Origin of the sequence: Lachnoclostridium sp. An118 (genome assembly GCF_002160985.1) — a bacterium.
GTDB classification, from domain to species: Bacteria; Bacillota; Clostridia; order Lachnospirales; family Lachnospiraceae; genus Claveliimonas; species Claveliimonas stercoravium.
Map to the genome: position 1 here is coordinate 57,672 of NZ_NFLQ01000001.1, position 57,671 is coordinate 115,342.

Below are 57,671 nucleotides of genomic sequence, written 5' to 3' on the forward strand. Positions count from 1 at the left end.
CCCTCGTTCGCTGTCAGCACCCTGCTGTCATCCGGCGTGAATGTCACCATATCCGGCTGGGTGCCTGTCTCATAGGCTTTATCATACGTAAGCGTTCCGTCCGCGTTGCAGGTGAAGAGCGCCACGCGGCCGCTGTCCGCATATCCGGCTGCCTGGATTGCCGCTGCAAGTTTCGTGCCGTCCGCTGAGACCGCCACGGAAGTCATGTCGCCGTATGTAAAGCCCTCGCACTCTGCCTCGATCATGGATTTCACATCGATGTCATTGCCGTCCAGCAGATCCACGTTCTCGCCTGCTGCCAGCGTCTTCATGGGGATGGCGGTCAGGTTGCCGGTCTGTCCGTTGATGGCGTAGGCCCATCCGGTTGCCGTATTGTAGTCCACGATCTCCATGACACCGCCGTCTGCGTTTGTCATGCCCGCATCGTAGCGGCCTTCCTGTGTCAGGTTCAGGGATGCGGAAACTTTCCCGTTCTCGGTGCCGGCCGTCTTTGCTCCGCCAAGATTGTATACATGGACGGAGATCTCGTTCCCTGTCACATCGAATACAGCGTAGCTGGGGCTGTACTCCTGGTTCCACTCCTGGTTGCCGATGGGGAGCTTGCCCTTCAGATATTCCTGGGAACCCGTCGTTCCGTCCGCAAGGACCGGATAGTCCGCATTGTTCGTTTTGTCGACGGAAGCGAAGGGAGTGTAGTACTGCATGTCAGAGCAGCAGTTGCCTGTCAGGTAGATGGTGCCGTCCGGATCGTGATAGTTGTCCAGGCGCTCCGCGTTGCGCGCTCCGTCCTTGAGCACGTAGCTTCTGGAGTAGACGTGGTCGTGTCCGCCCAGGACAAAATCTACGTCAAACTCGTCCATCACCTTCTCGAAGCCCGCGTCCACGTAGTTCTCAATGTCAGAGTCCGCCGCATGCTTGGCCACGGTCTGGGTGGATTTGTGATGCGTTACGATCAGCCACTGATACTGGCCCGCGTATTCGCTGACGGCTGCGTTCATGGTGGTGCGGAAGTTGTCCACCATGGCCTCAGCCTCGGAGTTATCTTTGGCTGCGCTGGGCACGCTGGCGTTTCCTGCATTCTCCTCATCATTCCCTCCCGGATAAGCGCCTGTGTTCAGGGTGACGAAGAGCACATTGTCATAGAGATAATAGTAGTTGCCCTTTGTCTCCATCTCCCGGCGCTCCGTAAAGTCATACTGTCCCTCTGCGTTTGGGGTTACGCCGTTGGACTCGGAGCTGTTTGCGATCTCATCTGCTGTCGCCTGGATATAGTTGCCGTGGCTCTGGCTTGTGCCGTTGTTCTGTCCCCGGAAGGTGGTCTTTACCTGGGCGAGCGCGCCGTTCTCGTCCATGCCCGCCACAGACATCTCGTTGGGCAGGTTGAAGTGGTCCTCGAACATGTAATGGCGGTCGTGGTTGCCCACTGCCGGCGCATAAGCGATGGACGACATCTCCTCCGGCGCGAAGAAGGCGGCGTACTCGCTCCTCGGCCAGGGCGGATACGGGAGCACCCTGTGCGCAGAGCATGGCCGCTGCCAGTGTGATGGCGGCGCCTTTGTGCCATTTTCTTCTCATAGGATTCTTTCCTCCTTTTTTCGGATACAAAATTTCCAAAGTTACTATACAGGACAAATATTAAGTCGGGATGAGAGTTTGCGAAAAAATGCGTAAACTCCAGGTAAATCCATGCGCGGATGTAGAAATCCTACATGAGGAGCCGCGCTCTTAACAGGGAATTTACGTAGAATTTACCCGGAGTTGATAGAGCAAATGCGCAAAATGAAGGAAAATAGAGACAGAAGGATCAAACAGCGGCATGTGCCGCGCAGGTCGAAGAAAGGAATTGTCTTATGAGGAAAAGAAAATTTGGAACAGCTCTGACCTTATTCCTGGCTTTTGCTCTCCTGCTCACAGGATGCGCGGGCTCGCCGGGTGAGGCGAAGACGGAAGAGAAGGAGCGGGATGCGTCCGCTGAGATCATGAAGGCGGACGGGACGATCCGCATCCTGTCCGGATCGGAGAACGAGGAGCTGGAGGCGGTGATAGACGAGTGCAGCCAGGCAACTGGCGTGGAGATCGAGATGGACTACAAGGGCTCTGTAGATATCATGCGGGCTCTGGAGAGCGGCGCAGAAGAGTATGACGCCGTCTGGCCGGCCAGCAGTATCTGGCTGTCCATGGGGGATGTGAACCACCTGGTGAAGCACAGTCAGTCCATCTCCATGACGCCGGTGGTCTTCGGCATCCGGGATAGCCTGGCGGAGGAGCTGGGATTTAAGGGGAAAGACGTCTCTGTGAAAGACATCCTGGCCGCCATACAGGGTGGAAAGATGAGCTTCTGTATGACGAGCGCCACCCAGTCCAACTCCGGGGCCAGCGCCTACATAGGTTTCCTGTACGCGCTTCTGGGCAAGCAGGAGGGCATGACGGCGGAAGACCTTCAGGGGGAGCAGCTACGGGCTGACATCACGGGACTCCTTGGCGGCGTGGAGCGCAGCTCCGGCAGCTCCGACTGGCTGAAGGACCTGTTCCTCAAGGAGGACTACGACGCCATGGTCAACTACGAGTGCCTGATCATTGACGCCAACCGGCAGTTGGAGAGCGAGGGAAAAGAGCCGCTCTATATCGTCTACCCCTACGACGGCCTGTCCATCGCGGACTCGCCCCTCGGGTATGTGGATCACGGGGACAGCCAGAAGGAGGAGGCGTTCCAGGCTGTGCAGCAGTATCTGCTGTCGAAGGAGGCCCAGAGTGAGATCGAGGCGACCGGCCGGCGCATCAGCGCGAACGGCGTCTCGGATGAGAATAAGGATGTTTTTAACGAAGAGTGGGGCGTTGACACGGAGCGGATCCTCTCGCCCATCCAGATGCCGGACGCAGACGTGCTGATGGAGGCGCTGAACCTGTACCAGACAAGCTTTAAGAAGCCCTCCCTCAACATCTACTGCCTGGATTTCTCCGGCAGCATGGAGGGGACCGGGGAGGCTCAGCTCAAAGACGCCATGTCCCAGATCCTGCTGCAGGAAAATGCCAGCAGGAATTTCCTGCAGGCGAATGCGGGGGAGGTCAACGAGGTGATCTTCTTTGACAACACGATCCTGGATATAGAGCGGGCGGCGGACGACTCCGACGAGGCTCTGGCGCAGCTCTACCAGAAGGTGGCGGACTTCCAGATCGCAGGCGGCACGGATATCTACAACGCGGCGGCGCAGGCTCTGGCTGAGGCGTCGTCCTACGACCTGGAAAAGTATACGCCTGCCATCATCCTGATGACGGACGGCGTGTCGGACTACAATTACCAGACGTTCCAGGAGGCCTGGGATACCCTGGGGATCGATGTACCGGTGTTCTCCATTACTTTCGGGGCGGCGGATCCCACGCAGCTGGAGGAACTGGCAGAAGCAACGGGAGGCCGGGTCTTTGATGGGACGCAGGATCTGACAGAGGCCTTCCGCAGTGTGAAAGGATATAATTAGCAATATGAAAGATAAATGGAAAGAAATCGTAAGCATCGCTGTCTCTGCCGTCCTGGCGCTTCTGCTTTTCGCCGCACTTCTTGTGGGGCTTGGGTGGAACATGCTTCTGTGTATGGGGCTCTCCCTTGTGTCCTACGCCGGGTTCCTCCTGGTGCTGCGCCCGGTGAGGCGGATCGGGCGGATCGATATCGAGAAGCTGGGCAACGGGGAGGTACTCCATGAAAGGCTGCAGGAGGCGGGGCGCGATTACCGGCGGATGCGGGAGGCGGCGGACAGGATCCAGGCGCCGGGCCTGCGCCAGTCCGCGTCCGAACTGATCGACATTGCGGGAAACATCCTGAAATTCCTGACCGACAACCCGAAGAAGATCCCGTCCGCCAGACGCTACATCGACTACTACCAGGAGACGGCGGCCAACGTGCTGGAGAACTATGTGGAGCTCCAGGACACCAGGCTCCTCACTGACGAGTCGGAGAAGATCTTTCAGAACACAGCGGAGGCGGTCCTGACGCTCAAGGACGCCTTCCGGATGCAGTTCCAGAAACTGATGCAGAACGAACTGATGGATATGGAGGCTGACCTGAACCTGCTCAGGCAGACGCTACGCTCGGAGGGGTACGAGGTGCGGCAGGAGGAGGGCCGTGATAAGGGAAGGGACGGCCAGGGAAACGAAAAGGAGACAGGAGTGTAGTACATGAGGAAGAAGATCATAGGACTTGTTTTGCTGATCTGCGTGATGGCGGCTGTGGGAGGCATCTACCTCCTGACGGGCGGTTCGGGGGACGGCAAAGAGAAGGAAACAGGGAAGACAAAGCCAAAGACAGCGGTATCCGGCTATGTGGGGGGCGAGAAGATCGGGTTCCTGGAAGATGAGGAGGTGCTGTCCATCCTGGGAGAGAAATACGGACTGGAGGTGGACTACTCCAAGGCGGGCTCCCTCGACATGATGACAGCGGACCTGGAGGGGAGAAATTATCTCTTCCCGTCCAGCAGCATCGCGCTTGAGTACTATGAGGAGCTCCACGGCAGCCCGGTCCAGAGCGAGATCCTCCTCAACACGCCCATTGTCCTCTACACCCATAAGATCGTGCTGGACGCCTTTGACAGCCAGGGGCTGATCACGAAGGACGGGGACGTAAACTATGTCGATATGGCGAAGCTGGTGGAGCTGATCCAGAATGATACGGCCTGGGCGGACATCGGCGTGCCGGAGCTGTACGGTACGGTCTCGGTGGATACCACGGATCCGGCCCGCTCCAACTCGGGCAATATGTTCGCGGCCCTTCTGGCGGATGTGCTGAACGGGGGGCAGACGCTGACCCCGGAGAAGGTGGACGAGATCCTGCCCCAACTCCAGACAATCTTCGGAAAGCTTGGATACATGGAGACCTCCTCCTCAGATCTGTTCAGCCAGTTCCTGCGGATGGGCGTGGGAGCCACCCCCATCGCGGCGGGGTACGAGAGCCAGATCATCGAGTACGCCATGCTGCATCCGGAAGAGTATGAGTCGGTCCGGGACGACATCGTCGTGCTCTACCCGGCCCCTACCGTGTGGTCCGCCCATGTGCTGATCGCTCTGGACGATGCGGGGAAGACCCTGATCCGGGGACTGCAGGATGAAGAGGTGCAGAAGCTGGCGTGGGAAAAGCACGGTTTCCGCACGGGAAACTATGAGATATCGGACAAGGAGCTCGGCGTGCCGGGCATCGCTGACAATATCACTCAGGTGGCGCAGGTGCCCTCCTACGATGTGATGCGCCGGATCATAGACGGGCTCCGGTAAAGGACCCGGCTAAAATAACAGAAAGGAAAGAATGACTATGGCAGAGATAACCCTGGATACGTTGAGAAAGCAGAGAGGACAGGCGGCGGATGTGCCAGCGGAGGAGACGCCGGACACCCTCAAGGAGCAGATCACTTTGCTCACGCCGGATGAGAGACGCAAGGTGGAGGAGCTGAAGGAGCAGATCGATCTGACGGATTCCCAGATGCTGATGCAGTACGGTGCCGGAGCGAAGCAGAACATCGCGGATTTCTCCGAGAATATCCTGAATAACGTCCGCGCAAAGGACACAGGATATGTGGGAGAGCTGATGACCGGGCTCATCGCCAATGTGGAGGGACTGGACTTTGACTCCCTGGAGAAAGAGGGCGGGCTCATGGGCATTTTTAAGAAGGCGGAGTCCAAAGTGAAGAAATTCCTCATGCAGTACGAGAAGCTGGAAGTCCAGGTGGACAGGATCGAGGGCAAACTGGAGGAGGCCCGGATGGAGATGCTCAAAGACATCGGCATGCTGGACGCCATGTATGAGAAAAACCTGTCCTACTTCCGGCAGCTTCAGCTCTACATTGCGGCCGGAGAGGAGAAGCTGCAGGAGCTGCGGGAACAGACGCTTCCCTCCCTGCGGGCCGAGGCCGAGAGGAGCGGCGATCCCATGAACGCCCAGATCGTCCGGGACTTTGAGGACACGGTGAACCAGTTTGAGAAGAAGATCCACGACCTGAAGACGAGCCGGACCATCGCCATCCAGACGGCCCCGCAGCTCCGGCTTGTACAGAACAATGACAAGCTTCTGGCTGACAAGATCCAGACGGCGATCCAGGAGACTATCCCTTTGTGGAAGAGCCAGATGGTCATGGCGCTGGGGCTGTACCGGCAGCAGGAGGCCCTGAAGCTGCAGCGGAATATCACGGACACGACGAACCAGCTCCTTTTGCAGAACTCGGAGAAGCTCAGGCAGAACACCCTGGACGTGGTGAGGGAGTCGGAGCGGAGCATTGTGGATATCGCGACGCTGAAGAAGGCGAACGAGAACCTGATTAGCACCATGAGCGAGGCGGTCCGCATCCAGCAGGAGGGCCGCAGGAAACGGCAGGAGGCGGAGGCCGAGCTGGAGAAGCTGGAGCGCGACATACGGGCTTCGCTTCTTGGGACATCCCGGAGCTGATGTAAGATAAGACAAAGACGGATCCTATACAGCAGGATCCGCCTTTTTTCTGGCTGTGTCTGTTGAGCTCCTCACCACCAGGCGGGCGTGGAGCAGCAGAGTGCCGATGGCCACATGGTTCATCAGGCTCTCCAGGGCGTAGTAGCCGCTTTTCCCAAGCTGTACCCGCTCCTGGCGCACGGTGGTGAGGGGCGGGGAGGTGTAGGCACAGATGGGAAGGTCGTCAAAGCCGATGATGCTTACATCGGTTGGGACACGAAGGCCCATCTGCTGGCACTGCACAAGAGCCGCGTTGGCGATCTGATCGTGGCTGCAGATGACGGCTGTGACGCCCATCTTCAAAAGGCGGGGCAGATGTTTCTCCATGCACTGGGAGGTGTAGTAGGAAGCCCCGGCGCAGGTGGGATCCGTCTTCAGACCGTTCTGGCGGAGGGCTGCGAAGAAGGCCTTGTGACGCACCTGCATGATGTGGGAGCCCAGAGCGTGGCTTAAGTATCCGATCTTCTTGTGTCCCAGCTTCTTCAGATGGGCCACTGCCAGCTCCATGCCCTCGTTGTTGTCAATTCCCACATAGGCGATGTGGGGATTGGCCATGACGTAGTTGTCGTAGAGGACAGTGGAGGTGTGGCTTGTGTGGAAGTCCTTCATCCAGGGATCGCTTAAGGAAAATCCCAGAACAAAAGAGCCCAGGTAATCGTTCTTCAGCATGAAAGCGTCGTAGGAGGAGCTTTTCTGCAGCTTTTCCGTCACCGGGACGATATCTACTGTGTAGCCTGCCGGCTCTGCCATCTGCCGGAAGCCGAGGATGATCTCATAGCCGAACTGGTGTGGTTCCTGGTACTCCATATTTTCTATAAGGATGCAGAGCTTCCGGACGCCGCCGGGGCGGCGCAGTTTGGAGTATCCCATCTCCACCGCTGTCTCCAGTACATTTTTTTGTAAAGTTTCGCTGATGTCTGATGCACCGTTGAGAGCTTTGGACACTGTTCCCTTGGAAATCCCCAGCTTGTCGGCAATATCCTGTATTGTAGCCATTTTTCCGGCCCCCCTTTTATGTGGAAATAGATGTATTTATTATAGAGGAAAGTTTCGTGGAAATCAATGTGATATTGCGTAAAAATACAATAAGTTTCGGCGAGTTTAGAAAAGAGAGGATAAGACATATTGTGAAAATGCATAAAAATCTGGAACGCAATCTATGAAAAACATACAATTCAAAGAAAACGCACAATATTTTTATTGACGAGGTGAGCCAAATAGAGTATGCTGTTAAAAGAACGAAACAATACGAAACTTTTAAAGAAATGGAGATAAAGTGATGATGAAAAGAGGGTTGGCTCTGCTGCTCACAGCAGGGCTGCTGGCAGGACTGACCGGATGCGCCGCCTCGGGAGAGGATGCTTCCGATGGCGCGGAGAAGGTCCGGCTTATGGTATGGTCTCCGTCCAACGACCAGTCAAAGGACAGCGGAGAATGGCTTCAGACAATGTGCGAGAGGTTTGCCAATGAGCATCCTGAGTGGGACATTACATTTGTCTACGGTGTGGCCGACGAGGCCAGCGCTGCCGGGCAGGTGTCACAGGACCCGGAGGCCAGCGCGGATGTGTTCATGTTTGCCAACGACACGCTGACTGCCATGACGGACGCCAATGCACTCTGGGAGCCTACTACCTGGCTTATCTGAAAGTCCACGGTTATTCCCGGTCTGCAAAAGAAAGGGTGAAAGAGCAGATGGAAGGACTGGAGAGCGCCCTCAGGGAGGGATGCGCAGGACAGCTTCCGGAGATCTATGACGGGGCGTTCCCCACGGTCTCCAGAGGGTGTTTCGCCCAGGCCTGGAGTGTGGGAGAACTGCTTCGGGTCTATGAAAAACTGGAAAAATAGGGTATAATAACCACAGCGTGGTTATTATACCTGCGCATAGAGCGGTTTCTGCGGAACCGCAGAAATCCGCCGCGCATCTGCCAGAGGCCCATGGCCGCTGTGCGGCCATGGTATGATAATACCGTAGTGTTTATGAAATATCAGATGTGAAAAGGAGAGTATTCATTATGGAACAGGCATTACAGCGTGTATTGCAGGAGAAATTTCAGAAAGATATCAAAGACGCCACAAAGGAGGAGATCTACACAGCCCTTCTCTTTGTGACAAAGGAAAAAATGCAGGGCATGAAGGCCAACACAGGAGACAGGAAATTATATTACATTTCCGCGGAATTTCTCATCGGAAAGCTTCTGTCCAACAATCTGATCAACCTGGGAGTTTTTGAGGAGACAAGGGAAGTGCTGAAAAAATACGGCCACGATCTGACACAGATCGAGGAGGTGGAGCTGGAGCCGTCCCTTGGAAACGGAGGCCTTGGACGTCTGGCGGCCTGCTTCCTTGACTCCATCGCCACACTGGGACTTGCCGGGGACGGCGTGGGACTTAACTACCACGACGGACTGTTCCTCCAGAAGTTTGCGGACAACAAGCAGTGGGAGGACAAAAACCCCTGGATCACAGACAATACATGGCTTACAAAGACAGACTGCCACTTTGAGGTGCCTTTCAAGGACTTTACGCTGACTTCCACCATGTACGATATCGACGTGCCGGGATACAAGAGCGGCTGCAACAAGCTCCATCTCTTTGACATCGATACTGTGGACGAGAGCATGATCCACGATGGCATCCAGTTTGACAAGAGTGATGTCCGCAGGAACCTGACCCTCTTCCTCTACCCGGATGACAGCGACGAGGCGGGACAGCTTCTGCGTATCTACCAGCAGTACTTCATGGTCAGCAACGCGGCCCAGCTCATTCTGAAAGAGGCACAGGAGAGAGGCGTGGACCTGTATCACCTTCACGAGCATGTGTGCATCCAGATCAACGACACCCATCCTACTATGGTGATCCCGGAGCTGATCCGTATCCTGACAACCCAGAAGGGCTTCAATATGGACACAGCCATCGACGTGGTGAGAAAGACATGCGCCTACACGAACCACACCATTCTGGCAGAGGCTCTGGAGAAGTGGCCCATCGCCTACCTGGAGAAGGTGGTTCCCCAGCTTATGCCCATCATCCGCGAGCTGGACGCAAGGGTGAGAAGGGACTTCCATGACGAGAGAGTGTACATCATCGACAAGATGGACCGGGTACACATGGCCCACATCGACATCCACTACGGCTATGCGGTGAACGGTGTGGCTGCCCTCCACACAGAGATACTGAAAGAGTCCGAGCTGAAGCCTTTCTACGATATTTACCCGGAGAAGTTCAACAACAAGACAAACGGCATCACTTTCCGCCGCTGGCTTCTCCACTGCAACCATGAGCTTGCGGATTATCTGAAGGAGCTTATCGGAGAAGAGTATGTGGAGGACGCTTCCCAGCTTGAAAAACTGCTGGCATACAAGGATGACGAGAAAGTGCTCCAGCGTCTCAGAGAGATCAAGAAAGACGCCAAGGTGGAGCTGAAGGACTATCTGAAGATGACCCAGGATGTAGACGTGGACGAGAACTCTGTATTTGACATCCAGATCAAGCGTCTCCACGAGTACAAGAGACAGCAGATGAACGCCCTCTACGCCATCTACAAATACAAGGAGATCAAGAAGGGCAACCTGCCGGCAAGACCCATCACCATGATCTTCGGCGCCAAGGCTGCTCCGGCCTACACCATCGCAAAGGACATCATCCATCTGATCCTCTGCCTGCAGCAGCTTGTGAACAACGATCCGGATGTCAACAAGTACATGCGCATCGTCATGGTGGAAAACTACAATGTGACAAAGGCTGAGAAGCTGATCCCGGCCTGCGACATTTCCGAGCAGATCTCCCTGGCGTCCAAAGAGGCCTCCGGAACCGGAAACATGAAGTTCATGCTGAACGGAGCCGTGACCCTGGGAACCGAGGACGGGGCAAATGTGGAGATCCACCAGCTTGTGGGGGACGACAACATCTATATCTTCGGCGAGAAGTCCGAGAAGGTCATCCAGCTCTACGCTGACAGCGCCTACAATTCCAGAGCCATCTACGAGAGCGATCCGCAGATCGAGGAGCTGGTGGACTTTATCATCAGCAAGGAGATGATCATGATCGGCGATTCGGTGAACTTAGGAAGACTCTACAAGGAGATCGTGGGCAAAGACTGGTTCATGACCCTTCTGGATGTGAAGGACTACATCCGCACAAAAGAGCAGATGCTCGCAGACTACGAGGACGAGAAGGCATGGGCGAAGAAGATGCTGGTGAACATTGCAAAGGCAGGCTTCTTCTCCTCAGACCGCACCATTGCGGAGTACAACAGAGACATTTGGCATCTGTAAAATAGATAAGAGAGGTATTACCATGAGACAGACAGGCATACTGATGCCCGTGTCCTCCCTCCCCTCCCGGACGGGGATCGGGGAGCTGGGCCCGGCGGCATACAGATGGATCGAGATGATGAAGGAAAGCGGGGCAGGGATCTGGCAGATCCTTCCCCTGAACCCTGTGGGCTACGGCAATTCGCCTTATCAGCCCTACTCATCCTACGCAGGAGACGAGCTGTATATCAGTCTGGATGTGCTTTTCCAGGAAGGGCTTCTGAAAGAGCAGCCGGAGGTGTTCCGGGAAAAGGCAGTCCGTGTGGACTACGATGCGGTGCGAGCTTTCAAGCTTCCCTATCTTAAGGAGGCCTGGCAGTCATTCCGGGAGCAGGGGCTGGACCAGAAGGAAGAGTTCCGGACCTTTGCCCGGCAGGAGTGGGCCTTGGAGTACGGTGTGTTCCGCGCCCTTAAGATAAGCAACGGCGGCACATGCTGGAACGAGTGGAAAGAGGAGGACAAAAACTGGACGAAGACCCGCCGGGAGCTTACTGCACCGGAAAAGGAAGAGGCCGATTTCCAGGTGTTCCTTCAGTATATGTTCTTCTGCCAGTGGATGAAGGTGAAAAAAACGGCCAACGAAAACGGCATCCGCATCATGGGGGACGTGCCCTTCTACGTGGGCGTGGACTCTGTGGACGTGTGGGGAGGAAAGGACAATTTCCTTCTGGACACGGACGGACGCCCCATCTTCATAGCAGGCGTTCCGCCGGACTATTTCAGTGAGACAGGGCAGAGATGGGGCAATCCTATCTATGACTGGGACTACATGAAGGAGCAGGGCTATCAGTTCTGGCTGGACCGGATCGGCTACAGCGGAAAGCTCTTTGACATTGTGCGCATCGACCATTTCCGTGCTTTTGACACCTACTGGAAGATCCCGGCCTCCTGCCCCACAGCCGTGGAGGGAGACTGGATCGAGGCGCCCGGGTACGAGGTGCTGGATCTGCTGACAGAGAAGCTGCCAGGCGTTGAGCTGGTGGCGGAAGATCTGGGAGATCTGCGTCCGGAGGTTCTGACGCTGAAAGAGCACTACCATTTAAAGGGCATGAAGATCCTTGTCTTCTCCATTGAGACAGGCGGAAAGTACGCCTGTGATATCTCAGAAGACACAGAAAATATGATCATATACACCGGCACCCATGACAACGACACGCTTATGGAGTGGTACGGGAATTTAAGCCCCGCCGCCAGGCGGAAGGTGCGCCGCTTCCTTAAAAAGGAAGGGTGCAGGGCAGGGTCCGTGAAGGACAGGCTGATCGCCTACCTGCTGCACAGCCCGGCCCAGTACGCCATCATCCCCATGCAGGACATTCTGGGACTTGGCCGGGAGGGCCACATGAACACGCCGGGAACGGTGGGCTCCCCCAACTGGGAGTGGCATATGCCGGACTTTGACAGGGCCGGACGGGAACTTGCAGGATACAGAAAGCTGATCCAGGCCCGGAAAGAGGTATAAAAGATGGAATTTACAGGCGTTTACCACAAAACTTCAGAGCAGATGAGCTATCCTTTAAATGAAGACGAGCTGGTGGTCAACTTAAAGACCGGCTACGACGTGAAACGGGTGTTCATCCACCACGGTGACCCCTTCGAGGCGGGTATCCTTGGCGGGAAAGAGAAGTGGACCGGGAAGAGGGAGGAGATCGTCTACAAAAAGAGGCTCCGCCATCAGATCTGGTGGACCACCACCCTGGTTCCGCCGTATAAGAGATGCAAATATTACTTTGAACTGCACACGGACAGAGAAGTCTGGTACTACTGCGAGGACGGTTTCCTGACCCAGGAGCAGATGGATATGGAGGGAAGGATGATCCAGTGCTTTACCGTGCCCTGGATGAACCCGGCGGATGTAAACCGGACCCCCGACTGGGTCAACGACACGGTCTGGTACCAGATCTTCCCGGACCGCTTCTGCAGGGGAGTTTCAGAAGCAGAAGGAGCTGAGCGGGACAGCGATGCCTCAGGAGGAGAGATCGTTCCCTGGCGGAAGGGGCCTGTCACCAACGAGGAGCGCTTCGGGGGAAACCTGGAGGGGATCCGGCAGAAGCTTCCCTACCTGGCAGACTTAGGTGTCACCGGGATCTACCTCAACCCCATCATGGAGGCGGAGTCCAACCACAAGTATGACACCACGGACTACACGAGGATCGATCCTCATTTCGGAGACGGGGAGACCTTTGCCAGACTGGTGAAGGAGGCCCACGCCCTGGGGATCCGGGTCATGGTGGACGCGGTGTTCAACCACTGCGGGCGTCACTTCGGCCCCTGGCAGGACGTGCTGAAAAACGGGAAGGACTCCCCGTATGCGGACTGGTTCATGATCCACCAGTGGCCCCTGCCGGACAAGCAGGAGGACACAAGGGACGGCAGATTTTATTCCTTTGCCTTTGCGGACTGGATGCCAAAGCTCAACACGAACAATGACCAGGTCATCGACTATTTCTGCCAGGTGTGCCAGGGATGGATCCGGGACTTTGACATAGACGGCATCCGCTTCGATGTGGGAAATGAAGTGTCCCACCGTTTCCTGAAAAAGATGCGGGAGCATCTGAAAGGGTGCAGGGAGGATCTCTACCTCCTGGGAGAAATCTGGCATGACGCCAGCCAGTGGCTCATGGGGGACGAGTACGACTCGGTCATGAACTACCCTCTTATGAGCGGCATCCATGATTTTTTCCTGGACAAGAGCATGAAGAAAGAGGAGTTCGAGTACATGATCAACCGCTGCTACACCATGTACATGCAGCAGAACAACAACGTCATGTTCAACCTTCTGGACTCCCACGACACGGAGCGGCTTATGAACCGGTTCCATGACCTGGATATCTTTTACCAGCAGCTTGCGGTTCTCTTTACTATGCCGGGAAGCCCCTGCATCTATTACGGGACGGAGATCGCCATGGAGGGCGGCCACGACCCGGACTGCCGGCGGTGCATGCCCTGGGATGAGCTGGAGGAGAAGGAGAACCAGGAGAAGATCGGCCTTGTCCGCTCCCTCATCAGGATGCGGAAGGACGAGGAGGCCTGCAGGAGCCTTTATTTCCATTTCCCCGGTGAGTATGAAAATGACCGCTGTGTGGAGTACATCAAGCTGGACGGGCGCCGGAATGAGATCGAGGTGCTTCTGAACTGCTCCAAGGAAGACATGAACGTGCGGGAAGAGGGGGAGATCCTCTTCTCCAGAAAATATGCGGACGGGGTCCTTGGGAAGAACGGCACCCTGATCCGCCGGAAGAAGATTAAACAGTAGAAAAGCAGAAAATATAGGCAGGCTTTTATACGTCCTGCCTGTATCTGCGTACAGAGTGGAAAGGAGATGAACATTTATGAGTGAAAGGACGACAGAAAGAAAATGGTGGCAGCAGGCGGTGGTCTATCAGATCTATCCCCGCAGCTTCCAGGACAGCAACGGCGACGGCATCGGAGACATCCCGGGTATCATCAGCCGGCTGGACTACTTGAGGGAGCTTGGCATTGACGCTATCTGGCTCTCGCCCGTGTGCAGGTCTCCCCAGGATGACAACGGCTACGACATATCCGATTACCAGGACATAGACCCCATGTTCGGCAGCCTCGCCGACATGGAGGAGCTTATTGCGGAGGCAGAGAAGAGAGGGATCCGCATCATCATGGACCTGGTGCTGAACCACACCTCCGACGAGCACCGCTGGTTCCAGGAGGCGAAGAAGAGCAAAGACAATCCGTACCATGACTACTATGTGTGGAGGGACGGCGTGGAAGGGGAGCTTCCCAATGACATGGAGGCAGCTTTCGGGGGCCCTGCCTGGGAGTGGGTTCCGGAGCTTGAGCAGTATTATTTCCACCAGTTTTCCGTGAAACAGCCGGATCTGAACTGGGAGAACGAGAAAGTCCGCCGGGAGATCTACGACATGATCCTGTGGTGGATGGACAAGGGCGTGGGCGGCTTCCGCCTGGATGTCATTGACCAGATCGCCAAGGAGCCGGACCTGGGTATTACCGCCAACGGCCCCAGGCTCCACGAGTTTATCCGGGAGATGAGCCGGGAGACTTTCCAGAAAGGGGATCTCATCACCGTGGGAGAAGCCTGGGGAGCAGACCCGGAGCGGGCAAAGCTCTACAGCAATCCGGATGGCAGCGAGTTCTCCATGGTATTTCAGTTCGAGCATATCGGCCTGGACCAGCAGGAGGGAAAGACCAAGTGGGACCTGGCTGCCCTGAGCGTGGTAAAGCTGAAAAAGACATTGGCAAAATGGCAGGAGGAGCTCTGCGGAAAGGGCTGGAACAGCCTGTTCTGGAACAACCATGACCTTCCAAGGATCGTCTCCAGGTGGGGGAACGATAAGGAGTACCGGGTGCAGTCGGCAAAGATGCTGGCCATGATCCTCCACGGCATGCAGGGAACGCCCTACATCTACCAGGGGGAAGAGCTGGGCATGACCAATGTGCGCTTCCCGGACATCAGTCATTACAGGGACATCGAGACGCTGCACCTCTATGAGGAGAGGCTGGAAGCAGGCTACGATGAGGCGGATGTGATGACCTCCATCTACGCCAAGAGCCGTGACAATGCCCGCACTCCCATGCAGTGGGACGGCAGCGCCAATGCCGGATTCACAGCAGGCGAGCCCTGGATCGAGGTGAACGAAAACTACAGGCAGATCAACGCAGAGGCGGAGATGGCGGATCCGGATTCCGTGTTCCGCTTCTATCAGAAGCTGATCGCCCTGCGCAAGGAGTATCCGGTGATCGTGGACGGGAAATTTACGCTTCTCTTCCCGGAGGATGAAAAGGTCTTCGCCTACACAAGAAGTAATGGAGATTCGCAGCTCCTTGTCCTTGCCAACTTCTCAGGGACAGAAGTCAGCTGCCCCTTGCCGGAGATGTGGGCAGAAGGGCAGGTGCTGGCCTGCAATTATGAGAAGGAGAGCGGCGCCGGCGAAGAGGCGTGGAAGAGCGGGCATCTTCGCCCGTATGAGGCTGTGATGGTGCTCTGCCAAAAATAAGAAGCGACATAAAAAAGCTTGCGTTTCACATAAATCTGTTCTATAATATCTGTAATCGAGAGGGTGTATCTCAGCCCCAAGTGAGAAAGTTAGAGACATCCGCCTTTTCTGGCGGGCAGGACACAGAGGAGGCAGCCAGTCTGCCTCCGGTGTTATCTGATTATCCATGAAGATCTTCAAAATTTCCAAAGTGATGAGTTTTACAGTCTGAAAGAGCGCTCTGGTAAGGAGGCAGAATGAGCCATATCAAATTTTACCACATTACAGAAGCGTATGTGGAATATCTGCGTCCCTGCGCGCCCCATCTGTTTTACAACAGGCAGGAGGAGGGAAGGCGCAGGAGAAAGTATATAGGGATCGTGCTGCATATCCATCATATGGATTATTTTGCACCCCTCTCTTCCTTTAAGGAGAAACATGCCGCCATGAGAGAAAGCCTGGATCTTATCAAGGTGAAGAATTATGCGGTCATCAATCTGAACAATATGTTTCCTGTACCGGAAGGACAGTACGAGTATGTGGACATTGCCCGGGAGGAGGATGACAAATACAGGGATCTGCTGCGGGCAGAATACAGATATATCAAGAAAATGGAGGATAAGATCCGCCGCAGCGCTTCCCTCCTGTATAGAAAGAAAGTGGAGGGGAAGAAGTGCGCGGTGACAGAAAGATGCATTGATTTCCGAAAGCTGGAGGAGCTGTGCCGCCGGTACCGGCCCGGCCTCAGTACAGAGAAGACCAGCCAGGACGGTATGAGCCCGGCGTCAGTCCGGGAGGACAACTGCCCTCCGGTACACGGCAAAAGAAACAACGGCTGTGATCAGCTCTGTTGCCCAGAAGGCGTGCCATACGCCGGAAGGGCCCATCAGCCGGCTCAGAATGAAAGCAGCCGGAAGGATGACCACAATGTAGCGGCAAAGGGAGATGATGAGGGAGGGGAACCCCTTTCCTATACCCTCTAAAGCTCCCGAGGATGTAACAGATACAGAGGAGACGATGAATCCGGAGCTGATGATGCGCAGCGCTTCGGCTCCTGCCTGCACGGTGTCCGGATTTTCTGTGAAAAGCCCGATCAGCAGGTGGGGGACTGTCAGGCAGATTAAAGTGCCTGCCACCATGATAACTGCGCACATGATCAGGGTGACCCGGTAGATTTTCTGAACTCTTGCCCTCTCTCCGGCGCCGTAGTTGTAGCCGATGACGGGACGCATTCCCTGGACAATGCCGCTGGCCGGCAGATAGAGGAAGGTCTGCAGCTTGTAGTAGACGCCCAGGATGACGATGTAACTCTGAGACCAGGCTGCCAGGATGGTGTTGAGCGCAGATATCATAACAGACGGGAGGGCCAGGTTCAGGGCGGCGGGGATGCCCACAGAGTAGAGTTTTGCATCCATCTGCCTGTCAGCGGACAGATGGCGGCGGCTGATCCTTACCGGGATGGGGACTTTTCTGTAGACAGTCAGGTAGACAGCCAGTGTCAGCACCTGCCCCGCGCCGGTGGCGATGGCGGCCCCTTCTATGCCCAGCTCCGGGAAGGGCCCCAGGCCAAAGATCAGAACAGGGTCCAGGATGATGTTGGCGACACACCCGGAGAGCATGCTCAGCATGGTCAGTTTCATCCGCCCTACAGCCTGAAATATTTTCTCGAAGGCAAGCCCGACAGAGATGACCACAGAAAAGGAGAAGGCGATTACGCTGTAGCGCACGCCCAGGTCTATGACCCTCTGGTCAGAGGTGAACATGCCCAGGAACCAGCGGATAGCTCCGATGCAGGCAAGGGACAGGATGAGGCCGTGGATGGCGGAAAGCACGAGACCGTGGGTGGCGGCAGTGCCGGCCCGGTCCCTGTTTCCGGCTCCCAGGTGGAAGGAGATCTGGGCGTTGATGCCCACGCCAAAGCCGATGGCCACTGCGTTGATCAGGTTCTGCAGGGGATAGACCAGTGACAGGGCAGTCATGGCGTCCTCGCTGATCTGGGCCACAAAAAAGCTGTCTACAATGTTGTAGAGGGAGTTGACCAGCATGGAGATGACCATGGGGAGCGCCATGGACGTGATGAGGGGCAGGATGGGCTTCTCTTTCATAAATGTCTCGTTCATATTTTTCATTCCTTTCTGCTGACTTTTGTATTTCAGTCTGATATGAGGCGCACCAAAGTGCGTCCCTTCTGTAAGCCCGGCGACAGTAAAAAAGCCACACATCTGCCGGCGGCAGGTGTGTGGCGAAAAGTGGCTGTGCCAGAAAAATCCACATCAGAATTTTAGCGGTATGTTTTTGCTATATAAATGTAGCACAGGAGGGGAGCTGTGTCAATTCTTTAGAAAATCTTTCGTTTCTTAGCACATGCTCCTTAAGAAATTGTGGGTATCCTAAATATATACAAAGGAGGATGTGTTCTATGGATATCCAGACGCTTACAAACTATTTTCTCGAATATGGCGCATTTTTCATATTTGTGATCGTTCTTCTGGAGTACCTGAACCTGCCGGGATTTCCGGCTGGTGTGATCATGCCCCTGGCGGGGATATGGGCCTCCCAGGGTGAGATAAGCTTTCCCATGGTGATGATCCTGTCCGTGGCGGCGGGGCTGACGGGAAGCTGGGCACTCTACCTTCTGGGGAGGACAGGAGGCACCCGGCTTCTGGGATGGTATTTCAGAAAATTTCCAAAGCAGAGGCCCGTCATAGAAGAAAAGATCCGGTTCCTGCGGGAAAAGGGGTGCGTGGGCGTCTTTGTCAGCAAGCTGCTGCCCATGGTGCGGACGCTCATCTCCATCCCGGCGGGGATGGTGAAAATGAATTTTGTGAAATATACGGTGAGCTCTGCCCTTGGTATCTTTCTGTGGAACCTCCTCTTTGTGGGGGCAGGATACTTCTTTGGGGAGGCTGCCATCCGTATATTCAGCTAGAGGAGGCAATGAGACATGAAGATCGCGATGCTGACAAACAATTACAGGCCTTTTGTGGGAGGCGTTCCCGTCTCTGTGGAAAGACAGGCGAAAGCGCTGCGGGCCCTGGGGCACGAGGTGACGGTGTTTGCTCCGGACTATGGGGACGGGAAAAATGGGGATCAGGACCCTGAAGAAGCCTATGTGGTCCGGTGCAGCTGCTTTAAAAGAAAGATGAGCAACGGCATGGTCTACCCCAGGGTGGCGGACCGGCAAGTGAGAGAGGCCTTTGAGAGGGAGGTCTTTGACTGTGTCCACGTCCATCAGCCTGTCTTTGCAGGAAATACCGCTCTCTGGCTGAGAAAGAAGTACCATATACCGGTGGTCTATACCTGGCACACAAAGTACCAGGACTATCTGCACTATTTTCCCTTGTTTAGGGAGGAAGAAAAGGCGGGGCCAATAAGGCGCCTGCTGATCCGGGCGGGGAGGGACCTTATCCTTCCGGCCTACATGCGGTGGTTCACAGGGAAATGCGACCTGGTGCTGGCGCCCTCCAAGGGGATGAAAAGGCAGATCCTGGAGATGGGTGTGAGGACCCCTGTGGAAATGCTCCCCACCGGACTTGAGGAAAGTTTTTTCGAGACAGATGAGAGAAGGGCAGAAGAGATCCGAAAGGAGTATCTGCAAGACAGAAAATATCTGTTCTGCACCGTGTCCCGCCTGGAGAGAGAAAAGAACATCCCGTTTCTCCTGGAGGGAGTGCGCAGGCTGAAGGAGGAGGACATGGATCCCTTCCGCCTCCTGGTCATCGGGGAGGGAACCCAGAGGGAGCATCTGGAGGAGCTGTCCCGGGAGCTGGGTCTGGAGGACACGGTCATTTTTACCGGAAATATCCCCAACCGGGAGCTGAAGTACTACCTGGCCGCCAGCGACCTGTTCCTCTTTGCCTCCAGGTCGGAGACCCAGGGCATCGTGATCCAGGAGGCGCTGGCGCAGGGCTGCCCGGTGGTGGCTGTGAGGGCAACCGGGGTGGAAGACGCAGTGGAGGATGGAAGGAACGGCTATCTGGCGCCGGAGGATGTGGACGCCTGGTGCCTGAAGGTGTGGAAGGCTCTGGAGGGGCCGGCGGTGCAGGAGATGAGGACCCGTGCCCGGGCCAGCGTCCGGGGCTGCCGGAGTGTCCTTCTGGCCATGCAGGCGGAGCAGATGTACAGAGGATGCCTGGAGAAGAGGCAGAAGGAGGTGGCAGGCTATGTGGGCGGACACAGGTCGGGACATGTGGCGGAGCGCGGGGAAGAGTGTGCTGCAGTCTCTTTTTCTCGGCTATTTAAGAGTACTTAGAAGGACTCTGCGGGTGGAGTGGGCGGAAGACGATGTCAGTCCAGGCCGCCAGGTCTTCGGTTTCTGGCACGAGGACAGCTTCTGCATGAACCTGGTGCTGGAGCAGCTGGCCGGGAGGACGAGACCGGTCCACGTCATCGTCACGGCAGACACAAGGGGAGACTACATTGAGAGGATGGTGGAGAGCTGCGGCGGCCATGCCCTGCGGGTGGCCGACGGGCGGGCCTCCTTTGGAAAGCTCAGGGAGATACTGGAGGAGTTCCGGGGGAGGGACGCTTCCCTGGCTGTGGCTCTGGACGGCCCCCTGGGGCCCCGGCATGAGCCGAAAAGGCTGGCCTTTTATTTTGCGGAGCTTTTGGGGGTGGAGTTTACGGGCTTTACCCTCAGCTACTCCGCCTGCCTCCGTCTCTGGAGGCGGTGGGACAGATATGCCATCCCTCTGCCCTTCTCAAAGGTGACTGTGCGGGCCCACAGCTACGGCAGTGTCACCAGGAGGAGCATACCTGTCCTCCCCGCGGAGACGCAGAGGGGAAAACCCGGCCTTTTTGTCCGGAAAAAGACGTAGTATACTTGGAGGAGAAAGACAAAAGAGAAAGACAGCAGGAGGAAATTATGGAAGACAATCATATCTTGATCGTGGAGGATGATAAAGAAATCCGGGAAGGAGTGGAAATCTATCTGAAAAGCCAGGGGTATAAGGTGTTCCAGGCCCGGGACGGTGTGGAGGGACTGGAAATCCTGGACAGGGAGGAAATCCACCTTGCCATTGTGGATATCATGATGCCGAGGATGGATGGGATCCAGATGACGCTGAAGCTGAGAGAAAAGTATGATTTCCCCGTTATCATGCTCTCGGCAAAGTCCGAGGAGGTGGACAAGATCACCGGACTTGGCCTGGGGGCAGACGACTATGTGACCAAGCCCTTCGCTCCTATGGAGCTGATGGCCAGGGTCAACTCCCAGCTCCGGCGGTACCGGAAGTTCCTGGAAAAGCTGGAGGTGAAGGGAAATGTCCACGTCATCGGAGGCTTGGAGATCAACGAGGACACGGTGGAGGTGTCGGTGGACGGCAGCCCCGTGAAGCTGACGCCCCTGGAGTATAAAATCCTGCTCCTCCTGGCCAAAAATCCGGGCCGGGTCTTCTCGGCGGATGAGATTTACGAGAGAGTCTGGCAGGAGAGGGCCATAAACACGGACACGGTCATGGTCCACGTGCGCAATATCCGGGAGAAGATCGAGCTTGACCCGAAAAATCCGAAATATTTAAAGGTGGTGTGGGGTGTTGGGTATAAAATTGAAAAACAGGACTAAGATACGCCGGGCGCTGGCCGGGGCCGTGCTCTGCCTGTGCGCGGCTGCGATGCTGCTGTTCTATCCCGCGTTTGAGGAGGCGGGGCAGGAGGCCACGGAGGACCTGTACGAGGGGCCGCAGTATCTCTCCGATATGCTGTCGCCCCTCCTTCAGGGTAACTATGTGCTCTACAATGAGATCGCAAAGAATATGGATGAGTCCCAGCTGCGGGAGGAGATGGACACGTCTGACTTCCGGAGACTGGAAAAATACATGGACTACTGCCTCTGCGATGACGGCGGTGAGGCTCTCCTCGAGAGCGGCGCGGGGGCTGCTGAAAAGCTGGACGCCTCCGGGAGCGCCGGATACGCCATCCGGGTCCGCTTTTCCTTTGACAGTGAGGGGGGCCTTGGAAATGTTCAGGTGGCCAGCAGCTATCTGGACAAGGACGTACAGTACGAGATAGAGGAGTCCCTCCTCTCGGGGCAGGAATCCCTGGAGAGGGAGTGGCAGATGCAGGAGAGATGGCCCATGTCACTCCCGTCGGATGTGACGGCGGTGTACGGCATGACCATGGACAATGTAAAGTCCTGCCTGTCCGCCGCCATGGCGGCAGACGCCTACGGGGGCGCCTATCTGTACGCCCGCTGGATAATGGACAGCTCTGCCTTCATATGGGTCATGCTGTTCCTGACAGTGCTGGCCGTCGGGGCAGGCATTCTGTACAGGACCCTGGAGAGGGAGAAGGAGGAGGTCATCTTCCGGGCGCCTCCGGAGCTGGTGGCCGGGGCGGCCATCCTGCTTGCCAGCGCCATGATCTGGCCGGCTATCATGATATGGAAGACATGCACAGGAAGGCTGTTGGCAGCGTCCGCCTCCTCCGATGCGGACCGGGCTCTGAACTTTGGGGTCAACTTTCTCGTGTGGTTCCTGCTCTTTGCCATCCTGTTCTGGATAGGGGGCTGCCTGCGGGATTTCTTAAGGTCGCCGGGAGCCTGCCTGCGGGAGCGCAGCCTCCTGGTGCGGGGAGCCAGGTGGATCTTTGACAGCGACAGGGGCGTGGCGGACACGATGCGGCAGAGAGCCCGGGGGGCCGGACATAAAGTGAAGGAGGCGGTGAAGAGCCAGTACGACGCCCTCCTCCATCTGGATTTCCGGGACAGGACGAACCGGCTCATACTGAAGGTTGTACTCCTGAATTTTATCGCTATCCTGCTCATCAGCTTCCTGTGGTACTACGATGTATGGGCGCTGGTCATCTACTCAGCGGTCCTGTTTTTGTTCCTGCGCAGGTACCTGAACCGGGTGCAGAAACAGTACGGGCAGATCCTGAAGACTACCAGCACGCTGGCCGAGGGGAGACTGGACGTACCCATTGAGGGGGATGCGGGCATCTTCACGCCGGTGCAGGAGGAGCTGGTGAAGATACAGGACGGCTTTCGGAAAGCAGTGGAGAGGGAAGTAAAGAGCGAGAGGATGAAGACTGACCTGGTCACGAATGTGTCCCACGACCTGAAGACGCCCCTGACAGCCATCATCACCTATGTGGATCTGCTGAAGCATGAGGAGGACGAGGAAAAGAAGCGGGAGTACATCGGCATACTGGAGCGAAAGTCCCAGAGGCTGAGAGTGCTCATCGAGGACCTCTTTGAGATCAGCAGGGCCACCAGCAAAAACGTCACCCTGCATTTGATGGACCTGGACATCATCGGGCTCCTGAAGCAGGTGGAGCTGGAGTACGACAGGGATATAAAGGAAGCGGACCTTGACATCCGCTGGAGCCTGCCGGGGGAGAAGGTCATCCTCAGGCTGGACAGCCAGAAGGCCTACAGGGTCTTTGAAAACCTGATCGTCAACATTACCAAATATGCGCTTCCCCACACGAGAGTCTTCATCGATGTGGAGGAGACAGAAAAAGAGGCGGTGGTCCGGATGAAAAATGTGTCCGCGGCAGAGCTCACATTCGACACCGAGGAGATCACGGACCGCTTTGTGCGTGGAGATGCCTCCAGGAACACGGAGGGCTCCGGACTGGGACTTGCCATAGCCAGGAGCTTTACGGAGCTGATGGGCGGCACTCTCCACGTATCCACAGAGGCGGACCTCTTCCGGGTGGAGATCCGCTTTCACAGGGCATAGACTTTTTCACAGGATCATGCTAGAGTAGTAGGACAAAGCAAGGTGAAAGAGGACAGAGGATGGAATACTATTTTGCGCCCATGGAGGGGATCACAGGCTACATACACAGGAACGTGCACCACAGCCTGTTCCCCGGCATATCGAAATACTTTACAGCCTTCATCGCCCCGGGGCAGAAGGGAAAGTTCAGCGCCAGGGAGAAAAATGATATACTCCCTGACCACAACCGGGGTATCTGTACGGTGCCCCAGCTCCTCACCAACAATCCTCAGGATTTCATCACCACTGCGGTGAAGCTGGGAGAGCTGGGGTACCGGGAGATCAACCTGAACCTGGGATGCCCCTCCAGGACAGTAGTGACCAAGTACAGGGGCTCCGGCTTTCTCGCAAAGCCGGGGGAGCTGGACGCCTTCTTTGCGGAGGTGTTCTCAGCCTGCGGAGGAGAAGGCTCCCTGGGGGAGATGCAGATATCGGTCAAGACAAGGCTGGGGGTGGAGGAGCCGGAGGAATTCTTCCGTATCCTTGACATTTACAACCGCTATCCTCTGAAGGAGCTCATCATCCACCCCAGGACGCAGAGGGATTTCTACAGCGGTCCGGTCCATATGGACCTTTTTGCCTACGGTGCGGAGCACAGCAGATGTCCTGTCTGCTACAACGGGGATATCCGGACCGGGGAGGATATGAGAGCGCTGGAAGAGCGGTTCCCGGCTCTGGACCGGGTCATGATAGGCAGGGGACTCCTTGTGGACCCGGCCCTCCACCTGCAGCTGCAGGGCGGCAGGATGCCGGACAAGGCGGCTCTGAGAACCTTTCACGACCGGATATATGACTGGTACAGGCAGGAGATGCCGGGAGCCAGGCCGGTGCTCTTCAAGATGAAGGAGCTCTGGGCTTATATGGGACAGCTCTTCGAGGACGGGAGGAGGCCTCTGAAGAAGATACGCAAGGCGGAGAGGACGGAGGCTTACGAGGCAGCGGTCGAGGAGCTGTTCAGGGAGTGTCATACCGTGTGAAGCTATGCGCACTGTTTGTCTGTGTATTTTTCTCCTTCTGCTGGCCAGGGCGGCCGCGGAGGATATAGCGCGGCGGGAGATCCGCGACAGGATATGGGCGGGCATCCTGGCGGCGGGCCTTTTGTGCTGGGGACTCGGCGCAGCCCCGGCCGGGTGCGGCCGGGAGGGACTGGACCTGGCGGACAGGCTGGCAGGTCTGCTCTGCGGCAGCCTCCCCCTGGCGGTGGTCTGCTGTCTTTTGCCGGGGGCCTTTGGCGGAGGAGACATAAAACTTGGAGGGGCGGGGGGATTCTTCCTGGGATGGAGAGCCGTGCTGGCGGCCGGCGCCCTGGCCATTCTGTCAGCCGGGGCAGTGACGGCGGCCCTGCTTCTGAGCGGGAAGGTGTCCAGGAGGGCTACGGTTCCTTTTGGGCCGTTTCTGTGCCTTGGCATGGCGGCGGCATGGTTCTGGGGGGAGGAGCTGGCCCTCTGGTATGTGGGAAGATAGGAGGAACAGGACATGGAGCGGAGTACGGAGAGAGACCAGGGAAGGGATCGGAAAGAGACAGTGCGTCTCTACACCAGGCAGAACGACAAGACGCTGTACCAGCTTGAGCGGGACGGGCGGATCATCAACCAGAGGATTTATGTGCAGCTTCATTTCGGCGACATTGCGCCCCTCTTCCTGGAGAGCTACGACTGGTTCACGAGGAAGGCGTCCGCCATGGTGGAAAAGCCCCCGGATGTACAGGCGCCCGTCTGGTGCTCCATCAGCCGGGAGAACTGCCTGCGGCCTGTCCCGGGCACGGTGGTGTATGTGCTGGAGGTGCCCAGGGACCAGGTCATCTACTTTGATGATGAGAAGTGGGACTATGTGCTGAACCGCATCTACCTTCCAAAGGACGGGAAGGACAGAGAGCAGTACAGGCAGCACCTGAGGGAGCTGGGAGTGGCCAACGGATTTGAGTTTTTCCAGGGCCGGTACAAGGGCATGTACCCGGAGGAGGAGAGGCGGATCAGGGAGAGCTGGGACCGGATTTTCGACATTGACAGGTGGACTGTCTTCAACGTGTGCGGGAATATATGGGAAATCCGCAGGGAATGGGTCCTTCGGATTGTACATCCGGGCGAAGATGTGGTATAATGTGAACACTTGGCGAGGTACTTTCGAGCCTAGTGTGAATATATACCTGGACACTTAGCGAGGTTCCTTACGAGCTTAGTGGCCATGGTATAATGACCACGCAACACAAAAAACCGGACTACAAAGGAGGAATTGGTATGAAACTAGTGATAACCATGAGCAGGCGTTACGGCACGGGAGCCAGCAGGATCGCTCAGGAGCTCTCCGAGAGACTCGGCATTCCGGTCTATGACAAGGTGAATGTGGAGGAGGAGATGAGCAGCCATACCTACGACTCTGAAGTAGAGGTCATCAAGAAGCTGGCGGAAAAGCCCTGCATCATCCTGGGAAGATGCGCCTCCGAGATACTCAAGGACAGGCGCAATGCCTTCAACATCTACGTGTGCGCGGACAAGGAGGACCGGGTCCGGAGGATCATGGGCAAGGAAAACCTGAGCCGCGAGGAGGCGGAGCGGAAGATCGAGAAGACAGACCAGGAGAGGGCGGAGTACTATTACGAGCACACCGGGAAGACATGGGGGGATGTGAACAACTACCACATGATACTGAACACCTCGGATCTGGGCGTGGAGAACTGTGCGGACATACTGATGAAATATTTTGAGAGAAAAGAATATATTTAAAGCACGGCTGAGAAGAGCACGGCAAAGAGCGGCGGACTTAAGCGGTCTGCCGCTCTTTTTTGCAGCGGCGCCGGGCCGGAGGCCGGACCGCTGTAAAGGGGAAGAGAAATTCCTGTTATTTTTGGCGGAAGAGTCTTGCATTCTTCCCGCGCCTTCTTTATAATGGAGCTCGTTTGCGCATAAAAGAAGACAGAGGAGGAAGACTGGATGGAAACAGATATGACAGTGGGAAGCCCGGCCAGGGTGATCCTGAACTTTACGATCCCCATTTTTATAGGAAATATATTTCAGCAGCTCTACAACATGGCGGACGCAGTGATCGTGGGAAAATTCGTGGGCCCCAACGCCCTGGCGGCGGTGGGCTCCTGCGGCACCCTGATGTTCCTTATCATCGGCTTCCTGCAGGGGCTCACGGCGGGTTTTACCGTGATCACGGCCCAGCACTTTGGCGCCGGGAACATGAAGGCCATGCGCCAGTCCGTGGCATCTGCCTGCATTTTATCCGCTGTTGTCTCTGTCATCATGACGGTGCTGAGCATGTCCATGATGAAGCAGATCCTGGGATGGATGAACACGCCGCCGGAGATATACAGCGAAGCCTACGGCTACATCATGGTCATCTGCGCGGGTATCGTGGCGCAGGTGCTCTACAACCTCTTGGCCAGCATCCTGCGGGCACTGGGGAACAGCAAGGTGCCCCTCTACTTCCTGATACTGGCGGCCTTCTTAAATGTAGTGCTTGACCTGGTGTTCATCATCGTGTTCCACATGGGGGCCGCGGGAGCTGCCTACGCCACGGTCATCTCCCAGGGCGTGTCGGGGGCTGCCTGTCTCCTGTACATTTTCAAAAGTGTGCCGGACCTGCACCTGAACAAGGAGGACTGGCGGCTGCACCGGGACCTGTCCATGTGGCAGCTTAGGATCGGCCTTCCCATGGCCCTGCAGTACTCCATCACAGCCATTGGCACCATCATGGTGCAGGCGGCCCTGAACACGCTGGGAGCACTGTCCGTGGCCAGCTTTGCGGCGGCCAGCAAGATCGAACAGGTGGTGAGCCAGGCCTACGTGGCCCTTGGGACCACCATGGCCACCTACTGTGCACAGAATATGGGGGCAGGCAGGTGGGACCGGCTGAAGAAGGGCTTTTCCTCCGCTACGGTGATCGGGAGCATCTACGCTGTCATAGCGGGAGGCGCTATCTTCCTGGGGGGGAAATACCTGGTGGTCCTCTTTGTGTCTGAGCAGGTGGGGCAGATCATGGGACTGGCGGATATCTACCTGAAATGCGCCGGGGCCATGTTCATCCCGCTGGCGGTGGTCAATATATACCGGAATGGCATCCAGGGGATGGGCTATGCCCTCCTTCCCATGATGGCAGGCGTGGCGGAGCTCATTGGCAGGGGAGCCGTGGCGCTGCTGTCATCGCAGAGGGGAAGCTATCTCGGCACCTGCATGGCAAGCCCCACGGCCTGGATCCTGGCAGGGGCGCTCCTGTTGGCTATGTACTTTGGCATTATGCGGTCCCGGGCGCCGAAGACCGGGACGCGGGGAAAAAAGTAAGTTCCCTTTTTGTGCAACCTATGCTATACTTTAATCTAGGTATGCACTGAAGGCGGATGCCGGATGGGCAAAAGGAGTACAACAGTAAGACAAGGAGCAAAACTTTATGAAAAGAGTGTTGTTAAAGCTGAGCGGAGAGGCGCTGGCGGGAGAGAAGAAGACCGGATTTGACGAGGAGACCTGCCTCGGCGTCGCAAGACAGGTAAAGCAGATCGTGGAAGAGGGATATCAGGTGGCGATCGTGACCGGAGGAGGAAATTTCTGGCGGGGGCGGACCAGCGAGACCATCGACCGGACCAAGGCGGACCAGATCGGCATGCTGGCTACGGTCATGAACTGTATCTACGTGTCAGACATCTTCCGTTTTGCGGGCATGAAGACAGAAGTGTTCACCCCCTTTGTGTGCGGGGCCTTCACCACTCTGTTCTCCAAGGATAAGGCTGTGGAGGCGCTGGAGGAAGGCAAGGTCATCTTCTTTGCGGGCGGGACGGGACACCCCTATTTTTCCACAGACACGGGGGCTGTACTCCGCGCTATCGAGATCGAGGCCGACGCGATGCTGCTGGCAAAGGCGATCGACGGCATCTATGACAGCGACCCGAAGGTGAACCCGGAGGCTGTGAAGTTCGACGAGATTTCCATTCAGGAGATCATTGACAGGAAGCTGATGGCAGTGGACCTGACTGCGTCCATCATGTGCCTGGAGAACAGGATGCCCATGCTCGTGTTCGGACTGAACGAGGAGAACAGCATTGTGGAGACGTTATCGGGAACATTTACCGGCACAAGGGTGACCGTGTAGTATAAAGTCATAAGGGAGGAAACCATCATGAATGAAAGACTGAAACCATACGAGGACAAGATGAAAAAGACACTGGCAAACCTGGAGGGAGAACTGGTGACAATAAGGGCAGGCCGGGCCAATCCCAATGTGCTCAACAAGATCACTGTGGACTACTACGGCTCTCCCACACCGATCCAGCAGGTGGCCAATATATCCGTGCCGGAGGCCCGGATGATACAGATCCAGCCCTGGGAGAAGAGCATGCTGAAGGTCATCGAGAAGGCCATCAACATGTCTGACCTGGGCATCAACCCCACAAACGACGGTTCCTGCGTGCGGCTTGTATTTCCGGAGCTGACAGAGGAGCGCAGAAAAGAGCTTGTGAAGGATGTAAAGAAAAAGGGCGAGCAGGCCAAGGTGGCTGTCCGCAATATCCGCCGGGATGGAAATGATGCCTTCAAGAAGCTGAAGGGGAGCGACGTGTCTGAGGATGAGATCAAGGACCTGGAGGACGAGCTGCAGAAGCTGACGGACAAATTCATCAAAGAAGTAGACAAAGCGGTGGAGAGCAAGTCAAAAGAGGTTATGACGGTCTAGCCGGAAAAAACAGAGAGAAAAGACGGGGGACGGGACATCATGTGCCGTCCCCCTTGTGAAGGGAGACAATGCGATGAATGTACCAAGGCATGTGGCGATCATCCTGGACGGGAACGGGCGGTGGGCCAAGGCAAAGGGAATGCCCCGCAATTACGGTCACGCCCAGGGTAGCAAGAACGTGGAGAGGATCTGTGAGGAGGCATGGAAGATGGGCATCAAGTACCTGACTGTCTACGCCTTTTCCACGGAGAACTGGAGCCGCCCCAGGGATGAAGTGGACGCCCTGATGAAGCTTCTTCGCAATTACATGAAGACCTGCCTGAAGACGGCGGCAAAAAACGACATGAAGGTCCGGGTCATCGGCGACAAGACCAGGCTGGATGAGGATATCCGCAGCAGGATCGCCGAGCTGGAGGAAGCCACGGAAGGCAACGGGGGGCTGAACTTCCAGATTGCCCTCAACTACGGCAGCCGGGACGAGATCGTCCGGGCGGTGAGGAGGCTGGCTGAGGATGCAAGGGACGGAAAGCTGGAGCCGCAGTCCGTCACTCCGGACGTCTTCGCCTCTTATCTGGATACCCATGACATCCCGGATCCGGACCTCCTCATCCGCACCAGCGGCGAGGAGAGACTGTCCAATTTCCTCCTGTGGCAGCTTGCCTACTCGGAATTCTACTTCACAGACGTGCTGTGGCCTGATTTTACAAAGGAGGAGCTCGCAAAGGCCATAGAGTACTACAATGGCCGTGACAGGCGCTACGGCGGCGTGGAGAAAAAGGAGGATGGAGGAAATGTTTAAGACAAGGCTTTTGAGCGGCATCGTGCTGGTGGTCATCCTCATTGCCACAGTGGGGTACGGCGGCAGTCTCCTCTTCGGGGTGCTGGCGGTGATCAGCCTGATCGGCATGAGCGAGCTCTACAAAGTGGTGGATGTACACAGGAGGGCCCTCGGCATCACAGGCTACCTGGGGGCTGCAGCCTATTACGCGCTCCTGTACACAGACAGGATGGAGTGGATGACAGCGCTCACCATCCTGTTCCTTGTGGTGGTCATGGCGGTGTATGTGTTCTCTTTCCCTGCCTTCCGGACGGAGCAGGTGATGGTGACCTTCTTCGGCCTCTTCTATGTGGCGGTCATGCTGTCCTACGTGTACCAGACGAGGATGCTGCCGGAAGGGGGGACAGCCGTGTGGCTCATTTTCCTGAGCTCCTGGGGATGCGACACCTGTGCCTACTGCGTGGGCATGCTCATCGGAAAGCACAAGATGGCGCCCCGCCTGAGCCCGAAGAAATCCGTGGAAGGCGGCGTGGGGGGAGTTCTTGGAGCGGCGCTTCTTGGCGCACTCTTCTCCCTGGCCATGAACCAGTGGGGCGGCGCGGACGTGGACCCTCTGTTCTACGCGGTCATCTGCGGGGCGGGCGGTATCATCTCCCAGATCGGCGACCTGGCGGCCTCCGCCATCAAGCGGAACCACGATGTGAAGGACTACGGGAAGCTGATCCCGGGGCACGGCGGCATACTGGACCGGTTTGACAGCGTGATATTTACAGCGCCTGTCATCTACTATCTGGCTGCTATGCTGGCTTAAGCCGCAGGCTGCTGTCTTTTTGAAGAAGGGAGATAGGACATGAAAAAAATTGCCATACTGGGCTCCACGGGCTCCATCGGGACACAGACCCTGGAGGTTGTGAGGGAAAACGGTGATATAGAGGTGACTGCCCTGGCAGCAGGGCAAAACATCGGGCTTCTGGAAAAACAGATACGGGAGTTCTCTCCCCGGCTGGCGGCTGTCTGGGACGAGGAGCGGGCCTTTGAGCTGAGAAGCCGCATCCGGGACCTGGACACACAGGTCCTGTCCGGCATGGACGGACTGATCCAGGTATCAACGGAGGAGAAGGCGGATATACTTGTAACAGCCATCGTTGGCATGATCGGCATCCGGCCTACCATGGAGGCCATCCGGGCGGGGAAGGATATTGCTCTGGCCAACAAGGAAACGCTGGTGACAGCGGGGCATCTCATCATGCCACTGGCCAGGGAGCGGGGGGTGTCCATCCTCCCGGTGGACAGTGAGCACAGCGCCATCTTCCAGTCCCTCCAGGGAGGGCAGGAGAAGGCCCTGAAGAAAATCCTCCTGACCGCCTCCGGGGGGCCCTTCCGTGGCAGGACCCGGGAGGAACTCAAGGATGTGCAGGTGGAGGATGCACTGAAGCATCCCAACTGGGAGATGGGGCAGAAGATCACCATCGACTCCTCCACCATGGCAAACAAGGGGCTGGAAGTGATAGAGGCGAAGTGGCTCTTTGATGTGGACGTGGACCAGATCCAGGTGGTGGTCCAGCCCCAGAGTGTGGTCCACTCCATGGTGGAGTACGAGGACGGGGCGGTCATCGCCCAGCTGGGGACGCCGGACATGAAGCTGCCTATCCAGTACGCACTCTATTACCCGGAGCGCAGATATCTGCCGGGGGAGAGACTGGATTTCTGGAGTATCGGAAAGCTGGACTTTGAGAGGCCGGACACAGAGACCTTCCGGGCCCTGGCCCTGGCCTACAGGGCAGGGCGGGCCGGGGGCAGCCTTCCCACCGTGTTTAACGCGGCCAACGAGATGGCTGTGGCGAAATTCCTGGACCGGCAGATAGGATATCTGGAGATCACAGACCTGATAGGGGAGTGCATGGAGAGACATGTGAATATTCCCTCCCCCTCCCTCGACGAGATACTGGACACAGAGGCGGGCGTCTATGAGTATATAAACAGCAGACTTGGCAGGAGGTAACATTTGGGTATTATCATTGCAATCTTAATCTTCAGCTTTATCATCTTTTTCCACGAGCTGGGACATTTCACCCTGGCGAAGCTGAACCATATCGACGTGCAGGAGTTCTCCGTTGGTATGGGGCCGGCCATCTTCACAAAGGAGTATCACGGCACCCTGTACGCGGTGCGCATCCTGCCTATCGGCGGGTACTGCGCCATGGGCGAGGACGAGGAGGCGACGGACTCCCCCGCCAATTTCAACAACAAGTCCGTGTGGGCCCGGATCTGTGTCATAGCGGCGGGGCCTGTGTTCAACTTTATCCTGGCCCTCATATGCGCGGCCATCCTTGTGGGAGCGGCGGGCTACGATGAGCCGGTGGCGGGGGAAGTGGAGCCGGATTACCCGGCAGCCCAGGCAGGGCTTGAGGCCGGCGACCGGATCGTGGAGATGAACGGGAAAAATATCCATCTCTTCAAGGAAATCCAGGTGTATAACCAGTTCCACCAGGGGGAGGAAGTGGAGCTCACCTACGAGCGGGACGGGGAGGAGCACACGGTCACCATCACCCCGAAATATGACGAGGAACTGCAGTACTACAGGCTGGGCATCAGCAGCAGCGGCTACACGGCGGCCACCCCCCTGACCGCTGTCCGGTACGGGGCCTACGAGGTGAAATACTGGATCGACACCACCCTCCTGAGCCTGAAGATGCTGGTGACAGGCCAGATCGGCATTGACCAGCTCTCCGGTCCTGTGGGTATCGTGGACGTGGTGGACGACACCTACCAGGAGGCCAAAAGCTACGGCACCGCCACGGTGGCAGTCAACATGCTGAACATCGCCATCCTCATATCAGCCAACCTGGGGGTCATGAACCTCCTGCCCCTGCCGGCTCTGGACGGGGGGCGGCTTGTCTTCCTCGTCATAGAGGCTGTGCGGCGCAAGCGCATCCCGCCGGAGAAGGAGGGCTATGTCCACTTTGCCGGGATCGTGCTTTTGATGGCGCTGATGGTGGTGGTCATGTTCAACGACATACAGAGGGTGTTTTTCTAAAATCGATAGCCTGTGCGGCATTGTAACTATATTGAGAAAAAAAGCGGTCAGCTCCGGGATATAAAACCAGAGCCGGCCGCTTTCTCTGTCGCTTTTTCGACAGAGAACAGCATTGCTAAAAAATTAACAGAAATTCGAAAAACAGTTGAATTAAGAGAAGAAAAAATATATAATATAATAGGCAGAAAATTTGGTTGACTTTTTGCAATTATCTATAATCTGCATGAGAAAACCTGATTTAAATAATAATGAAAATGGAGGGCTAGGTTATGAGCAACATGGCAACAGAAAATGCAGCAAGCCGAAGGATCACTTCTCTGCTTGATGCAGGCAGCTTTGTTGAAATCGGCGGCGGTGTGACTGCCAGAGCAACTGATTTTAACATGCAGGAAACAAAAACTCCGGGAGACGGCGTCCTTACCGGGTACGGTCTGATCGACGGGAATCTTGTCTACGTCTACAGCCAGGACGCATCTGTGCTGGGAGGTTCTGTCGGTGAGATGCATGCAAAGAAGATCGTGTCTGTCTATGATATGGCGATGAAGATGGGCGCTCCTGTCATCGGGCTTTTGGACTGTGCGGGTATCCGCCTGCAGGAGGCCACAGACGCACTGGAAGCATTCGGGCAGCTCTACCTGAAGCAGACAATGGCTTCCGGTGTTGTCCCCCAGGTCACAGCGATCTTCGGAAGCTGCGGCGGCGGTCTGGCGGCACTGGCTGCGCTGACAGATTTTACATTTATGGAGGAGAAGAACGCAAAGCTGTTTGTGAATTCTCCCAATGCGATTCCGGGCAATACAGTCCAGAAATGCGACACAGCCTCCCCGAAATTCCAGAGTGAGTCCGCGGGTCTTGTGGACGCGGTGGGGACAGAGGAGGAGATCCTCTCCGACATCCGCTCGCTGATCTGCATGCTGCCCTGCAACAACGAGGAGGACGCCTCCTACGATGAGTGTACAGACGACCTGAACCGTCTGTGCGGGGATATCGAGAACGCGGCGGAGGATACAGCCATTGCTCTGGCCCAGATTTCAGACAACGGTGTTGTCTTTGAGGTGAAGAAGGATTACGCAAAGGATATGGTCACAGCCTTTATCCGACTCAACGGCATGACTGTGGGAGCTGTTGCGAACCGCTCAAAGGTCTACAATGCGGATGCAGAGGTGACGGCAGAATTTGACGGCTCCCTGTCCACCGCAGGAGCGCGCAAGGCCTCTCAGTTTGTGAGGTTCTGTGACTCCTTCAACATTCCGGTGCTGACACTGACCAATGTGACAGGCTTTGACGCATCCAAGTGCGCGGAGAGGAATCTGGCCCGGGAGACGGCAAAGCTCATCTATGCGTTTGCTGATGCAACCGTTCCGAAGGTCAATGTCATTATCGGAAAAGCCTACGGCAGCGCCTATGTGGCTATGAACAGTAAATCCATCGGCGCGGATATGGTCTATGCATGGCCGAATGCGGAGATCGGCATGATGGACGCGGGCCTGGCTGCAAGGATCATGTATCCTGACGCTGACAGGGCAGTCCAGACAGAGAAGGCTGCAGACTACCGCACGCTCCAGTCCAGCCCGGCTTCCGCGGCAGGACGGGGCTATGTGGACGCAGTCATCAGCCCGGCAGAGACGCGCAAATATATTATCGGAGCATTCGAGATGCTCTTCACAAAGAGAGAGGATCGTCCTGCAAAGAAACATGGAACGGTTTAGTGAGGTGAGACGAATTGAAGAAGAAGATTAGCTTATTATTATGCACGCTTACGGTTGTGTTTGCCCTGGCCGGGTGCAGCGGCGAGGACTCCGGAGTGGAGTATGACCAGGCTGCCATCGGGGAGGCCACCGAGTTCCTCATCAGCTACTGCTCCACCGCGGATGAGACGACCATTGAGCAGTGGAACAGCCTCTCTGACGAGCAGCTGGATATCCAGATGGCTCAGTCAGGCTATCCCTTCACGGGGGACAGCTTCCTTGGCTCCATGGATGCCTGGCAGGCAGGCATAGAGGAGTGCGGAGCCTACGAGGGGCACGGTGACTTCACATATGATGCCTCCCAGACAGAGCTCTCCGTGACGACTACGGCTCAGTTTGCGGACAGGGAGGCCAACCTTGAGATCATCTACAAGGCAGACGTGCGGGGCAACCTGCATCTGGACAGCCTTACAGTCAGCGGTATCTATTCTATGGGGGAGATCCTGAGCAAGGCGGGGCTGAACACGCTGCTTGGCATGGGGACCGTATTTGTTGTACTCATTATCATCAGTGTGATCATCTCCCTGCTGAAGTATATACCGAAGCTGCAGGAGGCGTTCTCAAGGAAGGATGCAAAGGTCCAGGAAGCGGCAGCTCCCGCAGCGGCAGCTCCGGAGCCGGCCCATAGGGCAGTACCGGAGGCGGCGCCCGAGGCGGAGCCTGAGGATGTGACAGACGACGGCGAGCTCGTGGCAGTCATTGCGGCGGCCATCGCGGCATCAGAGGAAGTGCCGGCAGACGGCTTTATCGTGAGAAGCATCAGACGGCGGAAATCAAATAAGTGGATGTAAGTATAACCGGATCAGGAGGATATAAAAATGAAAAACTACACAATCACAGTAAATGGAAATGTATACGATGTAACGGTTGAGGAGAAGGCGGCAGGAGCGGCTCCCGCAGCGGCAGCGGCCCCGGCACCGAAAGCACCTGCGGCCCCGGCACCAAAGGCACCTGCGGCAGCCCCGGCACCGAAAGCACCTGCGGCAGGCGCTGGATCTATCCAGGTGAAGGCAGGAGCGGCCGGAAAGGTATTTAAGATCGAGGCGAACGTAGGCCAGGCTGTAAAGCGCGGTGATGCGGTTGTCATTATCGAGGCTATGAAAATGGAGATCCCCATCGTGGCACCCGAGGACGGAACAGTTGCCAGCGTTGATGTGGCTGTAGGCGATGCCGTTGAGGCAGGCGCGGTTCTGGCTACATTGAACTAGGCGGCTAAGATGCCGTTCTGACGGAAACTTTTGAAACACGACTGGAGGTTAAAAAATGGATTATATTATAACGACCTTGGGAAACCTCGTGCAGCAGACAGCCTTCCTCAACCTTACATGGGGAAATCTGATCATGATCGCTGTTGCATGTTTTTTCCTCTATCTTGCAATCAGACATGGATTTGAACCTCTGCTGCTCGTGCCTATTGCCTTCGGTATGCTGCTTGTCAATATCTATCCGGATATTATGCTGCATGCAGAGGACGCGGCCAACGGCACAGGAGGACTTCTCTATTATTTCTACGTGCTGGATGAGTGGTCCATCCTTCCGTCACTGATCTTCCTCGGCGTGGGAGCCATGACGGACTTCGGACCGCTGATCGCCAACCCCAAGAGCTTTCTTCTGGGAGCGGCAGCACAGTTCGGTATTTTCGCCGCTTACCTTGGCGCTATGGCCATGGGATTTTCCGACAAGGCGGCTGCCGCTATCGCCATCATCGGCGGTGCGGACGGACCGACGTCCATCTTCCTGGCCGGAAAGCTGCAGCAGACAGCAATCCTTGGCCCTATCGCCGTGGCAGCTTACTCTTACATGGCGCTGGTTCCTATCATTCAGCCGCCGGTAATGAAACTTTTGACAACAGAAAAAGAAAGAAAGATCAAGATGGAGCAGCTCCGGCCTGTATCCAAGCTGGAGAGGATCCTCTTCCCCATCATCGTTACCATCGTGGTATGTATGATCCTTCCTACCACAGCACCTCTCGTAGGTATGCTCATGCTTGGTAACCTGTTCCGCGAGTGCGGTGTGGTAAGACAGCTTACAGAGACAGCTTCCAATGCACTGATGTACATTGTAGTTATCCTTCTTGGTACATCCGTCGGCGCTACAACAAGTGCAGAGGCATTCCTTAATCTGGATACACTGAAGATCGTGGCCCTCGGACTAATCGCTTTTATCTTCGGTACAGCGGCAGGTGTCCTGCTCGGAAAACTGATGTGCGTGCTTACCGGAGGAAAGGTCAATCCGCTGATCGGATCAGCCGGCGTGTCAGCCGTGCCTATGGCGGCCAGGGTATCCCAGAAGGTGGGTGCGGAGTACGATCCAACCAACTTCCTTCTCATGCATGCCATGGGACCGAACGTGGCCGGAGTTATCGGTACGGCGGTAGTCGCCGGAACCTTTATGGCAATCTTCGGAGTTATGTAAGACCGGATCCTCCGGCTTTGGAAGAGAGCCGGAGCCGGCCATTTGAATAGAATATAATGGAGGAAGAAACAATGGCAGAAATTCAGAAAAAACCAGTGAAAATAACAGAAACCATTCTGCGGGATGCACACCAGTCTCTGATCGCCACACGTATGACAACAGAGCAGATGCTGCCCATTATCGATAAAATGGATAAGGTCGGCTACCATTCCGTAGAGTGCTGGGGCGGCGCTACATTTGACGCGTCCCTCCGCTTCCTGAAGGAAGATCCCTGGGACAGACTTCGCAAGTTCAGGGATGGATTTAAAAACACAAAGCTTCAGATGCTTTTCAGAGGACAGAACATCCTGGGATACCGTCCCTACGCAGATGACGTGGTAGAGTACTTCGTACAGAAGTCCGTGGCAAACGGCATTGATATCATCCGTATCTTTGACTGTATGAATGATCTCCGCAACCTGCAGACTGCGGTCAAGGCGGCAAACAAGGAGAAAGCGGACGCACAGGTGGCCCTTTCCTACACACTGGGAGATGCCTACACAATGGACTACTGGGTAGACATCGCTAAGAGAATTGAGGATATGGGTGCCAATTCCATCTGTATCAAGGACATGGCAGGTCTGCTCCTGCCCTACGAGGCTACAAAGCTGATCGGAGCACTGAAAGAGGCAGTGGATCTCCCAATTCAGCTTCACACCCACTACACATCAGGCGTGGCTTCCATGACTTACCTGAAAGCAGTGGAGGCAGGTGTGGACGTCATCGACACAGCTATGTCTCCGTTCGCCCTGGGAACATCCCAGCCGGCCACAGAGGTTATGGTGGAGACTTTCCGCGGAACACCTTACGATACAGGACTGGACCAGAAGCTCCTGGCAGAGATCGCGGACTACTTCCGTCCTATCAGAGATGAGGCCCTGGACAGCGGACTTCTCAATCCGAAGAACCTTGGCGTCAACATCAAGACACTTCTGTACCAGGTACCCGGAGGTATGCTCTCCAACCTTACATCCCAGCTTAAAGAGCAGGGCGCTGAGGATAAGTACTACGAGGTCCTGGAAGAAGTGCCGAGAGTCCGCAAGGACCTGGGCGAGCCGCCTCTTGTTACACCTTCCTCACAGATCGTGGGCACACAGGCTGTGTTCAATGTGCTGATGGGAGAGCGCTACAAGATGGCCACAAAAGAGACAAAGGACGTCCTGAGCGGAAAATACGGTGCTACCGTCAAACCGTTCAACCCGGATGTGGTCAAGAAGGTTCTCGGAGATGATCCGGAAGTCATCACATGCCGCCCGGCGGATCTGATACCGGATGAGCTGGATACGCTTAGAAAAGAGTGTGAGCAGTGGATCCAGCAGGATGAGGACGTGCTGACATACGCCCTCTTCCCGCAGGTGGCAGTGGACTTCTTCAAGTACAGGGAAGCGCAGCAGACGAAGATCGACCCGACTGTGGCGGACACGGAAAACGGAAGCTATCCGGTGTAGGCCTGCTCCAGTCATAGAAGAGAACAGAAAGCAGAAAAAAGGCAGACAGGATGAGGGGGGGAGCGACAGACTCCACCGGCAGACTGTCTGCCTTTTTGCGCGCCGGCCTGTGTGGGATCTCACTGGCGCATCATATGTTGCAGACAGTCTCCCTTCAGGTCAGCTCTGCGATCCGCGATACGCCCACATAGATTTCCGAAATCTTGTACCAGGTAGGATAATCGGTGATCCCTGTCCGGGGAAGACCGAATACATCCTGGAATTCCCGCACCGCCTCCGCTGTGGCCGGGCCGTAGATGCCGTCTGCCGTAAGCTTTGGGAGGGCCGGGTAGGCCCCGGCGATGACGTTCAGCTGCTCCTGGAGCTGGCGGACCTTGGCCCCGGAGGAGCCCTCCTCCAGATTGTATCCCGGCCAGGAGGAGGGGATGCCGGAGATGGCCTCGGCTGTGTTGATGTACATGTCGTCCCCGTAGTAATAGCGGAGGATCTCGATGGGCGTGTAGCCCTGGTCCCCCAGGGATTTTGACCCCCACTGTGTCATCCAGTTTGGACACTGGACCTGGCGCCCGTCGCAGTACTGGGTCAGGATGGGCTGGCGCACATTGGGGCGTGAGAGGTAATCCGCAAAGAGCTCATCCACGATGACGGATATGGTGTCGTACACGTTTCGCTCGGGGATCCACTTGTGGTCAAAAGCGGTGGAGGAGGTGATGGTGAAATCATAGCCCTGGTTCCGGTACCACTCCGTGTACACCCGGTTCAGGGTGAAGGACATGATGGCCAGCACATTGGCCCGGATGGTGTTGGCGGGCCAGGTGGCGTAGATCTCGCTGGAGGCCACATTTTTGATGTAGTCTTTGTATTTCACATAATAATTCCGGGCCGTGCTGTCCCTGGGGCTGCCGTCGTGGACCACGATGTACTCCGGCACCACCACCCGGCTTAAGACGATCTCCCCGGTCTCATTTACCGGCTTGATCTCATCCTCCGGGATCTTGGGAGGATAGTTCCCGTAGAGAGTGTGGGCTGGGATGACAAAGCGCTCCTCCCGCCTGTCTGTGGAGTCGGAGGGACGCATCCTTATGTTCTGGATGGCAGTCACATCTCCCAGGATCTCGGCCCCTGCTATGCTGACTGTCTCAAATCCCGGGGCGCTGGCGAGGATAGTGTACTCGGAGTAGGGCTGCTCGTCAGAATTGACATCTAAGCTGTACTCCACGGGCGGCGCGTCCAGCTCCAGTGTCTCTGTCTGGCCGGAGCTGTCCGTGGAAGTCTCCTCCAGTATGTTGTCGGGGATGCCGGTGTAGGAGATGCGGATGTCGGCGCCGGAGACCGGATACCCGTTTATTTCTGAGGTGACGTTGATCTTCAGTTTTCCTATGGAAGAAGGCATAGTGAACCTCCCGGCACAATGGTTTTGTCAATGTCAGTATATGAGGGGAAAATCAGATTGTGAAAAAAAGAAAATTTTCATATACTATATGTGGATACGAAAAAGCCGGCTGTGCCGGCCCGCAGGTTTTTTTGACAGGAGTTTGGCTATATGGATAGAAGAAAGAGAAAGAGAGGATGCGGGGTGCTCTGCCTGCTCCTGGCGGCTGTCGCCGGAGCGGTCCTCTTTGGCTGCAGGGACAGCATTGCCGCCCTTTTAAGAGCGCAGCAGGAGAAGATCATGGAGACGGCAGCCCTGGAGGATGCGTCCACAGAGGACGGCGGACAGGAGCAGGCCGGGGCAGGAGAGGGCAGCGCGGTGTCCGGGGAGCCTTCCGGGACAGAAAAGTACTACTTTCAGCAGCTGGATGAGAGGGAGAGGGAGGTCTACGGGAAGATACGGGATGGACTTCTGGCCTTTCAGGAGGAGATAGAGCTGGAGGACGCGTCCACGGAGGAGATAGACCGTCTGTACGGCCTGGTCATGAAGGACTACCCGGAAATATTCTGGTGCGACGGGGCCGGCAGCGTGGTGACGAGCAGCGCCTCCTTTGGACTTTCCGGCCGCAGCGCCGCACTGCGGCCGGAGTACAACTGCTCGGAGGAGGAAAAGGAGGAGCGCCGGAGCCGGATAGAGGCGGAGGCGGACCAGTGTCTGTCAGGGATAGACAGCCAGGCAGGTGATTACGATAAGATCCTGTACGTGTACGAGTATGTGATAGGCGGCGTGGAGTATGACCTGTCAGCACCGGACAATCAGAATATTTACAGCGTGTTTGTGGGGAGGCGCTCGGTGTGCGCCGGCTACGCCAAGGCAGTGCAGTATCTTCTGGAGAGGCTGGGCGTGTTCTGCACCTACGTCAGCGGCACGGCCGTCTCCCGGTCAGGGGAGGGCGGCCACGCCTGGAACCTGGTCAGGTGCGAGGGACAGTACTGCTATGTGGATGCCACCTGGGGAGACCCGGTCTACCTCCAGGAGGGCCAGGAAGAGGACCAGGAGGCGCAGGAGAGTCCGGAGATCGCCTACGATTACCTGTGCTGCGATGACACACAGCTCTTCCGGACCCATACGCCGGACAGCGACCAGGAGCTCCCGGCCTGCAGTACCATGGCCTACAATTACTATGTGGTGAACGGCATGTACTATGAGACCTACGATCCGGAGACCATCCTGCAGGCCATGAACCGTTCCATCGCAGCAGGAGAAGGGATGACTGTTCTGAAATTTTCAGGGCCGGAGGTCTACCGGGAGGCCAGGGAGGAGGTGCTGACGGACCTGGCGGACCGTGCGGCCCGGAACCTGGCTCACCTGTACGGCATCGGCACGGTGAGATACTCCTACCGGGACGATGACAGCCTTGACAAGATAACCATGTACTGGGACTACGAATAAAATGTATTTTATCGGTTGAAAATTGTCCTGATCTGTAGTATAATCTTTACAATTTGTGGAGACATGATTTGTCGCTGGGGAGAAATGTAGAAAGGCAGTTGTGCTTGCACATACTGCCTTTTATTTCGCCCGGAAACATGCGGGCGCTTCAGCTGGCAGAACAATCTTCGCATATTACATGAAAACATTGTGAAGGGAAAAGGTGAATAAATGAAAGCGTTTCTTATTTTGGAAGACGGAACTGTCTTTACGGGAACCAGCATTGGATCTACGAGAGACATGATCAGTGAAATTGTATTTAATACCTCCATGACAGGCTATCTGGAGGTGCTGACTGACCCTTCTTACGCAGGACAGGCCGTAGTTATGACCTATCCATTGATCGGAAATTACGGAATTACACCGGACATGGAGTCAAAGAAAGCATGGCCGGACGGTTACATCGTAAGAGAATTATCGAGAATGCCAAGCAACTTCCGCTGCGAGGGAACCATCCAGGACTTCTTAAAGGAGCAGGATATCCCGGGCATCGCAGGAATTGATACCCGCGCCCTCACCAAGATCCTGAGGGAAAAGGGAACCATGAACGGTATGATCACTACCAATGAAAACTTTGATCTGGATGAGATCCTTCCGAAACTTCATGCGTACACAGTGGGAGATGTTGTGTCAAAGGTTACATGCCAGGAACCATATGTGCTGGAAGGAAATGGACCGAGGGTGGCGCTGATGGATTTCGGAGCTAAGAACAATATTGCAAAGTCCCTCAACAAGAGAGGCTGCCAGGTGACCATCTATCCGGCAGACACGACCGCTGAGGAGATCATCGCCTCCAGGCCGGACGGCATCATGCTCTCCAACGGCCCCGGGGACCCGGAGACCTGCACGGAGATCATCGGGCAGATCAAAAAGCTCTACGAGACAGATATCCCCATCTTTGCCATCTGTCTGGGACACCAGCTCATGGCTCTTGCCAATGGGGCAAAGACATACAAACTGAAATATGGTCACAGAGGCGGCAATCATCCGGTGAAGGATCTGACAAACAACCGGGTGTACATCTCCTCCCAGAACCACGGCTACGCGGTGGATGCCTCCACCATTGACCCGGCCATCGCAAAAGAGGCCTTTGTCAATGTCAACGACGGCACAAACGAGGGACTTTCCTATGTAGGAAAGAATATTTTCACTGTGCAGTTCCATCCGGAAGCATGTCCGGGACCACAGGACTCCGGGTATCTGTTTGACAGGTTTATGGATATGATGAAAGGAGCAAACTAATGCCTAGAAATAAAGATATTAAAAAAGTACTGGTTATCGGTTCCGGTCCGATCGTCATCGGGCAGGCGGCAGAATTTGACTATGCGGGAACACAGGCCTGCCGTTCTCTGAAAGAGGAAGGCCTGGAGGTTGTCCTTCTCAACTCAAACCCTGCCACCATCATGACAGACAAGGATATTGCGGACCGCGTCTACATCGAGCCTTTGACAGTGGAAGTGGTGGAGCAGCTCATCCTGAAAGAGAAGCCGGACAGCGTCCTTCCCACTCTGGGCGGACAGGCAGCTCTGAACCTGGCCATGGAGCTGGAGGAGAACGGCTTCCTGAAGAGAAACAATGTGCGCCTCATCGGTACCACATCCGAGACCATCAAGAAGGCGGAGGACCGTCTGGAGTTCAAGACCACCATGGAGAAGATCGGCGAGCCATGTGCGGCTTCCCTTGTGGTGGAGAACGTGGAGGATGGTATCAAGTTCGCAGAGAAGATCGGCTACCCGGTAGTCCTGCGCCCCGCCTACACGCTGGGCGGCAGCGGCGGCGGTATCGCCCACGACAGAGAGCAGCTTGTGGAGATCCTGGAGAACGGACTCCGCCTCTCCCGCGTGGGACAGGTCCTTGTGGAGCGCTGCATCGCGGGCTGGAAAGAGATTGAGTACGAGGTGATGCGGGATGGCAACGGCAACTGCATCACGGTATGTAATATGGAAAACATTGACCCGGTCGGCGTGCACACAGGAGACAGTATCGTAGTGGCTCCCTCCCAGACACTGGGGGACAAGGAGTACCAGATGCTCCGTACCTCAGCCCTTAATATCATCAGCGAGCTGAACATCACCGGCGGATGTAACGTGCAGTACGCCCTGCACCCGGATACATTTGAATACTGCGTTATCGAGGTAAATCCCCGTGTCAGCCGTTCTTCCGCCCTGGCTTCCAAGGCAACAGGCTATCCCATAGCCAAGGTGGCGGCCAAGATCGCTCTTGGATACACCCTGGATGAGATCAAGAATGCAGTTACACAGAAGACATACGCAAGCTTCGAGCCCATGCTGGACTACTGCGTAGTGAAGATGCCCCGTCTTCCGTTTGATAAATTCATCAGCGCAAAGCGTACGCTGACAACCCAGATGAAGGCCACAGGAGAGGTCATGAGTATCTGTGACAACTTCGAGGGCGCCCTCATGAAGGCCATCCGCTCCCTGGAGCAGCATGTGGACAGCCTTATGTCCTACGACTTCACGGCCCTCACAAAAGAGGAACTGCTGGAGAAGCTGGAGATCGTGGACGACCGCCGTATCTGGATGATCGCGGAGGCACTGAGAAAAGGCATCTCCTACGATGAGATCAACAGGATCACAAAGATTGACAAATGGTTCATCGACAAGATCGCCCGCCTGGTAGAGATGGAGCAGACACTGAAGACAACACCTCTGTCAGCAGACATCTTAAAAGAGGCAAAGAGAATGGAGTTCCCGGACAATGTGATCGCAGACCTGACCGGAAACACAGAGCGTCAGATCCATGACATGCGTCACGAGTACGGCATTACTGCTTCCTACAAGATGGTTGACACCTGCGCGGCTGAGTTTGCGGCTGCCACACCGTACTACTACTCTGTATACGGAAGCGAAAATGAGGTGGAGGAGACAAAGGGACGCAAGAAAGTCCTTGTCCTCGGTTCCGGCCCCATCCGTATCGGACAGGGAATCGAGTTCGACTTCTGCTCCGTGCACTGTACATGGGCCTTCTCCAAAGAAGGATATGAGACCATCATCGTCAACAACAACCCGGAGACAGTTAGTACAGACTTTGACATTGCAGACAAGCTGTATTTTGAGCCTCTCACACCGGAGGATGTGGAGAGCATCGTGGATCTGGAGAAACCGGACGGCGCCGTGGTACAGTTCGGCGGCCAGACAGCCATCAAGCTGACAGAAGCTCTCATGAAGATGGGCGTGCCCATCCTTGGTACATCCGCAGAGAACGTGGACGCGGCAGAGGACAGGGAGCTCTTTGACGAGATCCTGGAGAAATGCGGGATCCCGCGCCCGACAGGCGGCACGGTGTTTACTGCTGAGGAGGCAAAAGAGGTTGCCAACCGCCTTGGTTATCCTGTGCTGGTACGTCCTTCCTACGTACTTGGCGGACAGGGGATGCAGATCGCCATCAACGACCATGACATAGATGAGTTTATCGGTATCATCAACCGGATCGCTCAGGACCACCCCATCCTGGTAGACAAGTATCTCCAGGGCAAGGAGATCGAGGTGGACGCTGTCTGCGACGGAGAGGACATCCTCATACCGGGTATCATGGAGCATATTGAGAGAGCGGGTATCCACTCCGGAGACAGTATCTCCGTCTATCCGGCGCAGAGCATTTCCGAGAAGACAAAGAAGACCATCGAGGAGTACACCAGGAAGCTGGCCCAGTCCCTCCATGTCATCGGACTGATCAACATCCAGTTCATCGTGTGCGGGGAGGACGTGTACGTCATCGAGGTCAACCCCAGGTCCAGCCGTACCGTTCCCTACATCAGCAAGGTGACAGGCATCCCCATCGTGCCGCTGGCAACAAAGGTGATCATCGGACACAAGCTGAAGGACCTGGGCTACACCCCGGGACTGCAGAAGGAGGCAGACTACTTTGCCATCAAGATGCCGGTATTCTCCTTTGAGAAGATCCGGGGCGCGGACATCAGCCTCGGACCTGAGATGAAGTCCACAGGAGAGTGCCTGGGTATCGCAAAGACCTTTGACGAGGCCCTCTACAAGGCATTCCTGGGAGCCGGCATCAAGCTGCCGAAGCACAAGAACATGATCATCACTGTCCGGGATGAGGACAAGCCGGAGGCTGTGGAGATCGGACGCCGCTTTGAGAAGATCGGTTACAAGATCTTCGCCACAAGGAGCACAGCCGAGGCCCTGCAGGCCGGAGGCGTAAAGGCGGTTCCTGTAAATAAAATTGAGCAGGAGTCACCCAACCTTATGGACCTGATACTGGGACACAAGATCGACCTTGTCATCGACACGCCGCCTCAGGGAGCGGACAGGGCAAGGGATGGCTTTGTGATTCGCAGGAACGCCATCGAGACAGGCGTCAACGTGCTGACAGCCATCGACACGGCGGAGGCCCTCATCACCAGTCTGGAGAACACGGACATCAAGAAGCTGACCCTCATCGACATTGCGAAGATTTAGGAGAGGGCCAGGTAAGAGAGGAAGAAATAAAAAAACGGGCAGGAATATCATTCCTGTCTGTTTTTTATGGTACAATGAAAAAGCGAAAAGGAGGATGACAGCATGTACCGTATTTTGATCGTGGAGGACGACAGCACCATCGCGGAGGCACTGAAGAGACATCTGGAGGGCTGGGATCATGAGACAGTGATAGCGGAGGATTTTAAGAATATCATGGCTGAGTTTACCAGGGTGGAGCCGGACCTTGTGCTCCTGGATATCGGCCTTCCCTTTTACAACGGATTTTACTGGTGCAGCCAGATACGGCAGGTTTCGGATGTGCCGATCATTTTTATCTCCTCTGCCAGCGACAATATGAACATTGTCATGGCCATGAACATGGGAGGGGATGAGTTTATCGAGAAGCCCTTTGACCTGCATGTGGTCACCGCCAAGGTGCAGGCGATCCTGCGCCGGGCCTACTCCTACCGGGGCAGCGCAAGCCTCATGGAGTACAGGGGCTGCATCCTCAATCTGGCGGACGCTACAGTCACCTACCAGAACAGGAAGACGGACCTGACGAAAAATGAATTTAAGATTTTCCAGTGTCTCCTGGAAAATGCGGGAAAGATCGTGACGAGAGATGAGATCATCGCAAGGCTGTGGGAGAGCGACGCGTTCATCGACGAGAACACGCTGACGGTGAACGTGGCAAGGCTCAGAAAGAAGCTGGCCCAGATCGGCCTGGAGGAGGCTGTCGTGACGAAGAAAGGCATCGGGTACATGGTGGAGGCATGAAGACGTTTGGATACTATCTGAAGGAAATAAGAAGGCCCCTGGCTGTCTATGCCGGGACTGTGTTCATTTTTGCCCTTGTGGGCTATCTCTATGAGGTGACGCGGGACGCCGTGGGCTATGCCCTGCTCCTGTCGGCGGTCATCCTGCTGGTGTGCACGGCCCTGGACCTTGCCCGCTATCTGAAGAGAGAAAGGCGGATAGAGGAGATACGGAGAAATCTCCCCTATGCGGACCCCATGCTTCCGGGGGCGGACACTCTGGCGGAGAGGGAGTACCAGGAAATGCTGACAGAGCTTTTAAGAAAGAGGAGCGAGGAGAAAAATGACGCTGCGGAGAGGCGGCAGGAGAGCATGGATTATTACAGTCTGTGGGGGCACCAGATCAAGACGCCCATAGCGGCCATGCGCCTCCTTCTCCAGGAGGAGGAAAGAGAACGGCAGGGGAAGGACAGCTTTTTAAGGGAGATGGACAAGGAGCTGTTCCGGACAGAGCAGTATGTGGAGATGGTCATGACCTATCTGCGGATCGGGGACATTTCCCAGGATATGGTGCTCTCCTGGTATCCCCTGGACGACCTGATCCGCCAGGCGGTGAGAAAATATTCCAGGCTCTTTATCATCCAGAAGCTGAAGCTGGACTTTAAGGAGACGGACAGCCTGGTGCTGACGGATGAGAAGTGGCTTGTGTTTGTCATAGAACAGATTTTGTCCAACGCGCTGAAATACACAAAGGAGGGCGCTGTCTCCATCTATGCACAAAAAGATGGCCCCAGCCAGATTGCCCTTGTCATAGCGGACACAGGCATCGGCATTGCCCAGGAGGACCTGCCCCGGGTCTTTGAGCGGGGATTTACCGGATACAACGGGAGGGAGTACAAGAAGTCCACGGGCATTGGCCTCTATCTTTGCAGGAGAGTGATGGACCGGCTCGGACACGGGATGCGGATCCAGTCTGCGCCGGGAGAGGGGACGAAGGTCTTTCTGGACCTGGGGAGAAAGCCTGTGGAGGCAGAATAAAAGAAGAGAGAGGAGAACACCAATGAAGATACAGAGACTGACGACAAAGAGGGAAAAGGGCTATTCGGCTCCGGACATCCAGGAGGCCATAGACCGGCTGGGGCGCCTGGAAGACCTCTATGAGGCCCTCTATGCGGAGCAGGACAGGATCACTGCGGATATGGAGCGCCTCTCCCAGGCCGGGCGGACGAAGAGCGCCACCTACCGGCAGCTCTTTGCCAGCAAGATGAACGTGGCCAATCTCATCTCCAGGATGGAGATCTACATGTGAAGAAGGCGGCTGGTGTATGAGATGATCATTATATAACTAAAAAGTTGACATCTAACATTTTAAAAGTTAATATAATGTTATTATGATAAAAACAGCTGGGAGTGTATGAGGTTATGGAATATATAGAAAGGCTTCTCAGGATAAAAGTGAGATATCGTCCATGGCAGTATAAGGGAGAACTGCCCTACTATCTGTTAGAGCGGTATGAATTCCGAAAGGTCCTTCTTGACCGTGTGGCGGCTGTTTTTTTGTATCCGAAGGGAGAACTCGATCAGATGGCCTCTGTCAGGAAACAGATTGCAAGGATACAGAAAGCGGAAAATCTGCCAGTTGTTATTGTTATGGATAAGATGAGCCGAAACCAGAGAGAGTACCTGATAGCTTCAGGAATTCCGTTTGTTGTTCCGGATAAACAGCTATACCTTCCCTTTATGGGGATTGTGCTGCAGGAAAAATTTGATGCAGCTCCACTTCCGATTGAGAAACTGCAGCCCTCTGCCCAGGTATTGTTTTTTTACTATTTATATCAGAATACGGAACGGATTTATGCAAATGCGTTCATGAAAACAGCGGAGTGCTCAGGGATGACATTGACAAGGGCAGTCCGTCAGTTAGAACAGACCGGTCTGTTCGATACAGAAAAGGACGGAACCCGGATCGTATTAAGGGGGAAATTTACAGGGAGAATACTGTTTGAAAAAATGCGGCCTTATCTGATCTCACCAGTGAGAAAGGTTGTGTATGTGCACAGGGGGGAGGCATGTCTCAGAAATGCAAGTGTTGCGGGGCTGTCCGCTTTGTCGGAAAAGAGTATGATAAGCCCGCCTGATGTGGAGAGCTATGCAGTATATGGAAGAGGAGCCCGGCTCAAGGGTACGGAGAGACTGATGGATGCATCGGTTCAGGCAGAGGTTGAATTATGGAAATATGATCCGCAAATTCTCGGGAACAACGGAACGGTGGATACATTATCGCTGGCAATGAGCCTTGTGGGCCGGACAGATGAACGGGTGGGAGAGGCGCTGGAGGATATGATGGAAGAAATGTGGGGGGAACAGGATGGTTAAGGGATTTCAGAGTTTTGCCAGGTGGTTTCAGGGGTATGAAAAGGAATATGCGATCATCGGAGGAACGGCGTGCGATCTCCTGATGTCAGCAGAAGGTCTGGCTTTTAGAGCGACAAAGGATATTGATCTGGTTTTGATCCTTGAAGCTCTTACACCGGAATTTGGAGAGAGGTTCTGGCAGTATATTGTGCAGGCGGGATATGGGCATAGGAATAAAGGCACCGGAGAGCCACAATTCTATCGTTTTGCCCATCCAAAAAGCAGGGAATATCCGTTTATGATCGAATTGTTTACAAGACGTACTGAAAAAATCCGGCTTCCGGACGAAGCAGTTTTGACTCCGCTGCCCTTAGAGGGAGATGTGTCCAGTCTCTCCGCAATTCTGTTAGACGACAATTATTATGAGCTGCTGCGCGGAGGAAGAACAGAGGCAGAGGGTGTGACAGTTTTAGATGCAGGTCATCTGATCCTTTTTAAGACCAAGGCATGGCTGGACCTGTCTGCCCGAAGAGAGGCGGGCGAAACTGTGGACAGCAGGCATCTGCGGAAGCATAAGAATGATATTTTCCGCTTGTCTGCCTTGTTAGGACCGGCAACGAGGATCAGTGTCAGTCCGCAGGTCTTATCTGATATACAGTCATTTATCGCTGCAATGGACGGAGAAACCGTAGATGAGAAGCAGCTGGGGCTTGCAAGGACGAAAGAAAATATTTTGCAGCAACTAAGTGATACATATACCGCGGAGGAGAAAAGAGAATAAAAGCCATATTACAAAGGCGGCAGATACCCCAGGCGGATGGCCTTTGTGACCGCCTCCACGGAGGAGGAGACGGAGAGCTTCTCAAATATATGCTGCAGATGGTTGGATACCGTCCGCTCGCTTACCTGTAAGCGGCGGGCGATTTCTTTTCGCTTTATCCCCTGGGAGGAAGATCCTTACATTTTTGTAAGGAGGAGGCGGGCGCTGCGCGGCCATGGTATAATATAACCACTGACTACAGCAAAACAGGAGGCGGAGCAGAGCATGGACAGACTATTTCTTCTGGAGGACGACAGAAGCCTGATAGACGGACTTAGGTATTCCCTTGAGAAAAACGGATTTCGGCTTACCGTGGCCCGCACGGTGGGGGAGGCCATGGAAAGGCTGGAGCGGACGGAGGACTATGACCTTCTGCTCCTGGACGTATCCCTCCCCGATGGGACCGGGTTTGACGTGTGCCGGCAGGTGAGGGCGCAAGACGCAGGCATCCCCATTATCTTCCTCACGGCGGCTGACGAGGAGACCAACGTGATCCGGGGGCTGGACGGGGGCGGGGACGACTACATCACAAAGCCCTTCCGCTTAGGGGAGCTGTGCTCCCGCATCCGGGCACAGCTTCGGCGCAGCGGCCGGCCCCAGGAGAGGGAGAGAAAGGAGCTGCGCTCCGACGGCCTTTTCATAGACCTTCTGGCAGGCCGGGCCTACATGGAGGACAGGATGCTGGAGCTGACAGCGGCAGAGTACCGCCTCCTCTGCCTTCTCGTGGAAAATGAGGGCCGGGTGCTGACGAGGACTCAGATTTTGGATGCCCTGTGGGATGGAAACGGGAGCTTTGTGGACGACAACACCCTGTCCGTCTATGTGCGCCGTCTGCGGGAAAAGCTGGAGGAGGACCCGTCGGCTCCGGCCCACCTTCTGACAGTGCGGGGCCGAGGCTATGAATGGAAGGGACAGAGGAGGGGATAAAAGATGAGAGGGATTTTGGAGGAAAGACAGACGAGGAGCTACCTGGCATTTATCCTCCTTCTGGCGGCGGCCATGGTGGCGGCAGCCTGTCTCCTTGGATGGAGGCAGACAGACCGGATGAGGGCCCTTTATTTCCAGTGGGAGGGCAGGGTCAGCTCCGGCCTCCTCGGGGAGGGGGTGGAGCCTGCGGTCATTGCCAGAGCCTTTGCCGGGACAGAGGTGACAGCGGAAGGAGAGAGGTTCCTTTTGCAGGCGGGCTACACGGAGGAGACCACGCCCCTCTGGCTTTTGCCGGACCTCTATGAGGCGGGGGTGAGGCAGGTGGGAGGACAGGCCGCTGTTTTTGGCGGACTGTCCCTTCTGCTGCTTATGGGGACCCTTCTCTTCCTGGGACGGAGGCAGCGGCTCTATGAGAGGGCGGCGGAGGTGATGGGAGAGTACGCAGGGGGAAATTTCTCCCGTCATCTGCCGAGAAATGAGCGGGGGACCCTGTTCCAGATGTTCGCCTCCGCGGAGCAGCTTGCCACGGCGCTGCAGGCCAGGAGCCAGGCCAGGCAGGCGGAAAAGGAGATGATGAAGGAGACCCTGTCCGACATCTCCCACCAGCTGAAAACCCCTCTGTCCGCTCTTTTCATGTACATGGAGATCATGGAGGGAGAGCCGGAGGAGCCCTCCGTGGTGCGGGAGTTTTCCGGGAAGGCCCTGAAGGCACTGGAGCGGATACAGGAGCTCATCCAGACGCTCTTAAAGGTGGCCCGGTTGGACGCAGGGGCGGTGGCCTTTGAGAAGGAGGACTGGCCTGTGGGCCAGCTTGCCGGAGAGGCGGCGGAGCAGCTTCTTGACAGGGCCCGCAAGGAAGAAAAGCAGCTCCTCCTCCAGGGGGAGGAACGCTCCCATCTGGTCTGTGACAGGTCCTGGATGCGGGAGGCACTCTCCAACCTCATAAAAAATGCCCTGGACCACACGGACCCGGGCGGCATCATCCGGGTGCGGTGGGAGGAGTCCCCGGCCATGCTGCGGATCTTCGTGGAGGACAACGGCCACGGCATACCGCCGGAGGACATCCATTTTATCTTCCGGCGCTTCTACAGGAGCAGCCGCTCCTCTGACAGGGAGGGGTGCGGGCTTGGGCTTCCCCTGGCAAAGTCTGTCATAGAGGGGCAGGGAGGCGTGATACAGGTGGAGAGCCGGCCCGGCCGGGGGAGCCGGTTTATCATCTCCTTTCCGGGCTTTGGGACAGAGGCCGCGTCCGGCGGGCAGGTGACGAAACTGTAAGCTCATATTCATCTGGCTGTAAGGCTAAGGGAGTAGGATATCTACTGTAAAAGGAAGGAGCCGGCCTGGCCGGCGCCGGATAAGGAGGACAAAGACAATGGAACTTTTACGTGTAGAAAATCTCAGCAAGACATACGGGAAGGGGGAAGCGGCGGTCCGGGCCCTGCGGGACGTCTCCTTTTCCATGGAACGGGGGGAGTTCGCCGCCGTGGTGGGAGAGTCCGGCTCCGGCAAGAGCACCCTTCTGAACTGCATCGGCGGGCTGGACGCTCCCACAGGGGGAAAGGTGTACCTGGACGGGGAGGACCTTTTCTCTATGACAGAAAACAAACGGACTATCTTCCGCAGGCAGAATATCGGTTTTATCTTCCAGTCCTTCCATCTCATCGAGGAGCTGGACGTGGAGCAGAACATTATTTTCCCCCTGCTTTTGGACTATCGGAAGCCAAAGAAGGGGCAGGTGGAGGAGCTTTTGGAGCTGCTGGGGCTCACAGAGAGACGCCACCATCTGCCGGGGCAGCTCTCCGGCGGGCAGCAGCAGAGGGTGGCCATCGGCCGGGCCCTGGTCATGCGCCCCATGCTCGTGCTGGCGGATGAGCCCACAGGCAATCTGGACTCCAGGAGCAGCCGGGACGTGATGGACCTTCTCTGCAAGGCGTCCCGGCATTACCAGCAGACCGTCCTCATGATCACTCACAATATGAACCTGACCGCCTCTGTGGACCGGGTCATGAAGGTGTCGGACGGAGTCCTCACAGAGATGGGAGGTGTGAGGCGATGAAGAGCTATCTGGACCTGGTGAAAATTTCCGGGAAGGTACACAGGAAGCAGAGCCTCATGACAAGGATCTGCATTTTCCTGGCCGTGTTTCTCGTGGCCGCCATTTTCAGCATGGCGGATATGGAAATCCGGGCGCAGCGGATTTCCACAGTAAAGAGCGACGGGGCCTGGCATGCGGTCTTCAGGGGACTGACCCGGGAGCAGCAGGAGCTGATCGCCGCAAGGCCCGAGGTGGAGGAGAGCTCCTGGTATGGGGCTACCAACTACCGGGTGGACATGGGCTATCAGATACAGGGGACAGAGACCGTCATCTGCGGATTTGACAGGGAGTTCCTGGACCTTTACCCCTCCGTAGAGATAAAAGAGGGGAGCTTTCCTGAGGGGACGAAGGACGGTGTCGTGCTGACAGAGACTGCCGCTGACAGGCTGGGCACCGGCGTCGGGGACAAGGTCACTCTGGATACGCCGGAGGGAGAGCAGCTTGGCTTTACCGTGTCGGGCATTACGGGGGACACCTCCTCCATCCTGCAGCAGGGCGTCTACGGCATGTTCACGGACCGGGAGATTTACCAGGAGTATTTTACGAAGGACACCCAGGAGCTGGACGGGGAGTTCTACGTGTCCTTCACGCCCTGGTGCGATATCCAGGAGAAGATCAGGGAGATCAGGGATGCCTACTCCTTAAGTGACGAGCAGGTGGGGCAGAACGCGAAGCTCCTTGCCCTCATGCTGCAGAGCAGCGACCCCTACATCTTCCAGCTCTACGGGACAGCGGCAGTGCTGGCGCTCCTCGTTGTCCTGGCAGGCGTGCTGATGATATCGGGGAGCCTCAGCAGCAACATTGCCAGGAGGACCGGATTTTTCGGCATGCTCCGGTGCCTGGGTGCCCAGAAGAGGCAGGTTGTCCGCTTTGTGCGCCGGGAGGCCCTTGGCTGGTGCGTGACCGCCATTCCCCTGGGGGTGCTGGCAGGAGTTCTTGTCACCTGGGCTCTGTGCGCTCTGCTGCGGCTTGTGAGCGACAGATTTTTCGGCGATATGCCGGTCTTTGGCGTCAGCCTGCCGGGGATAGCGGCGGGCGCTGTCATTGGCCTTATCACGGTCCTGCTGGCCGCCAGGGCGCCGGCGAGAAAGGCCTCCAAGGCCTCTCCCCTCGCGGCAGTGTCGGGGAACACCGGGGAGATCACCAGGGTCAGGCGCGCGGCCAGGACGAGGTTTTTCCACGTGGACACGGTGCTTGGCATCCACCACGCAAAGGGAAAGAAGCGGAACTTCATCCTGCTGTCCGCCTCCTTTGCCTTCAGCATCCTGCTCTTTTTGTCCTTCAGCACGGCGGTGGATTTCATGCACCACGCCCTGGTGCCCCTGCGGCCCTACACACCGGACGTGTCCGTGGTGAGCGCAGACGAGACCTGCTCCATCCCGAAAGATCTGGCCCGGGAGCTTGAGGGGAAGGACTATGTAAAGCGGGTCTACGGCAGGAGCTTTGCCTATGAGCTGCCGGCGCAGACCGGCGAGAGGGCGGGCAGCATCAACCTCATCTCCCTGGAGGAGGACCAGCTTGGCTGGGCCGGGGAGGGCATTATAAAGGGAGATATAGAGAGTGTGGAAAAGGGAGACGGCGTGATGGGCGTCTACGTCAGCGAGGACGAGGGCCTCAAGCTGGGGGATGTGATCACTCTGGAGACCTCCTACGGCGTGCAGAAGCTGCCTGTCACAGCCCTCACCTCTTTCTCCATCGTGGGAACCCAGCAGGGGGTGGAGAATGTCTACTGCAGCGAGGCTCTTTTTAGCCAGCTCACAGGTCAGGACGGCTACACCATCATCGATGTGCAGCTTGCGGGAAATGCAACGGAGGGGGACGTGGAGGAAATCCGCAGCCTGGGCGGAGAGGGGACGACCTTCTCGGACCGGCGCATGGACAACGGCGAGGTGAGAGGAGTCTGGTACTCCATGGTCATCTTTGTGTACGGTTTTCTGGCTGTCATCGCCCTCATCTCCATGTTCAACATCATCAACAGCATTGGCATGAGCGTGGAGGCCAGGATGAAGCAGTACGGGGCCATGCGTGCCATCGGCATGAGCAGCGGGCAGCTCATTAAGATGGTGGCGGCGGAGGCGCTCACCTATGTGCTCTCGGGCATGCTCCTTGGCTGTGTTGTGGGCCTGCCCCTCCACAGGCTGCTCTACCAGTCCATGATCACCTCCCGCTGGGGAGATGAGTGGCAGATACCGGGAACAGCCCTTGCCGTGATACTGGCGGTGATGGCCCTCTCCGCAGTGCTGGCAGTGTGGGGCCCTGCAAGGCGGATCAGGAACATGTCCGTGGTGGACACCATCAGCGCCCTTTAGAAAAGTGCGGGGACGGGATTTTGTAAAAAGAGGCGTTTGTAAGCTGCCGTACAGCCTTTGCGCTGTACTACAGGGGTAACTTGCCAGCCCATTTGCCGGGAAGCTGTACGATGAGATTGGGATAAAGAAGATTTTTGTGGCAGGGGCTGCCGCTCTTGTCATCAGCAACATAGGCATGTTTTTCCTTTCTATGGAAACGCCTCTGTGGACCGCTGCAGCGCTGAATGTGATCCGCAACATTTCCATCGGAAGCCTGATGATGCCCCTCCTCACCTGGGGGACCAGCAATGTGCACCCCACAAAGATGGCGGACGCCTCCTCACTTCTCACTTCCCTTCGGACCATCGCGGGCTCCATCGGCTCGGCGGTCTTTGTGGGGATCATGACCATGGTGGCTGCGTCCTCAGCGGAGACCTACGGGGACAACGCCATGATGCACGGCATGAACATGTCCTTTTTCTGGATGGCAGTGGGAGCGGCAGTACTTCTGCTGATCGCGGTCTTTGCTGTCAGGGAGAAAAGATAAGATATCGCTTTTCACAGGATGCCAGGTTTGCTATAATGGGAGAGCGAATGAAGGAACTGTCGGCCGCAAAAGGGCTTTGACAGCGGGAAATCCCCGTAAAACAGGGTATGTCAAAGACTTTTGACAGACAGATCCTCTCTTTTTGACTATAGTGAAAGCGCAGGGAGAAAAAATGGAGCTTGGAAATCAGATTAAAAAGTACCGGAAGGAACGGTCCCTGTCACAGGATGCCCTGGCGGAGAAGGTCTATGTCTCGAGGCAGACCATCTCAAACTGGGAGAATGACAAGAGCTATCCGGATATAAACAGTCTGATGCTCCTCTGCGACACATTTGAAGTCTCTCTGGATCAATTAGTCAAAGGAGACGTGGAGACGATGAAGCTGAGGATGAACATGAGCGACGATGAGAGGAAAGAATTTAATCGCCTTGGAAACATTTTTGGTTTCCTTCTCCTTCTCATCGGCGTCACCCCTATTCCTCTTGTCCACTTTCTGTCCTATGTGGGAATGGGAATATGGATCGTCATCCTGCTGGCGGGCATCTATGCGGCGGCCCAGGTGGAAAAGAGAAAGGCCCGGTACGATATCCAGAGCTACAGGGAAATCGTAGCTTTTGTGGAGGGGACCACCCTGGACGAGATCGAGAAGGCGAAGGAAGAGGGGAAGCGTATCTACCAGAAGATCCTTCTGGCGGTTGGGACAGGTGTCCTTGCCCTGGCTGTCAGCCTGTTTTTCATATGGCTCCTGGGTGTATGACTCCGAAGATATATTTGATTGATTGGTCAGCAAGAAATATTTCGGAGGAAAATGAGATGGAAAGAAGAGGAATTGCACAGGAGTACTACATTCTGGCGGTGACAGACATTGGCTGCATGCCGGCCATGCACAGGGAGGAGGGCAACGCCGCTCTTGTGGCTGCAGGATTTATGGACCTCCTCATGAATGAGGTGGTGAGCATGGACGGGAAGACCATCAAGGTGGAGCGGGAGCTGCCGGACAGCCTTGAGCATCTGACAGTCCTGTACGAGTATCTGAAGAAGAAGCCCCGCACTGCTCTGAAAATGATAAGCGATTTTCTTACCTATGATATCAGCAGGATGGGGCAGTTCATAGCAGACACAGGGGCGTCCCTTTTGGGGGATCAGTCTGTAAGGGAAGAAAAGGGCGGCATGCTGGGCAATAGGACGGTGTACATCCCGCAGAAGAGCGCCAGGACCGCGCTGGCAGAGAGGCTGCGGGAGGCGGCCAGGGACGGCGGTGATATGTCCCCTGAGGACGGAGCCCTCCTGTGGATCTTGAAGAGCTCGAAGAACCTGGACCAGTATTTCTCCAAATTCGAGAGAAAGGACCTGAAAGCCAGATTAAAGGAGCTGAAGAAGGACCCTCAAAGCCTCGAAATGGGGAGGATGATCAGGTACATGAGCTCTGTGGATGACATGCTGCTCGCCTGCCTCATGGTGGGAATTATCGTGTAGGAAATAAATAATAGATCAAAGGGTACTCCTGGTTGACAGAAGATATAAGCTGATGTAAACTTGGAGTACCTTCTTTTTTGAGAAGACATTTCTTGAACCGCATCATTCAAAAAGCGGTTCCCATTCATATCTGACGTATCGGGCATATCTGCCGGATCACCCGGAAATGATGAAAAATTTATGTAAAAGTTGCGCGTGGGGAAGAAACTGTATTATACTGACAAGGAGGAGAGGGATGGAGCAGGAGAAGAGAAGACTGTCCTGGCATCCGGCTGGAGAAGAATATCGGAAGGATATTCAAGAGCTACAATATCATTGAGTACAAATCCCCGGAGGACTATCTGAGCATCAATGATTTCTACAAGGTGTACGCCTACGCCTGCCTGTATCAGTCGGACACGGACCGGGTGATGGAGGTGGACCCGGAGGAGATCACCCTGACATTCGTGTGTATGCGCTACCCCAGGAAGCTGCTGGGGCATCTGAAGAAGGCAAGAGGGATGAAGGTCAGCA

Annotated in this window: 50 protein-coding genes and 4 pseudogenes (2 of these 54 cut by a window edge); 49 read left to right on the top strand and 5 right to left on the bottom strand. The window is 56.0% G+C overall.

Annotated features, from left to right (window positions below):
* On the bottom strand, positions 1 to 1,511 hold the 5' portion of the coding sequence (locus B5E62_RS00275; protein WP_242957676.1) for a choice-of-anchor I family protein. Its footprint begins 1,399 nt before the window's first position; the window shows 1,511 of its 2,910 coding nt (coding positions 1-1,511); the start codon lies at positions 1,509 to 1,511; its stop codon lies beyond the left edge, outside the window.
* Positions 1,512 to 1,850: 339 nt separating this feature from the next.
* Here B5E62_RS00275 and B5E62_RS00280 point away from each other — a divergent pair, with 339 nt between their 5' ends.
* The 4 genes from B5E62_RS00280 to B5E62_RS00295 are packed head-to-tail and all read left to right on the top strand — an operon-like array spanning position 1,851 to position 6,424.
* Positions 1,851 to 3,476: a VWA domain-containing protein gene (locus tag B5E62_RS00280; protein WP_087172786.1), complete on the top strand. Its 1,626-nt coding sequence runs from the start codon at positions 1,851 to 1,853 to the stop codon at positions 3,474 to 3,476.
* Positions 3,477 to 3,480: 4 nt separating this feature from the next.
* Complete coding sequence (locus tag B5E62_RS00285) at positions 3,481 to 4,167, top strand: 5-bromo-4-chloroindolyl phosphate hydrolysis family protein (RefSeq protein WP_087172787.1); 687 nt, start codon at positions 3,481 to 3,483, stop codon at positions 4,165 to 4,167.
* A 3-nt stretch (positions 4,168 to 4,170) separates the two neighbouring features.
* Positions 4,171 to 5,259 (top strand): substrate-binding domain-containing protein, encoded by a 1,089-nt coding sequence (locus B5E62_RS00290; RefSeq protein ID WP_087172788.1) that lies wholly within the window; start codon positions 4,171 to 4,173, stop codon positions 5,257 to 5,259.
* A 37-nt stretch (positions 5,260 to 5,296) separates the two neighbouring features.
* Entirely contained in the window at positions 5,297 to 6,424 is a 1,128-nt protein-coding gene (locus B5E62_RS00295; RefSeq protein WP_087172789.1) for a toxic anion resistance protein, read from the top strand.
* A 24-nt stretch (positions 6,425 to 6,448) separates the two neighbouring features.
* Here B5E62_RS00295 and B5E62_RS00300 read toward each other — a convergent pair whose 3' ends face one another.
* Positions 6,449 to 7,459 carry a LacI family DNA-binding transcriptional regulator gene (locus tag B5E62_RS00300; RefSeq protein ID WP_087172790.1) on the bottom strand — a complete coding sequence of 337 codons (1,011 nt, stop codon included), beginning with the start codon at positions 7,457 to 7,459 and terminating at the stop codon, positions 6,449 to 6,451.
* Between the two features lie 286 nt (positions 7,460 to 7,745).
* On the opposite strand from B5E62_RS00300, the pseudogene B5E62_RS17160 reads away from it, so the two are divergent.
* The 7 genes and pseudogenes from B5E62_RS17160 to B5E62_RS17170 all read left to right on the top strand — a co-directional run.
* Positions 7,746 to 8,081, top strand: a pseudogene (locus tag B5E62_RS17160) (extracellular solute-binding protein); the annotation flags it as partial.
* Positions 8,078 to 8,308: pseudogene (locus B5E62_RS17165) on the top strand (amylo-alpha-1,6-glucosidase); the annotation flags it as partial. The pseudogenes B5E62_RS17160 and B5E62_RS17165, both read left to right, overlap by 4 nt.
* Positions 8,309 to 8,475: 167 nt before the next feature.
* On the top strand, positions 8,476 to 10,737 hold the full coding sequence (locus tag B5E62_RS00310; RefSeq protein ID WP_087172792.1) for a glycogen/starch/alpha-glucan phosphorylase: 2,262 nt from the start codon (positions 8,476 to 8,478) through the stop codon (positions 10,735 to 10,737).
* 22 nt (positions 10,738 to 10,759) lie between these two features.
* Positions 10,760 to 12,235, top strand: coding sequence for a 4-alpha-glucanotransferase (malQ, locus tag B5E62_RS00315; protein ID WP_087172793.1), 1,476 nt, complete (start codon positions 10,760 to 10,762; stop codon positions 12,233 to 12,235).
* Between the two features lie 3 nt (positions 12,236 to 12,238).
* Positions 12,239 to 14,029, top strand: coding sequence for a glycoside hydrolase family 13 protein (locus B5E62_RS00320; RefSeq protein WP_087172794.1), 1,791 nt, complete (start codon positions 12,239 to 12,241; stop codon positions 14,027 to 14,029).
* A gap of 76 nt (positions 14,030 to 14,105) precedes the next feature.
* Positions 14,106 to 15,764 carry a glycoside hydrolase family 13 protein gene (locus B5E62_RS00325; protein ID WP_087172795.1) on the top strand — a complete coding sequence of 553 codons (1,659 nt, stop codon included), beginning with the start codon at positions 14,106 to 14,108 and terminating at the stop codon, positions 15,762 to 15,764.
* Between the two features lie 236 nt (positions 15,765 to 16,000).
* Positions 16,001 to 16,465, top strand: a pseudogene (locus B5E62_RS17170) (type III toxin-antitoxin system ToxN/AbiQ family toxin); the annotation flags it as partial.
* A 63-nt stretch (positions 16,466 to 16,528) separates the two neighbouring features.
* Here the strand turns inward: B5E62_RS17170 and B5E62_RS00335 are convergent.
* Positions 16,529 to 17,863 (bottom strand): MATE family efflux transporter, encoded by a 1,335-nt coding sequence (locus B5E62_RS00335; protein WP_087173017.1) that lies wholly within the window; start codon positions 17,861 to 17,863, stop codon positions 16,529 to 16,531.
* A 299-nt stretch (positions 17,864 to 18,162) separates the two neighbouring features.
* On the opposite strand from B5E62_RS00335, the gene B5E62_RS00340 reads away from it, so the two are divergent.
* The 21 genes from B5E62_RS00340 (at position 18,163) to B5E62_RS00440 (ending at position 38,593) form a co-directional block, all read left to right on the top strand.
* Positions 18,163 to 18,672, top strand: coding sequence for a DedA family protein (locus tag B5E62_RS00340; RefSeq protein WP_087172797.1), 510 nt, complete (start codon positions 18,163 to 18,165; stop codon positions 18,670 to 18,672).
* A gap of 15 nt (positions 18,673 to 18,687) precedes the next feature.
* Positions 18,688 to 19,995: a glycosyltransferase gene (locus B5E62_RS00345; protein ID WP_087172798.1), complete on the top strand. Its 1,308-nt coding sequence runs from the start codon at positions 18,688 to 18,690 to the stop codon at positions 19,993 to 19,995.
* A gap of 13 nt (positions 19,996 to 20,008) precedes the next feature.
* Positions 20,009 to 20,560 carry a DUF374 domain-containing protein gene (locus B5E62_RS00350; RefSeq protein ID WP_242957677.1) on the top strand — a complete coding sequence of 184 codons (552 nt, stop codon included), beginning with the start codon at positions 20,009 to 20,011 and terminating at the stop codon, positions 20,558 to 20,560.
* Positions 20,561 to 20,607: 47 nt separating this feature from the next.
* A complete protein-coding gene (locus tag B5E62_RS00355) occupies positions 20,608 to 21,306 on the top strand; it encodes a response regulator transcription factor (protein WP_033124468.1) in 699 nt (232 codons plus the stop codon).
* Complete coding sequence (locus tag B5E62_RS00360; protein ID WP_143468780.1) at positions 21,278 to 23,425, top strand: sensor histidine kinase; 2,148 nt, start codon at positions 21,278 to 21,280, stop codon at positions 23,423 to 23,425. The genes B5E62_RS00355 and B5E62_RS00360 overlap by 29 nt, the downstream gene beginning before the upstream one ends.
* A 59-nt stretch (positions 23,426 to 23,484) precedes the next feature.
* Positions 23,485 to 24,441 carry a tRNA dihydrouridine synthase gene (locus B5E62_RS00365; RefSeq protein WP_087172800.1) on the top strand — a complete coding sequence of 319 codons (957 nt, stop codon included), beginning with the start codon at positions 23,485 to 23,487 and terminating at the stop codon, positions 24,439 to 24,441.
* A 4-nt stretch (positions 24,442 to 24,445) separates the two neighbouring features.
* Positions 24,446 to 24,928 (top strand): prepilin peptidase, encoded by a 483-nt coding sequence (locus B5E62_RS00370; RefSeq protein WP_087172801.1) that lies wholly within the window; start codon positions 24,446 to 24,448, stop codon positions 24,926 to 24,928.
* Between the two features lie 12 nt (positions 24,929 to 24,940).
* On the top strand, positions 24,941 to 25,564 hold the full coding sequence (locus B5E62_RS00375; protein ID WP_087172802.1) for a DUF3841 domain-containing protein: 624 nt from the start codon (positions 24,941 to 24,943) through the stop codon (positions 25,562 to 25,564).
* A 137-nt stretch (positions 25,565 to 25,701) separates the two neighbouring features.
* On the top strand, positions 25,702 to 26,187 hold the full coding sequence (locus tag B5E62_RS00380) for a cytidylate kinase-like family protein (RefSeq protein ID WP_033124427.1): 486 nt from the start codon (positions 25,702 to 25,704) through the stop codon (positions 26,185 to 26,187).
* Positions 26,188 to 26,394: 207 nt separating this feature from the next.
* Positions 26,395 to 27,747: an MATE family efflux transporter gene (locus B5E62_RS00385; RefSeq protein WP_087172803.1), complete on the top strand. Its 1,353-nt coding sequence runs from the start codon at positions 26,395 to 26,397 to the stop codon at positions 27,745 to 27,747.
* Positions 27,748 to 27,853: 106 nt separating this feature from the next.
* Positions 27,854 to 28,549 (top strand): UMP kinase, encoded by a 696-nt coding sequence (gene pyrH, locus B5E62_RS00390; protein WP_087172804.1) that lies wholly within the window; start codon positions 27,854 to 27,856, stop codon positions 28,547 to 28,549.
* Positions 28,550 to 28,576: 27 nt separating this feature from the next.
* A complete protein-coding gene (frr, locus tag B5E62_RS00395; protein ID WP_087172805.1) occupies positions 28,577 to 29,128 on the top strand; it encodes a ribosome recycling factor in 552 nt (183 codons plus the stop codon).
* Between the two features lie 73 nt (positions 29,129 to 29,201).
* Positions 29,202 to 29,927, top strand: coding sequence for an isoprenyl transferase (locus B5E62_RS00400; protein WP_087172806.1), 726 nt, complete (start codon positions 29,202 to 29,204; stop codon positions 29,925 to 29,927).
* Positions 29,920 to 30,717 carry a phosphatidate cytidylyltransferase gene (locus B5E62_RS00405; protein ID WP_087172807.1) on the top strand — a complete coding sequence of 266 codons (798 nt, stop codon included), beginning with the start codon at positions 29,920 to 29,922 and terminating at the stop codon, positions 30,715 to 30,717. The genes B5E62_RS00400 and B5E62_RS00405 overlap by 8 nt, the downstream gene beginning before the upstream one ends.
* A gap of 39 nt (positions 30,718 to 30,756) precedes the next feature.
* Complete coding sequence (locus B5E62_RS00410) at positions 30,757 to 31,908, top strand: 1-deoxy-D-xylulose-5-phosphate reductoisomerase (protein ID WP_087172808.1); 1,152 nt, start codon at positions 30,757 to 30,759, stop codon at positions 31,906 to 31,908.
* A gap of 3 nt (positions 31,909 to 31,911) precedes the next feature.
* Positions 31,912 to 32,943, top strand: a complete 1,032-nt coding sequence (gene rseP / locus B5E62_RS00415) for an RIP metalloprotease RseP (protein ID WP_087172809.1) — start codon at positions 31,912 to 31,914, stop codon at positions 32,941 to 32,943.
* Positions 32,944 to 33,212: 269 nt separating this feature from the next.
* Entirely contained in the window at positions 33,213 to 34,652 is a 1,440-nt protein-coding gene (locus B5E62_RS00420) for an acyl-CoA carboxylase subunit beta (protein ID WP_087172810.1), read from the top strand.
* A 14-nt stretch (positions 34,653 to 34,666) separates the two neighbouring features.
* Complete coding sequence (locus B5E62_RS00425; RefSeq protein WP_087172811.1) at positions 34,667 to 35,482, top strand: OadG family transporter subunit; 816 nt, start codon at positions 34,667 to 34,669, stop codon at positions 35,480 to 35,482.
* A 27-nt stretch (positions 35,483 to 35,509) separates the two neighbouring features.
* Complete coding sequence (locus tag B5E62_RS00430) at positions 35,510 to 35,899, top strand: biotin/lipoyl-containing protein (RefSeq protein ID WP_087172812.1); 390 nt, start codon at positions 35,510 to 35,512, stop codon at positions 35,897 to 35,899.
* A 55-nt stretch (positions 35,900 to 35,954) separates the two neighbouring features.
* Positions 35,955 to 37,106, top strand: coding sequence for a sodium ion-translocating decarboxylase subunit beta (locus B5E62_RS00435; protein ID WP_087172813.1), 1,152 nt, complete (start codon positions 35,955 to 35,957; stop codon positions 37,104 to 37,106).
* A gap of 71 nt (positions 37,107 to 37,177) precedes the next feature.
* Entirely contained in the window at positions 37,178 to 38,593 is a 1,416-nt protein-coding gene (locus B5E62_RS00440; RefSeq protein WP_087172814.1) for an oxaloacetate decarboxylase subunit alpha, read from the top strand.
* Positions 38,594 to 38,747: 154 nt separating this feature from the next.
* On the opposite strand, the gene B5E62_RS00445 is transcribed toward B5E62_RS00440, so the two are convergent.
* Positions 38,748 to 39,986: a peptidoglycan-binding protein gene (locus B5E62_RS00445; RefSeq protein ID WP_087172815.1), complete on the bottom strand. Its 1,239-nt coding sequence runs from the start codon at positions 39,984 to 39,986 to the stop codon at positions 38,748 to 38,750.
* A gap of 150 nt (positions 39,987 to 40,136) precedes the next feature.
* On the opposite strand from B5E62_RS00445, the gene B5E62_RS00450 reads away from it, so the two are divergent.
* The 8 genes from B5E62_RS00450 to B5E62_RS00485 all read left to right on the top strand — a co-directional run bounded on the left by B5E62_RS00450 (position 40,137) and on the right by B5E62_RS00485 (position 49,786).
* A complete protein-coding gene (locus B5E62_RS00450; protein ID WP_087172816.1) occupies positions 40,137 to 41,417 on the top strand; it encodes a transglutaminase domain-containing protein in 1,281 nt (426 codons plus the stop codon).
* 210 nt (positions 41,418 to 41,627) lie between these two features.
* Positions 41,628 to 42,698 (top strand): carbamoyl phosphate synthase small subunit, encoded by a 1,071-nt coding sequence (locus B5E62_RS00455; protein WP_076777950.1) that lies wholly within the window; start codon positions 41,628 to 41,630, stop codon positions 42,696 to 42,698.
* Positions 42,698 to 45,895 (top strand): carbamoyl-phosphate synthase large subunit, encoded by a 3,198-nt coding sequence (gene carB / locus B5E62_RS00460; protein WP_087172817.1) that lies wholly within the window; start codon positions 42,698 to 42,700, stop codon positions 45,893 to 45,895. Before B5E62_RS00455 ends, carB begins: the two co-directional genes overlap by 1 nt.
* A 102-nt stretch (positions 45,896 to 45,997) precedes the next feature.
* A complete protein-coding gene (locus B5E62_RS00465; RefSeq protein WP_076777948.1) occupies positions 45,998 to 46,672 on the top strand; it encodes a response regulator transcription factor in 675 nt (224 codons plus the stop codon).
* Positions 46,669 to 47,688, top strand: coding sequence for a sensor histidine kinase (locus B5E62_RS00470; RefSeq protein WP_076777947.1), 1,020 nt, complete (start codon positions 46,669 to 46,671; stop codon positions 47,686 to 47,688). The genes B5E62_RS00465 and B5E62_RS00470 overlap by 4 nt, the downstream gene beginning before the upstream one ends.
* A 22-nt stretch (positions 47,689 to 47,710) precedes the next feature.
* A complete protein-coding gene (locus B5E62_RS00475; RefSeq protein ID WP_087172818.1) occupies positions 47,711 to 47,959 on the top strand; it encodes a hypothetical protein in 249 nt (82 codons plus the stop codon).
* Between the two features lie 113 nt (positions 47,960 to 48,072).
* Complete coding sequence (locus B5E62_RS00480; protein WP_087172819.1) at positions 48,073 to 49,026, top strand: hypothetical protein; 954 nt, start codon at positions 48,073 to 48,075, stop codon at positions 49,024 to 49,026.
* Entirely contained in the window at positions 49,019 to 49,786 is a 768-nt protein-coding gene (locus B5E62_RS00485) for a hypothetical protein (protein ID WP_087172820.1), read from the top strand. The genes B5E62_RS00480 and B5E62_RS00485 overlap by 8 nt, the downstream gene beginning before the upstream one ends.
* Positions 49,787 to 49,794: 8 nt before the next feature.
* On the opposite strand, the gene B5E62_RS17600 is transcribed toward B5E62_RS00485, so the two are convergent.
* On the bottom strand, positions 49,795 to 49,944 hold the full coding sequence (locus tag B5E62_RS17600) for a response regulator transcription factor (protein ID WP_083582686.1): 150 nt from the start codon (positions 49,942 to 49,944) through the stop codon (positions 49,795 to 49,797).
* Between the two features lie 106 nt (positions 49,945 to 50,050).
* Between B5E62_RS17600 and B5E62_RS00495 the strand changes: the two genes are divergently transcribed.
* The 9 genes and pseudogenes from B5E62_RS00495 to B5E62_RS00530 form a co-directional block, all read left to right on the top strand.
* A complete protein-coding gene (locus B5E62_RS00495) occupies positions 50,051 to 50,752 on the top strand; it encodes a response regulator transcription factor (RefSeq protein ID WP_087172821.1) in 702 nt (233 codons plus the stop codon).
* Between the two features lie 3 nt (positions 50,753 to 50,755).
* Positions 50,756 to 52,027 carry a sensor histidine kinase gene (locus B5E62_RS00500; RefSeq protein ID WP_087172822.1) on the top strand — a complete coding sequence of 424 codons (1,272 nt, stop codon included), beginning with the start codon at positions 50,756 to 50,758 and terminating at the stop codon, positions 52,025 to 52,027.
* Positions 52,028 to 52,124: 97 nt separating this feature from the next.
* Entirely contained in the window at positions 52,125 to 52,808 is a 684-nt protein-coding gene (locus B5E62_RS00505; protein WP_087172823.1) for an ABC transporter ATP-binding protein, read from the top strand.
* Positions 52,805 to 55,156: an ABC transporter permease gene (locus B5E62_RS00510; RefSeq protein ID WP_087172824.1), complete on the top strand. Its 2,352-nt coding sequence runs from the start codon at positions 52,805 to 52,807 to the stop codon at positions 55,154 to 55,156. Before B5E62_RS00505 ends, B5E62_RS00510 begins: the two co-directional genes overlap by 4 nt.
* A gap of 97 nt (positions 55,157 to 55,253) precedes the next feature.
* Positions 55,254 to 55,682 (top strand): annotated as a pseudogene (locus B5E62_RS00515) (MFS transporter); the annotation flags it as partial.
* Positions 55,683 to 55,854: 172 nt separating this feature from the next.
* On the top strand, positions 55,855 to 56,439 hold the full coding sequence (locus tag B5E62_RS00520; RefSeq protein WP_087172826.1) for a helix-turn-helix transcriptional regulator: 585 nt from the start codon (positions 55,855 to 55,857) through the stop codon (positions 56,437 to 56,439).
* Positions 56,440 to 56,495: 56 nt separating this feature from the next.
* Positions 56,496 to 57,158 (top strand): GOLPH3/VPS74 family protein, encoded by a 663-nt coding sequence (locus B5E62_RS00525; RefSeq protein WP_076777940.1) that lies wholly within the window; start codon positions 56,496 to 56,498, stop codon positions 57,156 to 57,158.
* A gap of 195 nt (positions 57,159 to 57,353) precedes the next feature.
* The gene (locus B5E62_RS16850) at positions 57,354 to 57,503 is read left to right on the top strand and encodes a hypothetical protein (protein WP_162610234.1); all 150 of its coding nucleotides are present in this window, start codon (positions 57,354 to 57,356) and stop codon (positions 57,501 to 57,503) included.
* Positions 57,504 to 57,523: 20 nt separating this feature from the next.
* Positions 57,524 to 57,671, top strand: the start of a protein-coding gene (locus tag B5E62_RS00530; RefSeq protein WP_052083981.1) for a hypothetical protein. 551 nt of this gene lie beyond the right edge of the window; 148 of the gene's 699 nt are visible here — the first part of the coding sequence; its start codon is at positions 57,524 to 57,526; its stop codon lies off the right edge, out of view.

What these genes read in the sequence shown, in the direction of transcription:
- B5E62_RS00520 (WP_087172826.1), top strand. Translation starts at nt 55,855, where the DNA reads ATGGAGCTTGGAAATCAGATTAAAAAGTACCGGAAGGAACGGTCCCTG.
- B5E62_RS00280 (WP_087172786.1), top strand. Translation starts at nt 1,851, where the DNA reads ATGAGGAAAAGAAAATTTGGAACAGCTCTGACCTTATTCCTGGCTTTT.
- B5E62_RS00525 (WP_076777940.1), top strand. Translation starts at nt 56,496, where the DNA reads ATGGAAAGAAGAGGAATTGCACAGGAGTACTACATTCTGGCGGTGACA.
- pyrH (WP_087172804.1), top strand. Translation starts at nt 27,854, where the DNA reads ATGAAAAGAGTGTTGTTAAAGCTGAGCGGAGAGGCGCTGGCGGGAGAG.
- malQ (WP_087172793.1), top strand. Translation starts at nt 10,760, where the DNA reads ATGAGACAGACAGGCATACTGATGCCCGTGTCCTCCCTCCCCTCCCGG.
- B5E62_RS00365 (WP_087172800.1), top strand. Translation starts at nt 23,485, where the DNA reads ATGGAATACTATTTTGCGCCCATGGAGGGGATCACAGGCTACATACAC.
- B5E62_RS00375 (WP_087172802.1), top strand. Translation starts at nt 24,941, where the DNA reads ATGGAGCGGAGTACGGAGAGAGACCAGGGAAGGGATCGGAAAGAGACA.
- B5E62_RS00445 (WP_087172815.1), bottom strand. Translation starts at nt 39,986, where the DNA reads ATGCCTTCTTCCATAGGAAAACTGAAGATCAACGTCACCTCAGAAATA.
- B5E62_RS00370 (WP_087172801.1), top strand. Translation starts at nt 24,446, where the DNA reads ATGCGCACTGTTTGTCTGTGTATTTTTCTCCTTCTGCTGGCCAGGGCG.
- B5E62_RS00340 (WP_087172797.1), top strand. Translation starts at nt 18,163, where the DNA reads ATGGATATCCAGACGCTTACAAACTATTTTCTCGAATATGGCGCATTT.
- B5E62_RS00310 (WP_087172792.1), top strand. Translation starts at nt 8,476, where the DNA reads ATGGAACAGGCATTACAGCGTGTATTGCAGGAGAAATTTCAGAAAGAT.
- B5E62_RS00510 (WP_087172824.1), top strand. Translation starts at nt 52,805, where the DNA reads ATGAAGAGCTATCTGGACCTGGTGAAAATTTCCGGGAAGGTACACAGG.
- B5E62_RS00320 (WP_087172794.1), top strand. Translation starts at nt 12,239, where the DNA reads ATGGAATTTACAGGCGTTTACCACAAAACTTCAGAGCAGATGAGCTAT.
- B5E62_RS00290 (WP_087172788.1), top strand. Translation starts at nt 4,171, where the DNA reads ATGAGGAAGAAGATCATAGGACTTGTTTTGCTGATCTGCGTGATGGCG.
- B5E62_RS00325 (WP_087172795.1), top strand. Translation starts at nt 14,106, where the DNA reads ATGAGTGAAAGGACGACAGAAAGAAAATGGTGGCAGCAGGCGGTGGTC.
- B5E62_RS00295 (WP_087172789.1), top strand. Translation starts at nt 5,297, where the DNA reads ATGGCAGAGATAACCCTGGATACGTTGAGAAAGCAGAGAGGACAGGCG.
- B5E62_RS00455 (WP_076777950.1), top strand. Translation starts at nt 41,628, where the DNA reads ATGAAAGCGTTTCTTATTTTGGAAGACGGAACTGTCTTTACGGGAACC.
- B5E62_RS00485 (WP_087172820.1), top strand. Translation starts at nt 49,019, where the DNA reads ATGGTTAAGGGATTTCAGAGTTTTGCCAGGTGGTTTCAGGGGTATGAA.
- B5E62_RS00355 (WP_033124468.1), top strand. Translation starts at nt 20,608, where the DNA reads ATGGAAGACAATCATATCTTGATCGTGGAGGATGATAAAGAAATCCGG.
- B5E62_RS00470 (WP_076777947.1), top strand. Translation starts at nt 46,669, where the DNA reads ATGAAGACGTTTGGATACTATCTGAAGGAAATAAGAAGGCCCCTGGCT.
- B5E62_RS00335 (WP_087173017.1), bottom strand. Translation starts at nt 17,863, where the DNA reads ATGAACGAGACATTTATGAAAGAGAAGCCCATCCTGCCCCTCATCACG.
- B5E62_RS00465 (WP_076777948.1), top strand. Translation starts at nt 45,998, where the DNA reads ATGTACCGTATTTTGATCGTGGAGGACGACAGCACCATCGCGGAGGCA.
- B5E62_RS00505 (WP_087172823.1), top strand. Translation starts at nt 52,125, where the DNA reads ATGGAACTTTTACGTGTAGAAAATCTCAGCAAGACATACGGGAAGGGG.
- B5E62_RS00435 (WP_087172813.1), top strand. Translation starts at nt 35,955, where the DNA reads ATGGATTATATTATAACGACCTTGGGAAACCTCGTGCAGCAGACAGCC.
- B5E62_RS00380 (WP_033124427.1), top strand. Translation starts at nt 25,702, where the DNA reads ATGAAACTAGTGATAACCATGAGCAGGCGTTACGGCACGGGAGCCAGC.
- B5E62_RS00385 (WP_087172803.1), top strand. Translation starts at nt 26,395, where the DNA reads ATGGAAACAGATATGACAGTGGGAAGCCCGGCCAGGGTGATCCTGAAC.
- B5E62_RS00300 (WP_087172790.1), bottom strand. Translation starts at nt 7,459, where the DNA reads ATGGCTACAATACAGGATATTGCCGACAAGCTGGGGATTTCCAAGGGA.
- B5E62_RS00420 (WP_087172810.1), top strand. Translation starts at nt 33,213, where the DNA reads ATGAGCAACATGGCAACAGAAAATGCAGCAAGCCGAAGGATCACTTCT.
- B5E62_RS00480 (WP_087172819.1), top strand. Translation starts at nt 48,073, where the DNA reads ATGGAATATATAGAAAGGCTTCTCAGGATAAAAGTGAGATATCGTCCA.
- frr (WP_087172805.1), top strand. Translation starts at nt 28,577, where the DNA reads ATGAATGAAAGACTGAAACCATACGAGGACAAGATGAAAAAGACACTG.
- B5E62_RS00400 (WP_087172806.1), top strand. Translation starts at nt 29,202, where the DNA reads ATGAATGTACCAAGGCATGTGGCGATCATCCTGGACGGGAACGGGCGG.
- B5E62_RS00440 (WP_087172814.1), top strand. Translation starts at nt 37,178, where the DNA reads ATGGCAGAAATTCAGAAAAAACCAGTGAAAATAACAGAAACCATTCTG.
- B5E62_RS00430 (WP_087172812.1), top strand. Translation starts at nt 35,510, where the DNA reads ATGAAAAACTACACAATCACAGTAAATGGAAATGTATACGATGTAACG.
- B5E62_RS00410 (WP_087172808.1), top strand. Translation starts at nt 30,757, where the DNA reads ATGAAAAAAATTGCCATACTGGGCTCCACGGGCTCCATCGGGACACAG.
- B5E62_RS00450 (WP_087172816.1), top strand. Translation starts at nt 40,137, where the DNA reads ATGGATAGAAGAAAGAGAAAGAGAGGATGCGGGGTGCTCTGCCTGCTC.
- B5E62_RS00345 (WP_087172798.1), top strand. Translation starts at nt 18,688, where the DNA reads ATGAAGATCGCGATGCTGACAAACAATTACAGGCCTTTTGTGGGAGGC.
- B5E62_RS00285 (WP_087172787.1), top strand. Translation starts at nt 3,481, where the DNA reads ATGAAAGATAAATGGAAAGAAATCGTAAGCATCGCTGTCTCTGCCGTC.
- B5E62_RS00500 (WP_087172822.1), top strand. Translation starts at nt 50,756, where the DNA reads ATGAGAGGGATTTTGGAGGAAAGACAGACGAGGAGCTACCTGGCATTT.
- B5E62_RS00405 (WP_087172807.1), top strand. Translation starts at nt 29,920, where the DNA reads ATGTTTAAGACAAGGCTTTTGAGCGGCATCGTGCTGGTGGTCATCCTC.
- B5E62_RS00495 (WP_087172821.1), top strand. Translation starts at nt 50,051, where the DNA reads ATGGACAGACTATTTCTTCTGGAGGACGACAGAAGCCTGATAGACGGA.
- B5E62_RS00475 (WP_087172818.1), top strand. Translation starts at nt 47,711, where the DNA reads ATGAAGATACAGAGACTGACGACAAAGAGGGAAAAGGGCTATTCGGCT.
- carB (WP_087172817.1), top strand. Translation starts at nt 42,698, where the DNA reads ATGCCTAGAAATAAAGATATTAAAAAAGTACTGGTTATCGGTTCCGGT.